General features: G+C 41.4%; 57 protein-coding genes and 3 pseudogenes (1 of these 60 running past the window's edge). 19 read left to right on the forward strand and 41 right to left on the reverse strand.

Features of this window, described 5'->3' with window-relative positions; genetic code table 11:
* Positions 1-189: cadmium resistance transporter (locus C1E58_RS08590; protein ID WP_193441744.1), on the forward strand; the 189-nt coding region annotated here is incomplete at its 5' end.
* Between the two features lie 11 nt (positions 190-200).
* Entirely contained in the window at positions 201-539 is a 339-nt protein-coding gene (cadX, locus tag C1E58_RS08595) for a Cd(II)/Zn(II)-sensing metalloregulatory transcriptional regulator CadX (protein ID WP_000711078.1), read from the forward strand.
* A 408-nt stretch (positions 540-947) separates the two neighbouring features.
* On the opposite strand, the gene C1E58_RS08605 is transcribed toward cadX, so the two are convergent.
* The 14 genes from C1E58_RS08605 to pezA all read right to left on the reverse strand — a co-directional run bounded on the left by C1E58_RS08605 (position 948) and on the right by pezA (position 13,264).
* A complete protein-coding gene (locus tag C1E58_RS08605; protein ID WP_105124284.1) occupies positions 948-1,787 on the reverse strand; it encodes a metallophosphoesterase in 840 nt (279 codons plus the stop codon).
* 51 nt (positions 1,788-1,838) lie between these two features.
* On the reverse strand, positions 1,839-2,732 hold the full coding sequence (locus C1E58_RS08610) for an aldose 1-epimerase family protein (protein WP_105124283.1): 894 nt from the start codon (positions 2,730-2,732) through the stop codon (positions 1,839-1,841).
* A 66-nt stretch (positions 2,733-2,798) separates the two neighbouring features.
* The gene (gene lacG, locus C1E58_RS08615) at positions 2,799-4,205 is read right to left on the reverse strand and encodes a 6-phospho-beta-galactosidase (protein WP_105124282.1); all 1,407 of its coding nucleotides are present in this window, start codon (positions 4,203-4,205) and stop codon (positions 2,799-2,801) included.
* A 234-nt stretch (positions 4,206-4,439) separates the two neighbouring features.
* Entirely contained in the window at positions 4,440-6,119 is a 1,680-nt protein-coding gene (locus C1E58_RS08620) for a lactose-specific PTS transporter subunit EIIC (RefSeq protein WP_044760675.1), read from the reverse strand.
* Entirely contained in the window at positions 6,119-6,436 is a 318-nt protein-coding gene (locus C1E58_RS08625) for a PTS lactose/cellobiose transporter subunit IIA (RefSeq protein ID WP_003048451.1), read from the reverse strand. Before C1E58_RS08625 ends, C1E58_RS08620 begins: the two co-directional genes overlap by 1 nt.
* Before the next feature lie 130 nt (positions 6,437-6,566).
* Positions 6,567-7,400 (reverse strand): PRD domain-containing protein, encoded by an 834-nt coding sequence (locus C1E58_RS08630; protein WP_105210065.1) that lies wholly within the window; start codon positions 7,398-7,400, stop codon positions 6,567-6,569.
* 188 nt (positions 7,401-7,588) lie between these two features.
* The gene (gene lacD / locus C1E58_RS08635) at positions 7,589-8,566 is read right to left on the reverse strand and encodes a tagatose-bisphosphate aldolase (RefSeq protein WP_105210066.1); all 978 of its coding nucleotides are present in this window, start codon (positions 8,564-8,566) and stop codon (positions 7,589-7,591) included.
* A 1-nt stretch (position 8,567) separates the two neighbouring features.
* Positions 8,568-9,500, reverse strand: coding sequence for a tagatose-6-phosphate kinase (locus C1E58_RS08640; protein ID WP_105210067.1), 933 nt, complete (start codon positions 9,498-9,500; stop codon positions 8,568-8,570).
* Positions 9,501-9,509: 9 nt separating this feature from the next.
* Positions 9,510-10,025 carry a galactose-6-phosphate isomerase subunit LacB gene (lacB, locus tag C1E58_RS08645; protein ID WP_002941130.1) on the reverse strand — a complete coding sequence of 172 codons (516 nt, stop codon included), beginning with the start codon at positions 10,023-10,025 and terminating at the stop codon, positions 9,510-9,512.
* A gap of 26 nt (positions 10,026-10,051) precedes the next feature.
* Positions 10,052-10,474 (reverse strand): galactose-6-phosphate isomerase subunit LacA, encoded by a 423-nt coding sequence (gene lacA / locus C1E58_RS08650; RefSeq protein WP_002941127.1) that lies wholly within the window; start codon positions 10,472-10,474, stop codon positions 10,052-10,054.
* A gap of 205 nt (positions 10,475-10,679) precedes the next feature.
* On the reverse strand, positions 10,680-11,447 hold the full coding sequence (locus C1E58_RS08660; protein WP_105210068.1) for a DeoR/GlpR family DNA-binding transcription regulator: 768 nt from the start codon (positions 11,445-11,447) through the stop codon (positions 10,680-10,682).
* A gap of 163 nt (positions 11,448-11,610) precedes the next feature.
* Positions 11,611-11,886: a hypothetical protein gene (locus tag C1E58_RS08665; RefSeq protein WP_238142261.1), complete on the reverse strand. Its 276-nt coding sequence runs from the start codon at positions 11,884-11,886 to the stop codon at positions 11,611-11,613.
* 125 nt (positions 11,887-12,011) lie between these two features.
* The gene (gene pezT, locus C1E58_RS08670) at positions 12,012-12,788 is read right to left on the reverse strand and encodes a type II toxin-antitoxin system toxin PezT (RefSeq protein WP_105124278.1); all 777 of its coding nucleotides are present in this window, start codon (positions 12,786-12,788) and stop codon (positions 12,012-12,014) included.
* Positions 12,788-13,264 carry a type II toxin-antitoxin system antitoxin PezA gene (gene pezA / locus C1E58_RS08675; RefSeq protein WP_105124277.1) on the reverse strand — a complete coding sequence of 159 codons (477 nt, stop codon included), beginning with the start codon at positions 13,262-13,264 and terminating at the stop codon, positions 12,788-12,790. Before pezA ends, pezT begins: the two co-directional genes overlap by 1 nt.
* A 478-nt stretch (positions 13,265-13,742) precedes the next feature.
* Here pezA and C1E58_RS08680 point away from each other — a divergent pair.
* Positions 13,743-14,510 (forward strand): annotated as a pseudogene (locus tag C1E58_RS08680) (tyrosine-type recombinase/integrase); the annotation flags it as partial.
* Positions 14,511-14,827: 317 nt separating this feature from the next.
* On the opposite strand, the gene C1E58_RS08685 reads toward C1E58_RS08680, so the two are convergent.
* Together C1E58_RS08685 and C1E58_RS08690 are read right to left on the reverse strand one after the other, a co-directional pair.
* Positions 14,828-15,433, reverse strand: a complete 606-nt coding sequence (locus tag C1E58_RS08685; RefSeq protein ID WP_105210069.1) for an NUDIX hydrolase — start codon at positions 15,431-15,433, stop codon at positions 14,828-14,830.
* 112 nt (positions 15,434-15,545) lie between these two features.
* Entirely contained in the window at positions 15,546-17,078 is a 1,533-nt protein-coding gene (locus tag C1E58_RS08690) for a helicase HerA-like domain-containing protein (protein WP_105210070.1), read from the reverse strand.
* 275 nt (positions 17,079-17,353) lie between these two features.
* On the opposite strand from C1E58_RS08690, the gene C1E58_RS08695 reads away from it, so the two are divergent.
* The 4 genes from C1E58_RS08695 to C1E58_RS08710 all read left to right on the forward strand — a co-directional run bounded on the left by C1E58_RS08695 (position 17,354) and on the right by C1E58_RS08710 (position 20,459).
* Positions 17,354-18,154, forward strand: coding sequence for a formate/nitrite transporter family protein (locus C1E58_RS08695; RefSeq protein ID WP_105210071.1), 801 nt, complete (start codon positions 17,354-17,356; stop codon positions 18,152-18,154).
* 178 nt (positions 18,155-18,332) lie between these two features.
* On the forward strand, positions 18,333-18,659 hold the full coding sequence (locus C1E58_RS08700) for a PadR family transcriptional regulator (protein WP_105108268.1): 327 nt from the start codon (positions 18,333-18,335) through the stop codon (positions 18,657-18,659).
* Positions 18,646-19,401 (forward strand): DUF1700 domain-containing protein, encoded by a 756-nt coding sequence (locus C1E58_RS08705; protein WP_105210072.1) that lies wholly within the window; start codon positions 18,646-18,648, stop codon positions 19,399-19,401. The genes C1E58_RS08700 and C1E58_RS08705 overlap by 14 nt, the downstream gene beginning before the upstream one ends.
* On the forward strand, positions 19,398-20,459 hold the full coding sequence (locus C1E58_RS08710; RefSeq protein WP_105210073.1) for a DUF4097 family beta strand repeat-containing protein: 1,062 nt from the start codon (positions 19,398-19,400) through the stop codon (positions 20,457-20,459). Before C1E58_RS08705 ends, C1E58_RS08710 begins: the two co-directional genes overlap by 4 nt.
* Positions 20,460-20,504: 45 nt before the next feature.
* On the opposite strand, the gene C1E58_RS08715 is transcribed toward C1E58_RS08710, so the two are convergent.
* Positions 20,505-22,964 (reverse strand): YhgE/Pip domain-containing protein, encoded by a 2,460-nt coding sequence (locus C1E58_RS08715; RefSeq protein WP_105210074.1) that lies wholly within the window; start codon positions 22,962-22,964, stop codon positions 20,505-20,507.
* 125 nt (positions 22,965-23,089) lie between these two features.
* Here C1E58_RS08715 and C1E58_RS08720 point away from each other — a divergent pair, with 125 nt between their 5' ends.
* The 4 genes from C1E58_RS08720 (at position 23,090) to C1E58_RS08735 (ending at position 26,246) form a co-directional block, all read left to right on the forward strand.
* A complete protein-coding gene (locus tag C1E58_RS08720; protein WP_105210075.1) occupies positions 23,090-23,623 on the forward strand; it encodes a TetR/AcrR family transcriptional regulator in 534 nt (177 codons plus the stop codon).
* An 83-nt stretch (positions 23,624-23,706) separates the two neighbouring features.
* Entirely contained in the window at positions 23,707-24,690 is a 984-nt protein-coding gene (locus C1E58_RS08725) for an ABC transporter ATP-binding protein (RefSeq protein ID WP_105210076.1), read from the forward strand.
* The gene (locus C1E58_RS08730) at positions 24,683-25,462 is read left to right on the forward strand and encodes an ABC transporter permease (RefSeq protein ID WP_105210077.1); all 780 of its coding nucleotides are present in this window, start codon (positions 24,683-24,685) and stop codon (positions 25,460-25,462) included. Before C1E58_RS08725 ends, C1E58_RS08730 begins: the two co-directional genes overlap by 8 nt.
* Position 25,463: 1 nt before the next feature.
* A complete protein-coding gene (locus C1E58_RS08735) occupies positions 25,464-26,246 on the forward strand; it encodes an ABC transporter permease (RefSeq protein WP_024402009.1) in 783 nt (260 codons plus the stop codon).
* A gap of 256 nt (positions 26,247-26,502) precedes the next feature.
* Here C1E58_RS08735 and C1E58_RS08740 read toward each other — a convergent pair whose 3' ends face one another.
* The 6 genes and pseudogenes from C1E58_RS08740 to C1E58_RS08765 form a co-directional block, all read right to left on the reverse strand.
* Positions 26,503-27,327: a Cof-type HAD-IIB family hydrolase gene (locus C1E58_RS08740; RefSeq protein WP_105210078.1), complete on the reverse strand. Its 825-nt coding sequence runs from the start codon at positions 27,325-27,327 to the stop codon at positions 26,503-26,505.
* 147 nt (positions 27,328-27,474) lie between these two features.
* Positions 27,475-27,723 (reverse strand): annotated as a pseudogene (locus C1E58_RS08745) (peptidoglycan-binding protein LysM); the annotation flags it as partial.
* A 73-nt stretch (positions 27,724-27,796) separates the two neighbouring features.
* Positions 27,797-28,306 carry a type III toxin-antitoxin system ToxN/AbiQ family toxin gene (locus tag C1E58_RS08750; protein ID WP_105210079.1) on the reverse strand — a complete coding sequence of 170 codons (510 nt, stop codon included), beginning with the start codon at positions 28,304-28,306 and terminating at the stop codon, positions 27,797-27,799.
* 371 nt (positions 28,307-28,677) lie between these two features.
* Complete coding sequence (locus C1E58_RS08755) at positions 28,678-29,406, reverse strand: ABC transporter permease (RefSeq protein ID WP_105117002.1); 729 nt, start codon at positions 29,404-29,406, stop codon at positions 28,678-28,680.
* Positions 29,407-30,147 (reverse strand): ABC transporter permease, encoded by a 741-nt coding sequence (locus tag C1E58_RS08760; protein WP_105124263.1) that lies wholly within the window; start codon positions 30,145-30,147, stop codon positions 29,407-29,409. It abuts the gene before it with no gap.
* On the reverse strand, positions 30,140-31,075 hold the full coding sequence (locus C1E58_RS08765) for an ABC transporter ATP-binding protein (protein ID WP_105124262.1): 936 nt from the start codon (positions 31,073-31,075) through the stop codon (positions 30,140-30,142). Before C1E58_RS08765 ends, C1E58_RS08760 begins: the two co-directional genes overlap by 8 nt.
* A gap of 484 nt (positions 31,076-31,559) precedes the next feature.
* On the opposite strand from C1E58_RS08765, the gene C1E58_RS08770 reads away from it, so the two are divergent.
* Positions 31,560-32,426, forward strand: coding sequence for a helix-turn-helix domain-containing protein (locus C1E58_RS08770; protein WP_105210080.1), 867 nt, complete (start codon positions 31,560-31,562; stop codon positions 32,424-32,426).
* Positions 32,427-32,526: 100 nt separating this feature from the next.
* Positions 32,527-32,778: pseudogene (locus C1E58_RS08775) on the forward strand (transposase); the annotation flags it as partial.
* A gap of 348 nt (positions 32,779-33,126) precedes the next feature.
* Here the strand turns inward: C1E58_RS08775 and C1E58_RS08780 are convergent.
* The gene (locus C1E58_RS08780) at positions 33,127-34,380 is read right to left on the reverse strand and encodes a CapA family protein (protein WP_105210081.1); all 1,254 of its coding nucleotides are present in this window, start codon (positions 34,378-34,380) and stop codon (positions 33,127-33,129) included.
* An 88-nt stretch (positions 34,381-34,468) separates the two neighbouring features.
* Positions 34,469-35,404, reverse strand: a complete 936-nt coding sequence (locus C1E58_RS08785) for a dihydroorotate oxidase (protein ID WP_105210082.1) — start codon at positions 35,402-35,404, stop codon at positions 34,469-34,471.
* Between the two features lie 220 nt (positions 35,405-35,624).
* Between C1E58_RS08785 and gdhA the strand changes: the two genes are divergently transcribed.
* The gene (gdhA, locus tag C1E58_RS08790; RefSeq protein WP_105210083.1) at positions 35,625-36,971 is read left to right on the forward strand and encodes an NADP-specific glutamate dehydrogenase; all 1,347 of its coding nucleotides are present in this window, start codon (positions 35,625-35,627) and stop codon (positions 36,969-36,971) included.
* 244 nt (positions 36,972-37,215) lie between these two features.
* Here the strand turns inward: gdhA and C1E58_RS08795 are convergent, their stop codons facing one another.
* From C1E58_RS08795 to C1E58_RS08825, 7 genes are all read right to left on the reverse strand, one after another.
* Positions 37,216-39,069: a proline--tRNA ligase gene (locus C1E58_RS08795; protein WP_105210084.1), complete on the reverse strand. Its 1,854-nt coding sequence runs from the start codon at positions 39,067-39,069 to the stop codon at positions 37,216-37,218.
* Positions 39,070-39,336: 267 nt separating this feature from the next.
* Positions 39,337-40,596 carry an RIP metalloprotease RseP gene (rseP, locus tag C1E58_RS08800; RefSeq protein WP_105210085.1) on the reverse strand — a complete coding sequence of 420 codons (1,260 nt, stop codon included), beginning with the start codon at positions 40,594-40,596 and terminating at the stop codon, positions 39,337-39,339.
* 9 nt (positions 40,597-40,605) lie between these two features.
* The gene (locus C1E58_RS08805) at positions 40,606-41,400 is read right to left on the reverse strand and encodes a phosphatidate cytidylyltransferase (RefSeq protein ID WP_161951296.1); all 795 of its coding nucleotides are present in this window, start codon (positions 41,398-41,400) and stop codon (positions 40,606-40,608) included.
* Between the two features lie 21 nt (positions 41,401-41,421).
* Positions 41,422-42,177, reverse strand: coding sequence for an isoprenyl transferase (locus C1E58_RS08810; protein ID WP_105210087.1), 756 nt, complete (start codon positions 42,175-42,177; stop codon positions 41,422-41,424).
* A gap of 158 nt (positions 42,178-42,335) precedes the next feature.
* A complete protein-coding gene (gene yajC / locus C1E58_RS08815) occupies positions 42,336-42,632 on the reverse strand; it encodes a preprotein translocase subunit YajC (RefSeq protein ID WP_105210088.1) in 297 nt (98 codons plus the stop codon).
* A gap of 97 nt (positions 42,633-42,729) precedes the next feature.
* A complete protein-coding gene (locus C1E58_RS08820) occupies positions 42,730-43,065 on the reverse strand; it encodes a hypothetical protein (RefSeq protein WP_105210089.1) in 336 nt (111 codons plus the stop codon).
* A gap of 45 nt (positions 43,066-43,110) precedes the next feature.
* Positions 43,111-44,400 carry an adenylosuccinate synthase gene (locus C1E58_RS08825; protein WP_105210090.1) on the reverse strand — a complete coding sequence of 430 codons (1,290 nt, stop codon included), beginning with the start codon at positions 44,398-44,400 and terminating at the stop codon, positions 43,111-43,113.
* A 363-nt stretch (positions 44,401-44,763) separates the two neighbouring features.
* On the opposite strand from C1E58_RS08825, the gene gshAB reads away from it, so the two are divergent.
* The 3 genes from gshAB to dusB all read left to right on the forward strand — a co-directional run bounded on the left by gshAB (position 44,764) and on the right by dusB (position 49,058).
* Positions 44,764-46,995 carry a bifunctional glutamate--cysteine ligase GshA/glutathione synthetase GshB gene (gene gshAB, locus C1E58_RS08830; RefSeq protein ID WP_105210156.1) on the forward strand — a complete coding sequence of 744 codons (2,232 nt, stop codon included), beginning with the start codon at positions 44,764-44,766 and terminating at the stop codon, positions 46,993-46,995.
* Positions 46,996-47,194: 199 nt separating this feature from the next.
* On the forward strand, positions 47,195-48,061 hold the full coding sequence (gene hslO, locus C1E58_RS08840) for an Hsp33 family molecular chaperone HslO (RefSeq protein WP_024397774.1): 867 nt from the start codon (positions 47,195-47,197) through the stop codon (positions 48,059-48,061).
* Entirely contained in the window at positions 48,054-49,058 is a 1,005-nt protein-coding gene (gene dusB, locus C1E58_RS08845; protein ID WP_105210091.1) for a tRNA dihydrouridine synthase DusB, read from the forward strand. The genes hslO and dusB overlap by 8 nt, the downstream gene beginning before the upstream one ends.
* 99 nt (positions 49,059-49,157) lie before the next feature.
* On the opposite strand, the gene C1E58_RS08850 is transcribed toward dusB, so the two are convergent.
* The 6 genes from C1E58_RS08850 to C1E58_RS08875 form a co-directional block, all read right to left on the reverse strand.
* Entirely contained in the window at positions 49,158-49,400 is a 243-nt protein-coding gene (locus tag C1E58_RS08850) for a hypothetical protein (protein ID WP_105114343.1), read from the reverse strand.
* A complete protein-coding gene (locus C1E58_RS08855; RefSeq protein ID WP_105109046.1) occupies positions 49,397-49,630 on the reverse strand; it encodes a hypothetical protein in 234 nt (77 codons plus the stop codon). The genes C1E58_RS08850 and C1E58_RS08855 overlap by 4 nt, the downstream gene beginning before the upstream one ends.
* Before the next feature lie 18 nt (positions 49,631-49,648).
* Positions 49,649-50,032, reverse strand: a complete 384-nt coding sequence (locus C1E58_RS08860; protein ID WP_105114342.1) for a hypothetical protein — start codon at positions 50,030-50,032, stop codon at positions 49,649-49,651.
* Between the two features lie 198 nt (positions 50,033-50,230).
* Positions 50,231-50,722: an adenylyltransferase/cytidyltransferase family protein gene (locus C1E58_RS08865; RefSeq protein WP_105114341.1), complete on the reverse strand. Its 492-nt coding sequence runs from the start codon at positions 50,720-50,722 to the stop codon at positions 50,231-50,233.
* Between the two features lie 95 nt (positions 50,723-50,817).
* Positions 50,818-53,268 (reverse strand): ATP-dependent Clp protease ATP-binding subunit, encoded by a 2,451-nt coding sequence (locus tag C1E58_RS08870; RefSeq protein WP_105210092.1) that lies wholly within the window; start codon positions 53,266-53,268, stop codon positions 50,818-50,820.
* A gap of 4 nt (positions 53,269-53,272) precedes the next feature.
* On the reverse strand, positions 53,273-53,731 hold the full coding sequence (locus C1E58_RS08875) for a CtsR family transcriptional regulator (protein ID WP_105210093.1): 459 nt from the start codon (positions 53,729-53,731) through the stop codon (positions 53,273-53,275).
* A gap of 143 nt (positions 53,732-53,874) precedes the next feature.
* On the opposite strand from C1E58_RS08875, the gene traF reads away from it, so the two are divergent.
* Entirely contained in the window at positions 53,875-54,213 is a 339-nt protein-coding gene (gene traF / locus C1E58_RS08880) for a conjugal transfer protein TraF (protein WP_105210094.1), read from the forward strand.
* Positions 54,213-54,914 (forward strand): GNAT family acetyltransferase, encoded by a 702-nt coding sequence (locus C1E58_RS08885; protein ID WP_105210095.1) that lies wholly within the window; start codon positions 54,213-54,215, stop codon positions 54,912-54,914. The genes traF and C1E58_RS08885 overlap by 1 nt, the downstream gene beginning before the upstream one ends.
* Positions 54,915-55,431: 517 nt before the next feature.
* On the opposite strand, the gene tsf is transcribed toward C1E58_RS08885, so the two are convergent.
* From tsf to C1E58_RS08900, 3 genes are all read right to left on the reverse strand, one after another.
* Positions 55,432-56,472: a translation elongation factor Ts gene (gene tsf / locus C1E58_RS08890; protein ID WP_105210096.1), complete on the reverse strand. Its 1,041-nt coding sequence runs from the start codon at positions 56,470-56,472 to the stop codon at positions 55,432-55,434.
* Between the two features lie 139 nt (positions 56,473-56,611).
* Complete coding sequence (rpsB, locus tag C1E58_RS08895; protein WP_012775356.1) at positions 56,612-57,388, reverse strand: 30S ribosomal protein S2; 777 nt, start codon at positions 57,386-57,388, stop codon at positions 56,612-56,614.
* A 185-nt stretch (positions 57,389-57,573) separates the two neighbouring features.
* A protein-coding gene (locus C1E58_RS08900) for a DUF4767 domain-containing protein (RefSeq protein WP_105210097.1) crosses the window boundary here: on the reverse strand, positions 57,574-57,671 show its 3' end. The gene runs 895 nt beyond the window's last position; the window shows 98 of its 993 coding nt (coding positions 896-993); its start codon lies beyond the right edge, outside the window; its stop codon occupies positions 57,574-57,576.

Consider the following 57,671-nt stretch of genomic DNA (forward strand, 5'->3'; position numbering starts at 1 on the left):
TTACTTACTTTTCTAGTCATGATTTATCTCTTGGTTTTTTCTGCCCAAAAATTGGCACAAGTCCCTTCTGTTGGAGAAACTTTGGAAAAATATAGCAGATGGTTTATTGCCGTTGTCTATTTAGGATTGGGGATGTATATCCTGATTGAAAACAACAGCTTTGACATGCTACGGGCTGTGTTAGGCTAGGAGAAAAAATTATGAAAAAAGATAGTATCTGTCAAGTGGATGTTATTAATCAACAAAATGTTACAACTGCAACGAACTACCTTGAAAAGGAAAAAGTCCAAAAATCACTTCGCATTTTGTCAAAATTTACCGATAATAAACAGATAAATATCATCTTTTATCTCCTTGCTGTTGAAGAACTCTGTGTCTGTGATATAGCCTGTTTACTAAATCTCAGTATGGCATCTGCCTCCCACCATCTTCGTAAACTAGCCAATCAAAACATCTTGGATACTAGAAGAGAGGGGAAAATTATATATTATTTTATAAAAGATGAGGAAATCAGAGATTTTTTTAATCAACTAGGATAACAATGGATACTTACGCTGAATTAGCACCTCAACGAATGTTAGAAGCTGTGGGTATTTATCTTGAAAAGATTGCTGAACTAACGCAATAACTACTCTACCATTCACTCTACCTTTTGCTAAGGAACATTACAAAAACGTTGATATATAAACATTTCTAACAGCTAAAATAGACAATACTTAATCTTTACTGATGTGAAATAGGGATTCACTACACGTCAATTGGCGGTAGAAACCTTGATTTTAAGCGATTTTTGAAAGATGAACTTTCATTACATTGCAGTACAAATCAGTCGAATCACTACCTTTTTCACTACCTTTTTTGAAATAAGTTTTTGATTCGGATAAGTAATAAAACCCACTGGCTAATTAAAAGTCAGTGGGTTTTTGAGTGATTAGAAAGAAGTGAAGTTACGGATTAACAAGATCGACAATGATAAGTTCTGGGCGATTAAAGAATCTTGGTACTCGTGTAGATTCTTTGGCCAGACCCCTGCTTACAATAAAATGCGAATTTTCAACTTCATATAAACCACCTGCATATTTCGGAAGAAAACCTTGATTAGGTGCAAATACACCATTAACCAAATAAGGCACTCTCCATTGTCCTCCATGCGCATGACCAGATAACACTAAATCAAATCCATACTTTTGATAAGTATCAATTAGTTCTGGTCGGTGCGCTAGTAAAACTTGGAAGTCAGTGCTTATTTGCCTCCTTTTTATGTCTTCAAGTTGGTCTAGCAAATTCTCACTAGTATCATACTTTTGAAAATATTCAGGATCATCAATGCCTGAAATAGTGATGGACTGCCCCCTTACATCAACTCTACTACTATTTCCAGATAATACGACCACATGCTGTTGTCTCAGATGTTCCAGCATTTGATCATATCGATTACTCCATATTTCATGATTACCTGACACATAGTAAGTATGATTAAATTTTCCTAGCCCGCTTAACAATTCTAGAGTTTTTCTGTCAGAAAGTTCATCATCAAAAATATCTCCACCTAATAAAATGATATCTGGCTCTTCTTTCTCTAATGTTTCCAAGATTTGTATCTGATTTTTACCGTAATTTGATGAGTGTAAATCAGTGATTAGAGCAAGTCTGATTGGCTGAGATATTTTGGGACTGACAAGCCTGTAATGAGTTACTTGAAGCCGACTGTCAAAACCTAAAGCAAGAAAAATTAGGATACAAATAAAAACAAAGCATCGTGGCTTAATATTTTTTAGTTTTTTCATTATTCGAACTATTTTACCAAATTTCTGTAACGAATAAACATTTTCAAAAGGTTACTCAATAATAATATCAAAATATTTTGTATCAACCTCTTTTGGAGCAACGTAACTAATATTTCGTTTGGCATTGAATATGTCAGATTCTTCCAATGATGTAGAGAGTCCGCTCCATGGTTCTAATGCGATAAAGGGACTCTGATTTGTAGTTGACCAAATCACTAAATATGGAAAATCATCAAATGCAATCGAAAGTTTCTTCTGATGATTTTTTGATTTCAAGGTTACCTTTCGTGATGCTAACTGATCCAATGTTATGGCATCATGCTCAAACAGTTGATAGGACAAGTCCAAGGTCTTCTGATTTTCCAAGAATGGCCGGCGATCTTGCAGATCAAGTAAGCCAGTTTCTGGAAAACTTCTAGGTACTGTACAAGATTCTACTTTTTCAAATTCTAAATAATAGTCTTCATAACTCTCACCATCCAACAAGGGACAATTAAAACCTGGGTGACCACCAATAAAGTAAGGTAGCTTTCTATGTCCCTCAAGGTTTTTCACCCGATATTCAGTTCGAATTGTATTGCCAAGTAGTGAGTAGTTAATCGAAAGTTCAAATTCAAAAGGGTAATTTTTTACGGTTTCTTCGTTTGATGAAATAGAAAATTCTAAAGAGTTTTCAGTACTATTTACATTTTTGAACATCATTTTTCGCACAAGTCCATGCCTCGGAATTGTGCCTGTAAATGTCGGTCTTTCTGCAGGTTCATAGATAGCCCAATCATTTCGTAAACTTCCACAAATCGGAAATAGAACTGGTGCTTGACCGCTCCAATAGGTCGGATCACCTTGCCAAAGATATTCGATACCATCCTTGTCTTTAATAGAAATAATTTGTCCACCTAATTCAGAAAATTGTACTGTTAAGTTCTCATTTTTTAATTCGAGCATAAAAACTGCCTCCCTTATATGAAAACAAGGATGCTAACTTGAGCTAAGCATCCTTGTATTACTTTTTTATTCAATAACCTGTGTTTCTGCTACTTTTTTATACCAATAAGCACTTTTCTTTGGATAACGTTCTTGGGTATCAAAGTCAACATAAAACAAACCATATCGTTTCTCGTATCCATTTGACCAAGAAAATACATCCATCAAGGACCAGATGAAATAACCTTTAACATTGGCACCATCTGAGATAGCATCTGAAATCACTTCTAAATGCTTTTTCACGTAGTCGATTCGACCGTCATCATAGACTGTACCATCTACAAATTCATCTTTATAGCCTAGGCCATTTTCAGTGATGTAGATTTTCTTATAGTTTGGATAGTCATTTTTCACACGCATGATTTGATCATAAAGACCTTGTGGGTAAATAATCCAATCCCAGTCCGTTTTTGGAATATCGACTGGAGATTCTCTACGACCAACTCCCTTGATTTGATACTTAGAACTTCCCTTTTCCCCTTTACCATTATGGATAATTTCAGTCTCACCGTCATGAGCCCTCATCCAATCACTCATATAGTAATTGATGCCCAAGAAGTCGTTCAGATCTTTTGCGGCATCTAAGGCAGCAAAGTCTTCATCACGAAGGTCTAATTCCCCACCATTTACTTTCAGAATATGTCGAACGCCTTCAAGCGTTTTTTCAGAATAGTAACCCAAGTATGTAGCATCGAGGATAAATTTATTATGAATAATATCTTCTAGTTCCGCTGCACGAATATCGTCAGGATTGGTTGGATCATAAGGATATTTCGTTGGCAATGCGTGTACAACACCAATTTCTCCGCTATATCCAGCATCCTTGTAAAGCTTAACTGCCTTGGCATGTGAAACCATCATATTGTGGTGAGATTGGAATACCTTAGCTAAGTCATACTGAATACCTGGCGGGAACTTACCTACAAGATACTGTCCGTCACCAATTGGACCGATTTCATTAAAGGTAGTCCAGTAATTAACTTCAGGGAATTCTTTGAAGCAAAACGCTGCATAATTGACGAAGTGTTCAATGTTATCTCGATTTAGAAAGTCCCCATTAGAATGTAGCGTTTCTGGTGTATCGAAATGGTGAAGCGTTACAAATGGTTCTACGTGACGCTTATGGCATTCCGCAAATAATTTATGGTAATACTCTACTCCCTTTGGATTCACTTCTCCAAAGCCTGTTGGGAAGATACGAGACCAAGCAATCGAAATCCGAATGCCATTTACCCCAAACTGTTCACTTAGCTCTAAATCAACTGGATAACGATTATAAAAATCAGAAGCTGGTTCCGCAGTGTACCAGTAATTATCTTCTAGATACTTGTCCCATGCAACACGACCTTTTCCATCCGTCTGTGTAGCACCCTCTGCCTGATATGCAGCAGTTGCTCCACCAAATATAAAATCTTTCGGTAATGTTTTAACCATATGCCTACCTTCTTCTATCAAAAATAAATAAAGGGGGAGGAGTTGGAGATGATAACTCCCTCCCCTTTTGATTAAGAACCTGTATTCACAAGTGAAGTGCTTGTATATAAGAGATAGTTTTTCGCTAATCAAGGCGATTTTTTGAGGGAATACTGACTGTATTTTGAAAAAAACTAACGATGAATAGCTGAAAAACTAGCCTTAGATGGAAGTGCTGAACTGTGAATACAGGTTCTAGAACTGTTGTTTGACAAAGTCAAGAGCACCTTGACCATCTCGTGTGAGTTTAATGTATTGAGCCCCTTCAGTTTTGGCAAGTTTAATACCCAATGCATCAGTTTCTTGTTTAATGTCATCGTAGTTTGATGCTACTTGAGGTGCAAGGATGACTAATTGATACTCTGGCAAAATCTCACGGTGTGCCCCATAACTTCCTGCTGTAGCTGTAACTGGAACACCATATTCTTTTGCAGCTTTCGTTAGAGCGTTGGCAAGTAATCCACTTGTACCACCCCCTGCACAAAGTACCAAAACATTTGTTTGTTCAGAAATTTCGGTGTCGACTGCAGCTTTTTCAAGAATAGCATCCGCTTTGGCAGTATTGAAATTAGCTGCCACTTTCTCTTTCAAGCTATTTTCAACTTTCCCTGATTGTTCTTCAGCAAGAATTTGCTCATCGTAAACTTTCAAGAATGGATAATAGATAAGTACATCGACAACTACCAATAAGATAGCTAGTGCAAAGGCTAGTGGAGCAAAGTTTGTTCCCATTACAATCCCCAATGGTCCTGGAGTTGTCCATGCTAAGTTGACGCTGAAACTATTCATTTTTAACGTATCAACAAAGAATTTGAAAATCCATACGTTAGCAATTGGAGCTAAGATGAATGGAACAAAGAATACTGGGTTGAGTACAAGTGGTGCACCGAACAAGATCGGTTCATTTACACCAAAGAAAGTTGGAACAACTGAAGCACGTCCAATTGCTTTATTTCGTTTAGACTTAGTCAACCACATAAACATGAATGGCACAACCAAGGTAGCACCTGTACCACCCATTGTTACGATAAACATTTGAGTACCTGAAGTCAGGATTTTGTCCGCATGTTGACCCGCCTGTAGAAGCTGGAAGTTGGTTTCAATATTGGCATAAGTAATGGCTGCAATTGCTGGTTCCACAATAGATGGACCATGAATCCCTACAAACCAGAACAAAGCATAGGCACCAAAGATAATGGTAATACCAACATAACCATCTGCGGCTGTAAATAGAGGCTCAAATAATTTCAGGATCGCCTCAGCCACGTTTGTTCCAAGGAATTGACGTGTCACAAGATCAATTCCATACAAGACAAAGATAGACAATGCATATGGAATTACATCTTTAAATGCCTGGGATACGTTCGGTGGAACTTCGTCTGGCATACGAATGGTGACATTGTTTTTCACACAGACCTTATAGATATTAACCGTAATGAAGGCTGCCAGAAAAGCTGTCAAAAGTCCCTTAGTTCCCATGTAACCATTGGCAAATCCACCTTCAATACCATCAGAAGCCAGTAATAAGAAACCTGAAATTGAGGCAATCATTGTTGAAATGAAGTTGATTTGATTGGTTTTTGGCAATTGACGGTTAAACGCATCTGTCAAAGATTTTGCGGTCGTTCCTGCAACTAAGACAGCTACAATACCCATTGTATAACCGTAAGGTTTCATGATAGCTGCAACTGCTTCATCTGACCAAGTAAAACCAAAGATATTAGGTACAAATGCTACCATTAGAAAGATACTTGAGAACAAGATAACCGGCATGGCAGCGATAAAACCATCACGGATAGCCCTTAAATAAGGGTTTCTCGAAATCTTTTCAAAGAAAGGCTTCCCTTTCTCAATGAATTCAATCAATTTATTCATTATTTATCACCTCGTTTGTAAAGTTCAATCATATGACTCATCATATCTTTCAATAATAATGTCGTCATGAGATGGTCTTGGCCATGCATGAGCGTCACACTAAAGGCTAAATCCTCACCAGCTGCTTCTTTCTGCAACAAACTTGTCTGAGCATGGTGGGCTTCAACAATACAAGCATTGGCAGCTTCAACTAGTTCTTCTGCTTTTGCATAGTCGCCTTTTTGAGCAGCAGCCAGTGCCTCCATCAAACGAGAACGGGCATCACCAGCGAATGCCACAATCTCAAAACCTAATAACGTAATTTCTTCTCTGTTCATAATATGAACCTCCTATTTTTTATGTACTCAATGGAAATACCATTCAGACTAGGCGACGAAAACGTAGATAGAACTAAAGTTCATCAAGTTGAGGCAACAACGTCTGAATTGGATTTACGAAGAGTATGATTTACAATAACCGTTGAATATGTAACACAATATAGAACCTTTCACTATCATTTACTGGCTCATCAACCAATGATGTAATCATCTCAAAAATCTGACTTCCAACCTGATGGGCTCTTGGATTCTGGAGCTTGATGTACTGTTCCAAACTAGCAATCGATTCATTTGACTGATGGGATCTATCTAAGTAATTCAGAAAATAGGACAAATGAATCATAAAGCGATCATAAAAATTGCTATTTTCTTTTGTGCGTTTAATCCCATTCTCTATCAAAATTTGTTCAACCTCAGCAATAATTTTCTTACTGATGTCATGTTCTTCACTTGTGGGATGAATGGTTTCACCTTTTGCATTGATTAAGTGAAGTGCAATTCTACCAATCTCATCATTTGGAAAATCATTTAGCAACTTTTCACGAAACATAGCTAAGGCTTCACGCGCCATTTTATATTCCAATGGATATTCGGCTGAAATATTGGGTAGTCTACTTTCTTGATAGGTATTCTTTAAAACCGCCTGATATGCACAATAGATATGATCTGTCAGTGTCACATATAGATATTCTTGTACAGGGTAATGATAAGTTTCTACCAGATGATTAATAACCGTGTAGGTTGCCGAAATAAAATCTAATGGAATATCTTTTAATAAGGTTAGAAAATTTTCTTTGGCCTCATCATTTTTTAGTGAAAAAATATTTTCTATCTTGTCCTTAACAATTAAATCCCCTTTTTTCTTTTGAAAGGTTATACCTAATCCCATCACGACTGCCTGTTCCCCATGTTCATTCTTCACCAGGGCAGCGTTATTATTTAGTGACTGTATAATCCTAAACATATATCCCTCCTATATTTTTAAGCAAAAAAAGACTACAAACAAACCGAGAATATCCTACTCTCAAATCCATTTGTAGTCTTGCCTAATCGAATTAGTTACAATCCACTCTATTCTTGCTGATGAGATTATTATAGCATATTCTCAGAAAATGTAAACCCTTTCTTTTAAGAAAATGGTTATTTTTTCAATTATTTTTCTAGCCAAGAAGTTGCTGTTTGAGACAAGACTGCATCAAGTCCCTCGATATTTTCACGACCAACAGTTCGTAACCATTCACGTGCTGCTTCTTCACCTTGTTCAATATAGACTGGCACAACACCCGCCCACGTCGCACGACCACAGAGAACACCGTTAAATTTAGCACCTGCTTCATGTGCAAACACTAGTGTATCTTGGAAAAGCTTAGCAGAAACACCTGCACTTAGATAAATGTAGGGCAAATGAGTTGATGCTTCTTGTTGACGGAAATATTCGGCTGCTTCTTCTTTTGTATAGACGACTTCCCCTGTTCCAAAGCCTTCTACAAAATTCATGTTTACAGGTACTTCTACCTTGAGAACATCTACTCCAAAACGTTCATCCGAAAAGACTTTCATGGCTTCATTTACTTTTCGAGGTTTGACTTTTGCAAATTCCACACTGGCATTGTCTTCAATCGTTTCATCATAGCTCAAAATTTCCAAGAAGAATGGTAAACCTTCAGCCTGACATTCTGAACCCAATCGTTCAATATAGGCATGTTTTTGAAGGTTGACATATCGGTCTCCATCAACATCATAATAGAGTAAGAACTTGATAGCATCTGCCCCTTCTTCTTTTAGTCGTTTTACAGACCACTCCACTAGGCAATCTGGTAAGCGACTAGTAGAGCTGGTATCATAGCCAGTTTTTTCATAAGCTAGGAGCAAACCGCACTGTTCGTCACGGGCGCGTGATGCTGGCAAACCAAATTCAGGATCTAACAGAATTGAGGAAGAAAACTGTGTTAATTCCTCTGAAACTAGTTTCTTTAGTTCTTCCATCTGCTCCACAGTAGGTTCTTCTGTCTGATGTTTTGCCATCATTTTTTTCAGGGCTCCACGTTGGTCAAATGCTAAAGCTGAAATAATACCTGCTTCATTGCTTACTTTTTCCATGTATTTTCTTTTATCTGCTGTTGCTACCATATTATACCTCTTCGACTTCGATTTGAGAATACAACGATTCTGCATTTTCTAAATTGACGTAACCCGTCTGTTCTTCCTGGGCATTTAACATGCCTAAAACATTAGCATTTTTTAATAATTCTGCTTCAGGTAAAGCATGTACCAAACCTGCTGCAATACCTGCAACAGTTGAATCTCCTGATCCTACTGGATTGACGACTTTGATTTTTGGAATTCTGACACGATAGAACTTGTCATTGTGCTTGGCAAAAGCCCCCTGTGCCCCTAATGAGACGACTATCCACTCAATTCCTTGAAAAAGTTGACCAGACAACACTGATTTCAACTCTCGAATATCATCAGTAACTTCTTTACCAATCAGTTGTGATAACTCCTCTGTATTCGGCTTAATCACAGTCGGCTTCTGCTGGCTTTCTAAAACGTTTTTCAGCGCCTCACCAGAACAATCCAAAACAACAGCTACACCGAATTTTTTACAAAGTTCTACAATCTCAACATAATAATTGCTAGCAAGTCCCTTAGGCAAACTTCCTGAAATGACAACTACATCTACATTATTCAGGATGATTTCAAGATGTTCTATAAAATTCAAGGCTTCATGTTCTTGAATAGTTGGTCCTTGTTCTAAAATCTCCGTCTGTTTGCCATCATGAAGAACCGCAATACAGTTACGTGTTTCGCTCCCAATTTCCACAAAGGAATTTTTAATATCCTTTCGAGTGAGTTGTTTCTTTACATAACTTCCAATCTCACCGCCAATAAAGCCTGTTGCTACAACATCTTCACCGATTTGTTTCAAAACTCGTGTGACATTGAGCCCCTTGCCTCCAGCTGTTTTTTGAACTTTTTCTACTCGATTGACAGTATCCAAATGAAAGGTATCCAGTTGATAGGCAATATCAACGGACGGATTTAAAGTGATTGTCAAAATCATGTGAGCCTCCTAGTCGTGGTATTCTCCACGATCCCACTTTTCAAGAAATTCCGTAAAGAACTCTGGATTAGCCTGCTCTTGATTGAGCGTTTCAACTGCAGCAATCTTTTCAATCAAACGTTTGTTTGCTTCAGTTGGTTTGTATTCTGCTTTAATGAAGGCTTCAATGATGTCGCACATGAGCAACTCACCTGTAATCTTTCCTCCAAAACCAATGACGTTGGCATTTAACTCTTCTTTTGCATAGAGTGCGGAGGTCATATCACGAACCAGGGCTGAGCGAACACCAGGTACCTTGTTTACAGCATTGTTGATTCCAACACCTGTTCCACAAATACAAATTCCCAAATCTGCTTGTCCGCTTGCAACAGCTTCACCAACTTTTTTACCAAAGATTGGGTAATGAGTACGAACATTGTCATAAGTCCCAAAGTCCAATACTTCATATCCTTGATTTTTCAAATAATCTACCACAGCGATTTTTTCATAGGTTACAATGTGGTCACAACCGATTGCAATTTTCATCTCTTATTCTCCTTTGTTTACAACAATTAGCACATTTTATTTAGCATATCGACACGAATTTGGTGACGGCCGCCATCATACTCACCTTCAACAAATCCTTTAACGATATTTTTAGCAATTCCCTCTCCTACAATCTCACTACCGATTGTAATAATACGCGAATTGTTATGTCCTCTTGTCATATAGGCAGAACGTTCGTCTGAAACTTCTGCAGCGATCATGCCTTTGACTTTAGTTGCGGTCATAAATGGACCAACACCATAAGCATCAATCACAATGCCAAGATTTCCTTCCTCTTGATTAACTTCTGCAACTACTGCCAAAGTTGTATCAACAAAATCACTTCCATCACTGACATCTTTAAAGTCATATGATTTTTCTAGCAAATAATCTTTAATAACGTCTTTTAGTTTTGAGCCCGCTGGATCAGCACCGATAATGATTGTCATAACTTATCTCCTAACAAAAATAGAAAGTTGTAGCCATATTTGGCAGAAAATCTTTGTTTTGCAAAACTTAGAAAAAGCGTTTTCGCTTTTTATGTTTAAATTATACAACCAAAAAAACATAAAGTCAACATATTTTGTTTTATTTTTGTTTATTTTTTTCGTATACAAACAAAAAACCAACATTCCGCTGTTGGTTTTGATAACTTTATGATTTTGTAGTAATAATTTCAATGTAGTTACTTAATAATTGGTAATTTTCATCCTTTGCATTCATATCTGTCACTAGAGCAGTTACATCATTCAAATCACAAAAAGAAGTAAAATCATCTTTTCCAATTTTCGAGGCATCTAGCAGTAGATATTTTTCTAAAGAATGTTTAATGGCAATATTTTGCGTATAGGCTTCGGCTAGGGTAGAGGTCATGACATCAGTTCCCTTAAGTCCGTTACCTGAAAAGAAAATCTTGCTGAATCGCATTTTTTCTAAACTTGTATTGGTAATTTCTCCTACAAAAGATTCTGTCACTTGGCGATATTCCCCACCCAAGAGAAAGACTTGAAACTCCTCGGTCTTTTTTTGAGATAGGATGGTAAAAACAGGCATACAGTTTGTGATGACTGTTAGGCGAGGATTTTTAATGGCCTCAGCCAGAAAGGCCACTGTTGTTCCTGGACCTAAAAATACCGTGTCTCCATCTTCTATCAGTTGTGCAGCCCTTTCCGCTATCTCTTGCTTGGCTTCCTTGTTCTGAATGTGTTTCTCAGAATGGGAATATTCCCGATATTGAAAAGCCTTATTACTTCTAGCACCGCCGTGAATTTTTGTTAAGACACCTTGCTCTTCCAATTCAATAAAATCACGTCGAACAGTCATATCAGTAACATTTAGCAATTCAACAATCTCAGAGATTCGAACTGTACCTTTTTTGTTTACCAATCGTGTAATTTCTTCTAGTCGTTCTCGTTTATTCATGTTTAATCCTTTGTTGTTTTATTACATTATATCAAAAATAAACAAGAAGATGTTGGAATTTTGAACATTTATACTAGGTGAATTGAAGCTTCTTATCCAAATCTCAGTTCAGAAATTTTTTACATCATTAAGATAGAGCCAAGCCCTTCTTTGATAAAGGTTACTATTGATTAACAATTGATACATAGGGATTACCCGTTTTAGAAGCGCCAACTATCTTGACTTTTAAAGCTTCGTATAAAGTAATTCTATTTTCTAGAATATAAGACAACTCTTGGCCATCCATAAATAAAATTTTATCTCTATTTGCAAAGTCTTGAATTACCTCATCTCTAAAACCGTTTATTGAAAGAAACTGTCCTCGAGTTGAAGTTAGTTTTGTATCAACTTTTTGTTTTAAAGAGGCAATTTTCAAAGAATTTACTGGATTTTTTCCCATTTCATTTCAACTAGATAATCAAAACCTTCAAACCTATTTTTGAAGCTGTTGTTGTCTAATTTGAATTTTCTTCTCCTGTTTTAAACGATGATAGGAATTCCTCTTGAATTAGATACTGCATATAACTATACATCGTTTCCATTACTTTTACTCATCTCCCTCAACCGTTCCTGTCCAACCTTCATCATCTCTTCCTCAACTTTACTCCACTCCCCGAAAAGGCAGTTTTGAAGAACTTCTGCTGCGGAACCTTCATCAGTTTCAGAATCATAGATACAAGTCCTATCTCTTTGATAAATCTGAATCTGGTCAAAGAGTTTATCGCTTTCAAGCTCCTTTAAGTTACCAACCAAATGCTCTACAATCCCATCATGGTGTTCTTTTGGTGTTGCTCTGGCCTGATTGGGATCGATGGCATAAAGTTCTTCGTAACGAATCAAGGTGCTGAGATAAGAAAGCTCTGGTTTAGTACCAATGACAGCTAAAGAGACTTGGTATCCTTTCGAAGCTAATAATTGAGCAGTCTGACGAGGAACTTGAGTGGTACGCAAAGTCCCTTCAATCAGCAAATGATAACCTTGTGTGCTAAGTTCATCAACCAGATGCTCTACCATTTTTCCTGCAAATCCCTTGGTATAGTCCACGCTGTCCTTGCCATACTTTTCTTGCAGGGCTAAGTAATTGGGATGCTGAGAACGGTAGCTGTCACCATCGATGATAATGATATTACCTTGAAATTCCTTTTGCTTGATACGATGAATAGTCGTCTTACCTGCTCCGCTTTGTCCACCAAGTAAGATAGCTTTCGGTTGATCTGGAAGCATCTTTCCCCGGGTTAAAGCCCGAATGGTTCGCTGCAAGGCCTTCTGAAATGCAGCCTCACTAAATTCTTCCAACCTCATTAAGCCACCACCCGATGATACACCATGTCTAACATCCGCTCAATACCATCTAAATAGCCATTATAACGCTCGATTTCATCGAAAGTATCGACAAGGTAAATTTTCGTATTGATCAATTCAGCCAAATCATCGCTCATGAGAATCCAAGGATTTGTTTCATCATCAAAAGCAATATCCTGACTATCTTGATATCGATAGAGCTGCGATAAAATGGCTGCTCCACGTTCTTTTATCACTTCTACTTTTAAAGTCAATTGGTAATCTTCAACAGGTGTTAACATCTTGTCCTCCCCTACAATATCGATATAAGAGACATTAAATTTCTGACAAATACGGTCGATAAGCTCTATTGAAACCGTACTGGTCCCATTTTCATAACGACTCAGGCTATTGCGTGAAATCCCGACCATTTTAGCAAATTCTGGTTGTGTTAAATCGTGTGTCTGGCGTATTGATTTTATATTGTCTCCGATCATAGATAAAGACCTCCTCATATTTGCTTTCATTATAACACAAAAACGACTGACGCACCATTTTTGGTGCGTTCTTTGTTTTCTTATTTTTTGATTAGCCGTCTGCAAGACCCCTCGGAGAGCGTTTGTAGTTTTGATGGACCACAGGTCTGTCAAAACTACAAAAACATTACTTTTTGGCAAAAAGTAACAAAAATCTATCTTGAATCGAAGTCAATTGTTTATCTTACAGCTCAAAAATATCGAACATAGGCCAGCGGGGAATAGCAAAGCGCCCCGCTGTTGCCCGCCATTCGGGCAATCGAGCATGAATTTTCAGTTTCATAATAATAAAAATGGAGTTCTATATTTTCCATTTATTGGGCAAACATGGACTTTATAAATTTAGACCATTTTTCAACTATTAATGGACTTCATACATATCCAATTTGTATTCAAAGATGGATTACCTCAACCATCCATCTTAGTATCAATAAAATAATTGAGTGATATATTCGACTACGGGATTACATTGGAAATCTTGACGACTAATCCTGCTAAAGTAGTTAAAATTCCTCCAAAACCTAAAGCTCATAAAAAACGTGTGATGGTATTGCATGATGAAGATTTAGCAAAATGGTTACAATTCCTTAATAGTCTTCAAAATACACGTGCTAATCGCCGTTTTAAAACGATTTGTAACACATTACTAGCATCTGCCTTACGAATTAATGAACTACTTGCTCTTGATATTGATGATTTACTGTTTGATACAAATGAGATTCAAGTCAATAAAACATTAATGTGGAAGGCTAGGAATAAAAAATTAGGGATTAAAGGTGAGGTTGTCTGTAAGCAAACACCGAAAACTGATGCTAGCAATCGGAATGTCTCCGTCCCTAGACAGGTTCTTGAGGAGCTCCGAGAATTTCATCTGGAAATGAACGCATATTTCACCAAGAAAGGGCTACCAGAAAGTTCGTTAATTTTTCCAACCATCTACGGGAATTATATGTGTGATAGGAACGAGCGTACAACTTTAGAAAAAAGATTAGAATCAATCAACTTACCTAAGTATGGATTTCATCTCTTTCGGCATACACATGCTTCATTGATGTTGAATGCAGGAGCAAATTGGAAGGAATTACAGACACGTTTAGGGCACAAATCAATATCTACAACAATGGATACTTACGCTGAACTAGCTCCTAAAAAAATTCAAAACGCTGTGAACATCTTTACTCAAAAAATGAAAGAACTGACAGCTTAATTACATCACTACCCTTGTCACTACCTTTTACAAAAATGATCGTCACAATTTTTCGAAAATCCTTATTATAAAAGGATTTTCAACAACTGGGATAAGATAATATTTAACCTTCACTGAGGTGAAATAATTAAATTGAAAAAGCACTTGAAACCAATGATTTCAGGTGCTTTTTGCTTGGTGTGACTGGTTTTGAAAGAAAAACAGTTGTTCTAATGAAATAGTCAAATTTTTATCAAACCATCTGAATAAAGCCATACAATCTATACATTTTTCTCTACACTTTTTCATTCAAAAACAAATAGATGACAAAGTCAAGCTCATCGACTTCCGTTCACTATCTCCACAAATCGATGGGTAAACTGGGCGGTCATTCCCCAGATATTTTCTGGTAGATTTTCATAAAAGGGGACGGAGCGTTTGTGATGACTGAAAGGATAGTCAACCCCACCTCTCAAGCGTTCAAAGGGAAAGTCACAATCTGGGACAATCTGTGAATCCAGTTGATAATAGACAGGGGCCGTTTTCAGCAAGGTTTCCAGTGGAACTGTAAAGAATCGAGCCACTTCATCATTTGGTTGAAGGGTCTGCCAGTCCAGGTCTAGTCGACCGACAAAGCAACGAATGGTTGACTGGGCAAAGACCAAATAATCAATTTCTCCCAATAGCTCAACTTGTTCAGCTTGAATACCTAGCTCCTCTATTACCTCTCGAATGGCGGCTTCTTCTGCTGTCTCGCCAGCCTCAATCCTGCCACCTGGAAAAGATACCTCTCCTGGCTGGGAAATAAACTCACTCCGAATCTCATATAGGACCTGCCACTGATTGTCTGACCATACTAAAGGCAGGAAGACTGCATAAGATCGTTTTTGACCCAAGGGCTGGGGCTGATAATCTTTCAATAATGCCTGTAATTGATCAGTCATAACAACTCCTTACTAGTTAGTGATTTGTATCCATTTTAACGATTTTTTTAACATCTGGCAAGAACTTTGTTTCGATAAAAAAACTGAGAAGTTTCCTTCCCAGTTTAGTCCTTTATTTTCCTTTTAACATCCCCATAATGCCACGAGTTACCACGCGCCCAACTTCCCGTCCGACCTGGCTCATCAGGTTCTTGGTAAAGCGGTCCATCATGGAATCTGTTTTGCGACTGGCTGGCTGACTGGCTCTTTGAGCTGCTTTTGCCGCTTCTTTCTGAGCTTTTTCTTCCATTTTTGCAGCTTCTTTAGCTTCTTTTTCTGCCCGCTTTTCCGCCTCGGCCTGCTCTGCTTTTTTGATGAGTTCAGCTTCTTTAGCCTCTGTCATGGCTAAAATCTGCTCATGGGCAGATTCACGGTTGACCGCGTCAGCATATTTTTCCATCAAAGGAGAATTATTGATGACAGACAAGAGGGCACTCGGCTCCACTGTTCCAAGCATACTCTTCGGTGGGTAAATCAAAACCCGATCCGCAAAGCTTGGTGTGCCGTCTGCTTGAAGGGTAGACACAACCGCTTCCCCCACCTGCAACTCCTGAATGACCTTAGCCAAATCCTCCCCACCTTCTTGACGGAAGGTTTCGGCGACAGTCGCAACTGTTTTGAGCTCTTTTGGTGTAAAGGCGCGAAGACCGTGTTGGATGCGATTTCCCAACTGAGCTGCCACGCTATCAGGAATATCCGTCGGATTCTGGGTGACAAAGAAGACACCTACACCTTTTGAACGAATCAAACGAACAATCAATTCAATCTTTTCAAGAAGAACTTTTGGAGCGTCCTTGAAGAGAACATGGGCCTCGTCAAAGAAGAAGACCATCTTAGGCTTGTCCAAATCCCCCACCTCAGGCAGCACTTCATAGAGTTCTGACAAAAGGCTGAGCAGGACTGTCGAATAAAGAGTTGGTTGATTGAACAACTCAGTAGCTTGGAGGACGTTAATAACCCCACGACCATCTTCTGCCGTACGCATCAAGTCAGCAATGTCAAGGCTTGGCTCACCGAAGAAAATCTTACCACCTTGTTGCTCCAAAACAACCAGGCTACGCAAGATGGCGCCAACCGAACGAGCTGGAATATTTCCATAATATTGGCTCAGCTCTGCTGCATTTTCAACCACAAAATTGAGCATGGCCCGCAGGTCCATCAGGTCAATCAGAAGAAGCCCACGCTCATCTGCCACACTGAAAACGATATTCAAGATGGACTCCTGAGTATCATTCAAGCCCAGTAAGCGTGTCAATAAGACAGGTCCCAGCTCTGAAATGGTCATGCGGACAGGTGTACCATTTTCACCCAAGACATCCCACAACTCCACAGGATAGCCAACTGGGCTATAATCAGGATAGTGAGTCTTCTCCAGACGACTAGGGTCAATCTCCTTGGTATTGGCCGCAACCAAGCTATTCAAGTCCCCCTTGATATCTGATAGGAAGACAGGAATGCCCGCATCACTCAACTGCTCCGCCAAAACCTTCAAGGTCACCGTCTTCCCTGTACCTGTCGCACCTGCGATGATTCCATGACGATTGAGTCGCTTGAGCTGCATCTCCGCTCGACTACTTCCATAGCCAAAAGCAATAACATCTGACATATACTTGCCTCTTTTCCGATTTTTTCTAGCTTTATTGTAGCATAATTTTTAGGAAAATAGCAGAGCAGACAACTTATTTTCTCCTGTGAAAGAAACTATAAAAATGAAAATCTAATGGACAATTTTTATGATTTTTGAACAGATGTTGGCTTATGATAAATTGATAACGGTTACTTGAGTTTTTTACCGAAAAACACTTACATTTTTAGTTGTTTTCTGTTATACTCTTTTATTGTGAGAACATTATCAAATATGATTATATAAAGGGGATTATTATGGCAGCACAACAAGACTCGCTGATTTATAATATCGACAAAAGTATCAAGAAAAAAGCTGACTTGATCGAAAGCAACTACTTTGCCTACGCCATCCGTGCCACCATGGCGAGTGTCTATTTGGCAATCGGTTTGGCTATCTCAGTTTATACAGCTGATAAGCTCAATCATATTGTTGAAGGCTTAGGAAAATTCAGTTACGCTTTGATGTTCGGTTGGTGCTTGGTCATGATTTTGTATATGAATGCTGAGCTTGGTACATCAAACATGATGTATATGACATCTGCCGTTCACCGCAAGGTCATCCCTACAAAGACTGCCTTGAAAATCTTAGCAACATGTATTTTCTTCAACTTTGTCGGTGCGGTTATAGTCTGCTTCCTCTTGTCACTAACATTGCCATATCAGCATATTGACCCACACAGCTACTTGTTAGAAGCAACCGTTGCTAAATTAGCTAAGACACCATTGACCCAATTTGTAGAAGGTATCTTCGCTAACATCGTTGTAAATATTGCAGTATTTGTTACTATGCGTATGAAAGACGATGCTGGACGTGTTATTTCATTGATCTTTATCATCTTCATCTTCGCCTTCTTAGGCTTTGAGCACGTTATCGCTAACTTCTCAACCTTCTCCCTTGCCTTCTTTGCAAATGGTGGGCCAGTTGAAGGAATGAATCTATTGAGCGTCTTGAGCAACTTCCTCTTCTCAGGTTTAGGAAACTATGTTGGCGGTGGTCTCTTAATCGGTCTTCTCTATAGCTGGTTGAGCGATAAATCAAAACTTTACGTTGACTAATATAACGATTTACGGTTGGACTTCCAACCGTATTTTTTTACTTTTTTTGCACAAATATTGTTGACAAAATATGTATTTAGGTGTATATTTTATATATACTAAGATTTGATATATAACAAATATACAAATATGCCAAATCTGAACCTACGTACACAACCATCAAGGAAAGGAGTGTCCTATGCATTTTCCAGTCCCCGCAGTGCTGACGGAATTTCTCATCATGGCTATTTTAGAATCCGATGATTCTTACGGCTACGAAATCTGTCAGACCATCAAACTGATTGCCAACATCAAGGAGTCAGCCCTCTATCCTATCTTGAAAAAGCTAGAGCAGAATGACTTTTTGACCACCTACTCCCAAGAATACCAAGGTCGGATGCGCAAGTATTACAGCCTGACCCAGCTGGGCCATGAAGAACTGGTTCGGCTCAAAGATGATTGGGATACCTATACAACAACCATCAATGGTATTATAGAAGGGAGCGTCCGCCATGACAAGAACTGAGTACATGGAGCAGTTAGAAAAACACTTGAAGAAACTGCCCCACAAGGAATACTTCGAAGCCATCAACTTCTTCAATGAATACTTCGACGAGGCTGGCCCAGAGCATGAAGCTGAGATTATCGAAGAACTAGGATCTCCAAAGGAAGCTGCCAGCGAACTCATTAACAACATCCTCAATAAGCAAATTCAAGAGGATAAGGAAAGCAAGGAACCGCTCCAGCTCACTTGGAAACACTGGGCTGGCCTAGGAGCCTTGAGTATGATGGGATTCTTCTCCTTCTTCCTACTCTTTATTATGGGCGAATTTATCGGCTTCATCCCCCTCTTTGCGACCCTCATTCTTGGTGCATTTTTCCTCGGTCGCTACTTCCGTAATTTTAGCCAGACCAAACGAACACTCTGGTTAGCTATCCTTGCAGTCATTTCCCTGCCTATCGCCATTCCACTCTTGCTCATTCTCCTAGCTAGCCTATTGGGATTGGTGGTCCTTATCCTAGCCCTCATTGTCGGTGCCTTTGTTTTGGGTGTCGGACTTCTCACCAGCGGTGGCTATCTGATTTGGGAAGCCTTTAGCCTGATGTCTGAAGGATTTAACATCTTCCTCATGGGCTTTGGCTCAGGATTGTCACTGATTGGTGGCGCCATTCTTATCTACATCTTGACTGGATTTTTTGCCTACTGGTCTTGGCGCTTGGTCAAGGCTTGCTTCAAATGGATCTTGAAACGAGGTAAACGAGCATGAAAAAGAAACTAACCATGGCCATTATTATCGGCTTTGTCAGCCTGATTACAGGCTTAATTCTAGCTGGAATTGGATTTTTTACTGGGGGCATCACTCGTTTGGAAGAGGTAGCTATTCCAAAAGAAATTCACAAGACTTACACCGACCTGAATAGCATCAATATTGACTTTATCCCCCATAGCGTCTCTATCAAAGAGTCTAGCGATAACAACTACCATGTGACCTATGCTAATTCTGACAACAATATGCAGTCTCCGCTCACCCTTTCTGAAAAGGATGGCGCATTAACCCTTTCTGCTCAACGACGAGAGTTTAAAATCGAAGGAATTATGCAGTTTTTCGGGGAACTTTTAGCTCAGGGAAAAGTAGATGTTAGCCTGGTTACCATTGAAATTCCAAAAGGAAAGACCTTGAATAAATTGGAAGGTCATACTATCGATTTCTATTACGGCAGTAACTTCACCATAGAGAATGTTCATATCAAAGAAATCAATCTGGAAGGTAATATCGATCTGACCAATAGCCATATCGACAGCGGTACGCTGAATACCCACTTCTTTCATATCACCAATTCTAGTCTGAAAAATCTTGACATTTCCATCAATGATTCCAGTCTTCGCCTTTCTAAAACCAGTCTGGAAAATGTGAACATTGAGAATTACTACGACTTGTCCGCTTCGCAAATCACTCTAAAAGGAAACAATGTCTTCACCCCTACCAAGACCAATTCCTACAATCACACAAGACTTGACTTGACCGAGCAAAGCCTACAAGACATCAATCTCACTATCAGCACACAGTTAGACCTAATGGCATTGGCTCAAGAGCAGGGCTACTACGCAGAAAATGAGAGAGAGCTGGAAGAAATGATGGGGGACCTGACCCATCTCGAGAAGAGATTTGAAACCATGGGTATTTACACCAGCGGAGTCTATGAAAAGCTTCCTATAAAAAAAGAAGACCATAAACAAAGTCTGACCTTAGAGAACAAAAATAGTAAGAACAGCCTGACCATCGAGGCAATCAATGCGACTATTAACTTTGGCTTCTTAGAATAGAAGATAGTAAAACCAACTGTTCACATGGAGCAGTTGGTTTTATTATTATTCATCTTTTTGATTATAAATCAAGAGACCTAATCCCATGAAGCCTACTAAGAAGAGGCTCAGCATCCAAACTTGATGACTACTATTTCCAACCATTGAAATGGTTTGGCGAAGGCCTGAAACCGAATAGGTCATTGGAAGATAGGGCTGGATGACTTGGAAGAAGCGTGGGCTAAGTTCGATTGGGTAGGTACCTGCGCTTGATCCAAGCTCTAGTAACAAGAGAATTAAGCTGGCAAAGGATCCGAAACGATCGTTCCACCCCACCAGGGCTGTAACGAGGGCCATGAAGGTCCAAGAGGCTAAGAGGATTAATCCCAAGGTTGCCATAGGATGAGCTGGATCGATTCCAATCAAGCGAAGAACACCGTACAGAATCACTGCTGCTAGGCTGGCTATCGTACCATTCAGTAACAATTTCCCTTTAGCCCAATCCCAACGATTCTTGTAGGAACGATTATCAAGATGTTTAACGAAAATAACATTCGCTGATAAGGCTACAACCATCAGTGCGACTGATACCATATAAGGAGCCATTCCGACACCGTTGGTCTTCACATCATCTTGGTCGCTGTGTTCCAAGGTGACTGGTTGAGAAACTGCTTGTGCATTTTTGTCTTCTACAGAGATGACTGATAGTTGTTGACTGGCTGAGCTGAGTGAATTTGTTAGGGTTTCACTACCTGTACGAAGACTGGAAATACCGCTTGTCAAGGTTTGACCGCCACTAGCTAATTGATCCGCACCAGCAATCAATTGCTGACTACCAGAAGCCAGTTGTCCTGAACCGCTGACAAGTTGACTGGAGTTGGATGCCAAGATTGCCAATCCTGATGTTAACTGGCTACCTCCTGATTGGATGCTACTATTATTCGCAACCAACTGAGCTCCACCCTCTGCTAATTGGGCAACACCTGCGGTATAGGCTGTCACCCCTGACATAAGCTGACTAGCTCCACTTGATAATTGTGTTTGAAGTTGACTCACACCACTCGTCAAGGCTTGAGTTCCTGGTAGAACTTGCTGGTTCAAGGCGGTATTGACCTGACTCAAGCCACTTGATAGGTTTTCAATGGCTGTTGTAGCACCTGGCAATGCTTGATTGGCAGCCGTGTTGATCTGACCGACAGCTGATTGTAGCTGGCTCATTTGTGTTGCCATACCAGAAAGACTTTGTAAGCCTGATAAAGCTTGACTGAGTTGAGACAATTGCCCCAAAATCGTTTGGGCTGCTGTCATTGTTGTCGAAGGTGAGTTTTGAAGGGCACCAACCAATTCAGCTTGCTGATCAGCTGTCAAGTTTTGATAGGTAGCCGTTGCTTGCAAGGCTGCAATGCTGGCTGTTTTATCAGCTTGGGCTGCAGTCAACAATCCTTGAGCTTGAGCCCCCATCTCTGTCAAGAGGCTAGATAGAGTAGAGGTATCTACTGCAAGTCCTCCGATACTTGATAGGCTATCATTTAATTGATTGATGGCCGCTTGCAACTGAGGAAGCCCTGTCAATAAGGCCTGTATTTGACTAGACTGTTCAGCAGACAAACTAGTTGAACCAGCGAGTTGCTCCAAGCCTGCCTGCAATTGATTGGCTCCTGTTACCAGTTGTTCAACCTGACTTGCTCCTGTTTGCAATTGTCCCACCCCAGCGATGAGCTGAGAGGAATTGGCATTTAATTGCTCTGCACCTGAAGCAAGACTCGCTACCCCATTTGTGTAGGTTGTTAAGCCACTGGAAAGTGTTTGACTTCCTGAAGCAGCCTGATTGACTCCATCTGTATAAGACACAATTCCAGTAGCCAATTGGTTTGCTCCTGTCACCAGTGATTGACCTGATGAAGATAAGGTAGATAGACCTGATGACAGGGTTTGACTGCCAGATTCCAATTGACTAGCTCCATCTGTCAATTGTTGACTTCCATCTGCTGCCTCAACCATACCAGATTGAATCTCTCCCATGCTGTCAAAAACAGCCGAGGTGTATGTTTCAGTAATCGTCTCTGAAACAGACGCTTTCAATTTTTCCATGGCTGATTCGCCCATCTTAGAAGCGACAAAGCTGTGACCTTTAGAGGTTTGGTAAGAAATTGTTAGTGGTTTAGGCTGATCCGTCAAGAGACTGGAGGCTTTTTCCGATAAATCTTCTGGTATGGTAATGACCATGTAATAGTCCCCTTCTTCCAAACCTTTTTCCGCATCTTTTTCTGATACAAAGTGGAAATCCAGGCTCTTGCTCTCTTTCATATTATCCACCATATCATCACCAATGGTGAGGGTTTTATCTTGAAAGCTCGCCGACTGGTCTTGATTGACAACTGCCACAGGCAACTGGTCTAGTCGCCCGTAAGGGTCCCACATAGAGGTTAGGAAACTAATGTTATATAAAGCTGGGACACAGGCAACACCGAGAATGGTAATCAAGGTCATTGGTTTTTTGAAAAAATTCTTTACTTTTTCCGACATAAGAACCTCCTTTAGACATCCTATCCAAAAACTGATAAAATATATTATACAAGTATCATTTTTAAAATCAAGTAATAAGAATCATTTTTTGGACAATGTGTCTAAAAATGTTTAAAAGGAGCAAAATGGGAACAGATAATCGGAAAGAACGGACACGACAGGCTATTTTAGAAGCAATGGTAACCTGCCTAGAAACTCAAGGGTTTAACGAAAATACAACCACCCACCTCGCTCAAACAGCAGGAATTAGTCGCTCTAGTTTTTATACCCATTATAAGGATAAATATGAATTGATTGACTCCTATCAACAGGGACTTTTTCACAAATTAGAGGCTATATTTGACCGTTATGATGGCAATCGCCAATCATCATTTTTAGAAATTTTCGAATTGCTCTATCGTGAAAAATTACTCTCAGCCCTACTGACTCATAATGGCACACAAGAAATCCAAAATTTCCTTATCAACAAAGTTAGATTATTGATCGCAAACGATTTGGCTGAGCGTTTGGGAAAAGAAGATTTATCACCACTTGAAAAAGAATACAGCAGCATCTATTTTTCGCATGCCTTCTTCGGTATCATGCAGGTTTGGATAAAAAATGGAAAGCAAGAATCTCCTCAATATATGACCGATTTTCTAATAAAAATGTTACCGTAATCATTATTTTCTACCTTCACCCCCTTAAGAAATATGGTATAATAGTCTTATCGTGCAAACGTTTTCTTAAAGGAGATGATGAAATGATTCAAGCTGAACATCTATCAAAAACCTATTCCATCATAGATAAGGAAGTCGGTCTCAAAGGTTCTATAAAGGCTTTTTTCAAACCCAAGAAAAAGAAAATTCCTGCCGTCCAAGACATTTCCTTGCAGGTCAAAAAAGGCGAAATCATCGGCTATATCGGCTCCAATGGTTCCGGTAAATCTACAACTATCAAAATGCTGACTGGGGTCCTCTATCCAGACAAGGGCTCCGTCCGAATAAACAGACTCAATCCGCAAGAAAATCGCAAGGCTGTCAATAAGCAAATCGGCGTACTCTTTGGACAAAAATCCCATTTGGATTGGAACTTGCCTGTCCAGGAATCTTTTATCCTTCACGCAAAAATTTATGATGTTCCAGATAAGGTATTCAAAGAGCGATTGGCTGTCTTGATTGACCTACTGGACTTGGCTGATATTATGAAGCAACCAATCCGTAATCTGTCACTTGGCCAACGGGTTCGCTGTGAATTTGCGGCTATCTTTATCCACCAGCCTGCCGTTGTCTTTTTGGACGAGCCAACCATCGGTTTGGATGCCAGCGTCAAGGAGACCATTCGCTCCTTCATCCGCTATATGAATCAGCAATACCAGACCACTTTTTTGATTACTTCCCATGATATGAAGGACATCGAGAGCCTCTGTGAGCGGATTTTTATCATTGATAAGGGCAAAAAGGTCTACGATGGTTCTCTGACCGTCCTCAAAGAACGCTTTTCCACAGTGAAGACCATTCTCTTTTCCACAGAAAAGCCGATTGAAAAAGACTTGCAACTAGAAGGCTGGGAATTTGAACGAATAGATGACTTTCATTTTGAAATCCACTACCAAAGTAAGTTTTGGACCAGTGCCCAGGTGATTGAGCAAATCTTTAATCATTATTCGGTTGAAGATGTCACCATGAAGGAATTGGAAATTGAAACCATGGTCCGCCAAATTTATGAGGAGGGTATCCATGCGTAAATATTTCTACATGACCCGCCTGACCATGATGAATGCTCTGCAATACAAGGCCTTCTTTCTAGCAACCTTCGTTTCACTGGCAGTGAAAATCTTGGTGGCTCTCTATGTCTGGAAGACCATTTTCTTTACCCAGTCAGAAGTCAATGGCTTTACCCTGCAAACCTTTACTACATATATCATCTTTGCTAATCTACTAGCCAGTTTAAATTCTTTCTCACTCGGAGAAGATTTGTCCTACAGCATTTTAAAAGGAAGTATTGCGGGGGAATTTCTCAGACCCTATTCCTTTATCCTAGCCCTCTTTTTTAAAGACCTTGGAAATAAGCTCTTGGAGCTGATAAAATTTGCTATCGTATTTATCGGTATTCTACTTGTTCATCAAGATTTCTACCTGCCTGATGGCCAGACCATTTTGCTCTTTCTAGTCAGTTCGATTCTAGGGATGTTTATCGTTCAATTGCTGGATATGGCTTTTGGCTTCTTAGCATTTTTTACGGTCAATGCCTGGGGAGTTATGCTCCTACGGATGGGGCTTTTCAATCTGGCTTCTGGAGCACTCTTGCCACTCAGTTTTTATCCACAGTCTGTGGAAAACTTTTTAAAACTCCTTCCCTATAATTATGCGGTTAACGTTCCTGTTTCCATTTTACTAGGTCAGGAAAGTGATCTAAGAGCTTTGGGATTCCAAGTTCTCTGGATACCATTCCTCGCTCTCTTCATCGCTGCTCTTTGGTCTCAGGCCAAGCGTCGTATTGTCATTTTTGGAGGTTAACATGAAGAAATATATCAGCCTCTATCTATACAACATCAAGGTCTACATGATGGCCCAGATGTCCTTTCGGGTGGACTTCTTCATCGGGCTTTTCTCCTCGTTGATTGAACAAATTGTCTACCTGATTTTCCTCAACATTCTCTTTGGAAATATCAAGGAAATCGCTGGTTTCAACTACGGTCAAATGCTTTTTATCTATGGAATAGCCACCGTCGGACGCTCCATTCACTTGATTTTCTTTGACAATCTCTGGATGTTTGGCAGTCGCTATATTCGACAAGGCGAATTTGAACGCCTCCTCCTCATGCCTGTCAATCCTCTTTTTCAGCTTATCTGTGAACGAATCCAGCCACAAGGAATCGGAACAACCCTCATTGGTTCCCTCGCACTAGCCCAAGCTTCCAAGGAACTGGGTATGGAATGGAGTCTTGGAAAACTAGCCTTACTAATCTTTATTGCCATTTGTATCGGCCTACTCTATGCAGCTATTCAGCTGGGACCAACTGCTTTAGCATTTTGGATTGTAGAATCATTTCCTTTGACTATGGGAATTTTCGCCCTCAATCAGATGGCTCAATACCCGCTTAATATCTATCCAAAAATCATTCAAATCCTACTGATTTTTGTTTTCCCTTATGCTTTTACAGCTTATTTCCCAGCCCTCTACTTCTTAGACCTGTCTATGTGGGGACTGGCTCTGCCACTGGTTGTCCTGGTCTTATTTACCATCAATTATAAGCTCTTCCGCTATGGTATGACCAAGTTCACCAGCGTTGGAAATTAATACTCAATGAAAATCAAAAACAGACTAGCTCCAAAGGTTTGGGGAACCTTTGGAGGTTGGAGATAGGCGAACATAGTTCGTTTCTACTTATACAGATAGAACCCTGTTACTATTTTATTTCAAGGTAACAGGCTGAAAGGCTCCACTGGAGCCTTTCACTCATCAAATCAAGTCAACAACGTCTGCTTTTGATTTTCGAAGAGTAGAAAAAAGCTAGCATCCTCTGGACGGAAAGTTCTAGCTTTTTTCTATATACTTATAAAATATGTTCTTCAATCACCTGAAGCACACCTGCTTCCAAATGGCTTGGAGCCATGTATTTGGCAACCGCCTTGACCTTGTCCGTCGCATTTTCCATGGCATAGGAATAACCTACATAGTTTAACATCTCGATATCATTGTCCGAATCACCGAAGGCCATTACCTGTTCAGGTTCGATATCCAAACTAGTCAAAACCTGTTCCAAGCCCCAGGCCTTGTGAATACCCTGCGGCAAGATATCAATAGAGCCATAGCCACTGGTAACAGCCACCAGCTGACCTTTAAAAGCTTGATTAAAGCCTTCCGTTATCGACTCCACACGCGCCTCAGGAACCCAGAGACCAACCTTATAAATCGGCTCAGAAATAGGATAGGTACTGAGGTCGTCTAAATAGGTCACACGGCTCTGGAAAGCAGCCATCTGTGTCGGTTCAATCGGCAAATCCGTTCCCTCAAAAGGCACTCCAGCTCCATCCTGCATATAAATGTTCTTCTCCGTAGACAGCATTAGGCGGACCTCTGCCCAACGGCCTTGGAAAAACTCTAAAACTGCTTTGATTTCTCCTTGTTGAATGGACCGACGAATCACTGTTTTACCAGCTTGATAGACATGGGAACCATTATCCGCTACAAAAATCAGTCGTTGCTCAAATCCTTTAAAGAGTTGAAGTAGCCTAGCTATTCCATTGCCACTGGCGATGACAAATGGAATACTTTTTTCCTCCAGTCTATCCAAAATCCGCGAAAATCGCTCTCTATCAAAACTGCCCTGACCATCTAAGAAGGTCCCGTCCATATCTGTTGCTATCAGCTTTATCATACAATCTAACCTTTTCCCTTTCAAGGGGGTGCAAAAACCAAGTAGGGTGTGCATCAAAAATCCCAGTATAATTTCTTTTATTATACCACACAGTTAATATGAAACATAATACCCAAAAATGAAGAGAGGCTTTTTAATGCTACCGAAGTCTGTTCCTTTGGCACTGCCATTAGAGGCATTGAAATGCAATTCAGTAATTGAGTCGTATCCCTTACCAATACTAGTAATACTCCGATAATCATAAACATTTTGTTCGGTAATAAAATCAATCTGTTGTCCACTGTACTTAGACATTAATTTGGCTAACTCTCGAACCTTTCCTGCTTCTGCGATGCTTAGTTTGGCATTCACTGCTCCAGGATCATAGCCTGTTCGCCCTTGTCCATGACCACAAATGACTAGATGTTCTTTCTACCAGAAAGACTAGACAAAAAACGGATCACAACCTAAAATGGTCATGAACCGTTTCTTATTCATTTTCTTTGTAGGCTTTTTCCAACTCAGTAAGCTCCAAACAAAATTCTTTTGTCCTCTCATTTATCTGTGGCTTATTTTTTCCTTCCACCTTAACAGAACGAATGATGGCACATCTTGATTTTATGCTGTCTTTCCTTGGACGTAAGAAATTTAATTCATTCATCAGCAAATCAAAATATTTCGGGTCTGTCATTTTTACACCATCCATATTTAATAGCTTTCTATACTTCGAAGGTACTGGTAACATATTATTGAGCATCAAGGTGGCGATTTGATTATTATTGTCATCATAAATTGGCATCATTACATAGGAAGAACGTTTTTTCTGGGAACTTAAAGGAACAAAGTAGTCAATGCCGTCAATCGACAACATCACTCCAATATACGGTCTTGATTTCCCTTTACGACCAATAAATTCTTTATTATGCGGAACTCTTCCATCAATCTGACGGAGTATATTCAGATAATTAGTATCAATTTGATAAAATTTCATTTCATGCATAGTTGATATTACACTCACTTACAAAAAATAGGGTTGCCCGTCGACAACCCCTTTTAAAATTTCCAGTAAGGCACGGAATCTCCAAAATTAAAACTTCCAGTAAGGCACGGAATCTCCATAAGAGTATTTTCTTTTTAGAGTCGGTATCACTCTCCGACTACCCTTAATTAAATTATACCAGAAACACTACTGGTGTCAAGCAAAAGCACTATTTCGGATTTAATTCTTTCAATAGCTAAATTCCTTTCTAGCTACTGTTATCCCTGATTAAACATAGTGACATCTTAAACCTTTGGGATTAAAAATTTAAAAGAGATACCAGTAACACATATTTAAATACGCTGTATTCCCTAATTTATAGGCTAATACAGTCATTTATAAGCGAAAATAATCTTTATCATCCCTCTATCTGCTAAAAAATAGCAGACACAGGACAGTAAGACAAGAAACCAAATGGCATATACAAAAACTGTCAAAAGTGTAAACTCCTTCATGATGAGCAACGGTAAATTTACCAGATAATACTGCCCAAAAGCCGTTGACAAGGTAAACAAGCCTGCAAATGACAGTAGGAATGCAAAAGGGACCGCAAGGATAAGTTCCCTCCTACATTTTCCTAAAAAGAGGACAATAAGATTAGCAAATAGTGTATACGCAAAAGCTACTACTCCATATCCAATCACCCACGATAACAGAGTAAGATTAGAAAAAACAAGTTCACCATCTATCATCTCGAGTATAAGCATTGCAAAAAAGATTAACTCACTGAGTAAGAGATTCATCAGCAAAGCAAGAATAAACTTTGATTGAATGAATCTTTTTAAATCCACTGGAATCAGTCTAAGATTCGCAATCGTTTTAGAGTCTTGCTCTATTCTTATCAAATCCACTACAATCATACTGGAAAAAGGAAGGAGAAAATAATAGTTCAAAAAGAAGAAGCCATTTTCCAAATACCAACCATTTACACTACCATATCGATGGCCTTGATACAGCTGATTACCCATCACAAATTCCAACAAAAAGAGAAAAATGACAACCAAAGGCAGACTATATAGGAATTTGCGACGTCGTAGCTTGCTTAATTCGAGCATAAACATTTAATTTTCCGCCTTTCTTAACCAGAATTTAATGGATAGAAAAGATAAGACAAATAAAGATAAACCTAAGACAATACTTGATACGAAAGCCGGCTGTTGTAGAACTACTCCTTCGCTATTTCCTTCCCAGATTAAACTAGTAGCACTTGTAATTGGACTGATGTTTGGGCTTGTCCTTGCTAGAAAGAAGGATACCAAAACATAGATAACTCCTACCAAATTCCCAATGATATCCTTTCCTTTTCCTTTAATCATCACGAAAGCAACTAAAGGAAATACACCAACAGGAATCAACAAACCGCTACTAATACATAGATATAAAAATCTTAGCAATAAAGGCAATGTGACCGTTGAAGAAAATCGGGATAGTAATGCAAATAAGGAAACGGAAACATAGGTAAACATCATAATCAACAGAGCATTGATTTCTATATACAATACCTTAGCCCAAAAGGTCTTGATCATATTCGCTGAAGCAAGTTGCAAGTTGTTCATTATATTATAGCGATATTCCACACCAAACGCCTGTATAGTATAAGAGACACAGTACAAGGGGAGAATTAAAAAATTCAAATAAGACAAGGAAAATTTATAAACAAATGGAAAAGAGTCAAACAAACCTCGTGCATCATTTACATAATAAAAGATAAGAGCTAGATAGAGAGCAATCACACCATATACAACCATATTCAGTTTTTGATGCTTTTGTTTGAGAAATTCAATTTTTACTAACTCAAGCAATTCCCTCACCTCCAGTTATTCGCTCAAAATAATCCTCCAAACTTTCATGGTTTCTATAGAAATATTCTTTTAGGACTATTCCATTTTCCTTTAAAATAGCAGAAACAGCTGCAATATCAAAATCAGATGGACCTCCCTGAAGTTCAAGGTCTACATCAGAAAGAATACTTACGACTCCTTTCAGTTTGAATTTGCAAAGAACTTCCTTAGCCTGGTGGGCATCAGAAACGGTTAGATGAACTTTATTTTGCTCTGTGTCACTTACTGGTCCTTTCATACTCTTTTCAGCTATTAAGTGAGCATTGTGCAATATTCCCACTCTGTCAACAAGTTTTTCAAGCTCTGAGATAATGTGACTGGATATTAAAATAGAAATGCCTTGATCAGTACTAAGTTCTTTTAAATAGCGACGCATTTCAAGGATACCAATAGGATCCAAACCATTTGTTGGTTCATCTAGTATCAGAACTTGCGGGCGGTGCATAATCGCATTGGCGATTGCCAAGCGTTGCTTCATTCCGAGAGAATACTGCTTGAATAATTTCCTATCCTCTCCATCTAACCCAACAACTTGTAAAGCTTGGTCTACCTGTTTTAGAGAAATACCTCTCAGTCTTGCAAAAATAGAAAGATTTTCTTTACCTGTTAAGTTGGGATAAAAAGCTGCACTATCTAGTACCACACCAACTCGAGATAATAAATCCTTAGAAAATTCCCCTGACAGTTTTTCGGATAGAATCCTCACTTCACCGCTATCCATCTCTATCAACCCTAAAATAGCCTTGATAAAAGTTGTTTTACCAGCACCATTTCTTCCTAGTAATCCATAAATCTCTCCTTGATTTAGCGTAAAATTTATCTTTTCAAGGATAATTCTCCCATCATACGATTTTGACAAATTGGATGTCTGTATTACTTGATGTTGCATTTTATATTCCTCCTAGCACCCATACATTCGTATTTAGAGATAACACGAGTTAATCTTTAGAGCAAAGGTCAACCTCGTCAGTATAAACGTTTATTTTCTTCATTTCTCTACTATTCAGAATTAAAATATCGAAATGCCTCAATCAGCCATATCTACATCCACAACATCAAATTTACAATGTTAGAATGGTAGGAATAGTGAGAAATTAACGTTTCATCATCAATAATTTGAGTATTCGGCATTTTAGATACAAAACCAAACACAAAAATTAAAGCGAGAGCCATCTTTGGTATTAAGTTTAATTTTCGCATCATATTGAAAACCCTTTCTTAGTTCTTAAATATATTCTATCATTTTCCTAAAAAATAGCAAGTTTTTTTTGAATTTTATTTTCAAAAAATTACTATCTGACATTTTTGCTATTTGCATTTTTAGCAAAAAGTAGATATAATAGTTCTAAAACTTGAAATTGAAAAGGGAACATATGAATAATATACTAGGTGAACGTTTAAAAATTTTAAGAAAACAAAAAAATCTATCCCAAAAAGAATTAGCTGAGGGAATTTGTGAACCCAGTCAACTTAGCAAGTTCGAACGTGGCTTAGTGAATCCTTCCTCAAAATTACTCAACCAACTTGCTAAACGATTAGAAATTTCTATGGACTACTTTTTTGATGAAGATATCGTTATTCACTCAAACCTCGAATCCTTTAAGTCAATTGCGACAAAATTGTTAGAAGATAGAGACTATAAAGAACTTGAATATCTCACTATTCTTGAACGCAATAATAATTCCGTGCTTTCAAATGATGATAATTGTTATCTTGAATGGATTGATGCAATCCTTCTTTTCTACAACTATCATCAAAAAGAAGAAGCTATTTCTCAATTAGAAACTTTACTATATAAGGTAAACGATCATGAAATAACTTACTTAAATATTTTAAATACACTATCCAACTTTTACTCTTTAACTAATCAAATTATCAAATATGAAACAAATTACAAAAAACTAGTAAAAGAATACCAAAACAAGAATCTTTCCGTCTCTACCTATCTCTTTGGTTATATAAAAATTCAGTATAACTACTCCTACCACTTATGGAAACAGGGAGAAACACTCTCTGCTATAAAAATAGCGATGCAAACGATTGAATTATGCAAACTACATCACACTAGTTATCAACTCGCCCCCCTATTAACGATTGTTGCAAACGCTGGAGAAAAATTTCTCCCTAAAGATAAAAGAAAAGAATATTACACAGACGCAAAGAACCTTTGTAAAATCTACGATAATGATCTTATGTATCTTCAACTCGAAGAAGCTTTAAATAAAAATTTTGCAGATTAAATACTCTAAATCCTAAAAAACAAGATTACTTGAATCTGTTACACTAGACTGGACAGAAATTATAAAGTGTTCTATACTGAGAAAAACAGGAGAAAACTATATGTCTAGAAGAATTCGCCGTCACTTCACCGATGACTTTAAGCAACAGATTGTTGAACTTCACAAGGCGTGAAGAAAGCGGAGTGAACTCATCAAGGAGTATGACTTGACCCCTTCAACCTTTGACAAGTGGGTAAGACAAGCCAAAACAACCGATTCCTTCAAGTCTGTTGATAATCTGACCGACGAGCAGCGTGAGCTCATCGCCCTAAGAAAGAGAAATAAAGAGCTAGAAATGCAATTAGACATCCTATCACATCAAAAGACTCAACTTGTGCTCTCACTCTGATACTTACCCCCTATATGACAAAAAGCCTTGCAATTAAGGCTTTTCATTATCCCTTTCGTTCCAAGATTTCTAAACTGTTACGAGCAATGCTACACACTCGACGTAGTCTGTCTTTGGTAACATACAATTTAACGATTCACGAATCAAAGGTGTCTAAACAAAACGCATCATCTTTTATAGCATTGAAACTATATCTACGAACAGCTAAAAAGCCTTGGAAACAACTAGTTACAAGGCTTTTTCTGTATTCTATTGTATCAATTTCCTTACTCCGATTTCTGTTGCAACTAATCGAACAACCATATTATCTCCTTACCAATTTAGATTTACAAAATCTTTCATTTCTTGATAGGCTGTGTCCACACGCGCTTGGGTATCTGGACCCAACTGCCCATAATACTGACCGCCTTCTACCCAATCTTGCAAGATATAGGTTTGATACGCAAATTGTTCATAACCTTCTGACGAATACGTCCCCTTGGACAAGCGATTGACCCAGGTCGGATGAGCTTGGGCTGTCTGGATGCTGGTCTGCCCATTCTCTTTCTGAATGGTAATATCCATCAAAACACCCCGTTCTGTCCACTGGGCATTGGGTGTGTCTTCCATGCTTTCGATACGCTGGTTTGACAGGAAGTTGCCCATAGAATAGATAATCAATTTTCTCTGCCCATCTTTCTCAAGAATTTCCGCCGGTTCGACCACATGGGGATGTCCGCCCAAAACAATATCAGCCCCCCAATCAATCATTTGACGATACAGACTGGTCTGCTCCTCTGTTGGTTCCAACTGATATTCCACTCCAGTTTGAGGCATGACAATGGTTATATCAGCCTCTTGCTCTGCCCGTTCAATCTCAGCACGCATTTTTTCTTGATGAAAATCGGAGAGATAGCCGTCATACTCCTCCTGACTGAGCAAGACTTCTAATCCATTGAAACCATAGGCATAGGCTAAAACAGCTATACGGATACCATTGACCTCCCGAATGTAGATCGGAGCAGTTGACCGATTTCCTTCCGCATAAACGCCAACTGTGTCCACTCCAACTTCTCTAAATGTATTGACTGTGGAAACCAGACCAGACAGGTGAGAATCCAAGATATGATTGTGGGCCAAATCCACCACATCATAGCCTGCATCACGGATGTTACTAGCAACGATGCTAGGAGCATTGAAGAGCGGATAGCCTGCCAGCTCCATATCCGGAGAAATGGTTCCCTCAAAGTCTGCAATGGCAAAATCAGCCTGCTCTATCCAGGGTTTAACATAGGTGAAATTCTCAGAAAAATCATAGCTTCCATCCACTTGCTCTGCCCCCCAGAGAATCGGCAAATGGTAAAGTAGGTCTCCGTGAGCCATAATTCGAGCAGTCCTTACTCCCTTATCTCCTTGGGTTTGACCAGTCTCTTCTTGTAACTGAATTTCCGAGCTAGGTGTAAATTGTTCCAAGACAAAAATAAGCCCCAACAAAAACAGTGCTAGACAAGCAATAAATACTAATTGTTGTCGGCTTCTTATTGAGGATACTCTCTTAGAACGGCTATAGGTTCTAGGATTTGACATCTTCTCACCTCCTCTTTCCTTATCCTTATTATACGCTTTTTATCCTCAAAAATCTATAGAAAAAACGGGAATAAATCCCCGCTTCCTCCTAGTCAATATACTGCAACTTTCCACGGAAATCTTCAATGGTTTCATAGCCCTTTTCTGCCATAATAGCCTGCAATTCAGCAGTAATGCGTTCAAAGGCAAATAGACCTTCCTTTTGCAGAGTTGTGCCGATTTGAACCATGCTAGCGCCGCAGAGAATGTGTTCAAAAGCGTCACGACCTGTCAAAACACCGCCTGTTCCGACAATCTGGATTTCAGGTTTCAACCGTTGGTAAAAGGCATGGACATTGGCCAAGGCAGTCGGTTTGATGTATTCGCCTCCGATACCACCAAAACCATTTTTAGGCTTGATAACCACCTGCTCATCTTCAATATAAAGTCCATTGCCAATGGAGTTGACACAGTTGACAAATTTTAATGGAAATTGATTAAAAATAGCGGCTGCCTGATCAAAGTGTACAATATCAAAATAAGGTGGCAATTTGATGCCCAGCGGTTTGGTGAAGTAGCTAAATACCTCTCGCAAGATGGTTTCCGTCGTTTCAAAGTCATAGGCAATCTGCGGTTTTCCAGGAACGTTTGGACAGGAGAGATTAAGCTCAACAAGTCCTTTAAAATCACTTGCCTCTACCGTTTTCAAAATCTCATGCGTTTCATCGGGCGACATCCCCACCAAAGACAAGACAAAAGTTCTATCTGGCTCCTGTTCCTGCAAGACCAAGAGGTAGTCCAAATAATAACGGAGTCCCTGATTGGGCAAGCCCATAGAGTTGATAGAACCAAGGGGCACATTTTGATAACGGGGTTCTGGATTGCCCGCTCGGTAGTCCAAGGTTGCTGTTTTGGTCACAAAGGTCCCTGCCGCTGAATCCTTGACGGCTTCCAATTCTTCCTTGGTCATACACCAAACCCCTGCCGCATTCATCAGACAGTTGTCAAATGCAAATCCACCCAGTGTCGTTGCTGTTGAAACCATGATTTCCTCCTAGTGATTGTTTCGTTTGACTGATTATACCATATCTTCTTGACCAACCCAATGGATTGCTGTCAATGTTCGCCTTTGCTTAAATTTTTATTAAAAATATTCAGAATAATGTATTTTTTACTTTACAAGAACCCACCTTGGTGCTATAATAAGTTCAGTTCTATTAAATTGTCAGACAATTTAATAAAATATAAAGAAATCAGGTGATCCTATGTCAAATGCAAAAGCTTATATTGCCCAATCATTTGAAGCTATTAAAGCTCGCAACCCACACGAAACTGAGTTCCTTCAAGCTGTAGAAGAACTCTTCTCTACACTTGAGCCTGTTTTTGAAGCACACCCAGAATATATCGAAGAAAACATCTTGGCCCGTATCGTTGAGCCTGAGCGTATCATCAGCTTCCGTGTTCCATGGACAGACAAAGATGGAAATATTCAAGTCAACCGCGGCTACCGTGTTCAGTTCAACTCAGCTGTAGGTCCTTACAAAGGCGGTCTTCGCTTCCACCCAACTGTAAACCAATCTATCTTGAAGTTCCTAGGTTTCGAGCAAATCTTTAAAAACGTCTTGACTGGTCTTCCAATCGGCGGTGGCAAAGGTGGTTCAGACTTTGACCCTAAAGGCAAAACAGACGCTGAAATCATGCGTTTCTGTCAAAGCTTCATGACTGAATTGCAAAAACACATCGGACCTTCACTTGACGTTCCTGCTGGTGACATCGGTGTTGGTGGTCGTGAAATCGGCTATATGTACGGTCAATACAAACGCCTTCGCCAGTTTGATGCAGGTGTCTTGACTGGTAAACCTCTTGGTTTCGGTGGTTCATTGATCCGCCCAGAAGCTACTGGTTACGGCTTGGTTTACTTCACTGACAATATGTTGGCAGCAAACGGTAAATCCTTCAAAGACCAAACAGTCCTTATCTCAGGTTCTGGTAACGTTGCCCAGTATGCTGTTCAAAAAGCGACTGAACTCGGTGCTAAAGTTATCTCTGTTTCAGACTCAAATGGTTACATCATTGACGAAACAGGTATCGACTTCGACCTCTTGGTGGACATCAAAGAAAAACGCCGTGCTCGTTTGACAGAATACGCTGCAGAAAAAGCATCTGCTAAATACTTCGAAGGTTCTGTATGGAACTACGATGGCAAGGCTGACATTGCCCTTCCATGTGCCACTCAAAACGAAATCAATGGCGAGCAAGCTGCTGCCCTTGTGAAAAATGGCGTTTACTGTGTGGCTGAAGGTGCCAACATGCCATCAGACCTTGACGCTATCAAAGTCTACAAAGAAAATGGCGTTCTTTACGGTCTTGCTAAAGCAGCAAACGCTGGTGGTGTAGCTGTATCTGCCCTTGAAATGAGCCAAAACAGCCTTCGTCTTTCATGGACTCGTGAAGAAGTAGACGGCCGTCTCAAAGATATCATGGCCAACATCTTCAATACAGCCAAAGAAACTGCTGAAAAATACAACCTTGGTACAGACTACCTTGCAGGTGCTAACATTGCAGCCTTCGAGCAAGTTGCGGATGCAATGATTGCTCAAGGATTAGTGTAAGAAAACTTTTAGCATTCCATACTATAGTAAAAAAACTCCCAAATTGACGTGCCAATTTGGGAGTTTTTCTAATACTGCTATCGACAAACAGCCCCATCAGAACTGCCTATTTTCATTCTAAATCTACTCTCTGAGTTAGCGCCAAGCCGCTCACCTTATTTTCAACTAGGAATACAGATGAAACTTCCTAGCCAAAAGACCCTGCCCAAAGGGAATTGGACAAGGTCTTTTATACTGTCTTCGTTTACTTAGTCAAAATTTGGAGGGTTTCAAGGAGTTGGTCCACATGGACTTCAACCGTATCGCCTGTTCCCTTGATTTTCACTTCGACGATGCCGTCCGCTGCTTTTTTACCAACGGTCACACGGATTGGCAAGCCAATCAAGTCGCTGTCAGAGAATTTAACACCGACACGCTCATTACGGTCATCTGTCAAGACTTCATAACCAGCTCCGACCAAGCTCGCTTCGATAGACTGAGTAAAGGCCATAGCTTCTTCATCTTTGACATTGACTGGAATCAAATGCACATCAAACGGTGCCAATTCTTTAGGGAAGTTGATACCCCAAGCGTAACGGTATTCACCTTTTGGTGTCTTGTTAACAAAGAGACGAGCGTGTTGCTCCAGAACTGCCGACAAGAGACGGCTAACACCGATTCCGTAGCATCCCATGATAATCGGCATTGAACGACCATTCTCATCCAAGATATTGGCATTCATGCTATCTGAATAGCGGGTGCCAAGTTTGAAAATATGACCGATTTCAATACCTCGAGCAAAGTTGAGAACGCCGTGTCCGTCTGGAGAAGGCTCGCCTTCCTTGACTTCGCGAATGTCCACATACTCCGTCACTTGGAAATCACGTCCCGCATTGGCACCTGTGTAGTGGAAACCGTCTTTGTTGGCACCGACAACAGCATTTTTCACATCTTGCACCTTACGGTCTGCAATAATCTTGATGCTTTCTGGCAAGCCGACTGGTCCCAGGGAACCAAAACCTGCACCGAAGATTTTTTCAGCATCCGCTGGGCTAGCAGCATCAAAGAAATCTGCGCCAAGGTGGTTTTTCAACTTGACATCGTTCACTTGGTCATTGCCAACAAGCAGGGCAACAACAGGCTCACCGTCTGCCATAAAGAGCATGGTTTTGATGGTTTGCTCTTCATCGACATTCAAGAAGGCAGCAACTTCGTCGATCGTTTTGGCATCTGGCGTCGCTACTTTAACCAAGTCTTCTTCGACGGCAACTGCTGTACTTGGTTTGTATTCGCTAGTTGCCATCTCCAAATTGGCAGCGTAGCCTGATTCGCTAGAATAGGCGATGGTATCTTCACCAGACACAGACCAAGCCAAGAGTTCCGCCTTGATCGCTTCAAGAACATCCTCTGGGATTTCTTCAAAAGAAGCAACCGACTTGTCCAAGACAACCCAACGGTCCAGGTCAGTACGGTCTGGTGTGATAGCCATAAATTCCTGACTATCCTTACCGCCCATGGCACCACCGTCACCGATGATAGCCTTGAACTCCAAGCCTGCACGAGTGAAAATAGCCTCATAGGCACGCTTGTAATCATCGTAGGTCTGGTCCAAGCTCTCGTAGCTAGCATGGAAGCTGTAGCCATCTTTCATGATGAACTCGCGACCACGGAGAAGACCGTTACGCGGGCGTTTTTCATCACGGTATTTTGGCTGGATTTGGTAGATGTTGAGCGGCAACTGTTTGTAAGACTGGACCGCATCACGCGCCAAAAGGGTCACTGTTTCTTCGTGAGTTGGTCCCAAGATAAAGTCAGAGCCTTCGCGGTTTTTGAGCTTGTAGAGGTCATCGCCATAGGTTTCGTAACGCCCTGACTCACGCCAGATGTCCGCTGACAAGAGAGCTGGCGCCAAAAATTCAATAGCATCAATCTTGTCAAACTCCTCACGCATGATATTTTTTGCTTTTTCAATGACACGGTTAGCCAATGGCAAGTAGCTGTAAATACCAGCAGAAATCTGACGGACATAACCCGCACGCAACATCAAAGCGTGGCTAATCACCGACGCATCCGAAGGCATCTCCCGCAAAGTAGGGATAATCATTTTAGACTGTTTCATATTAAGATACAAAGGGCGTGGAAACCAAAGCAAAAATAGGAAATCATTGCAGTGTGCTAACACACAAAATGATTTATCTTTTTTGCACAGGTTTCAGCCCGTGTTCAATTCCTTTCGTAGTTTACTTGATTAGAAATCACAGAAGTCGCTTTTCAAACCCTCGCTGACGCTCGAGTTCAATTACGAACCTCCTCAGTTCCTTTCATCATTTGTTTATCAGGAAGACACAGGTTTCAGCCCGTGTTCAATTCCTTTCGTAGTTTTTATTTAGAAGAAGACACGCATAATGTCATTCCAGGTCACGACTAGCATAAGAACGACCATGATGGCAACTCCTGCTAGAGTGATATAGGATTCTGTTTCTGGTTTAAGTGGCTTTCTGCGAATCCCTTCTAAAATGTTCATGACAATCTTACCACCATCCAAAGCTGGTATTGGGATAAGGTTGAAAATACCGATATTGATCGACAACATGGCCATCAGATTAAAGACTGAGAACCAGCCATTTGCGGCAGCTTGATTGCTGACAGAATAAATGGCAACCGGTCCGCCCAACTGCTTGACATCAAAGTTGGCAATCAGATTCTTTAAGGCTGTTACAACGATAAGGGCTGTTTCTCCTGCTTGCTGGAAACCTCCAACAATCATATCAAAGAAACCTGTTTTTAAAATGGGCGAAACGCCAATTCGATAACTATCCTCAACCTTTTCAGCCGTAACTGTGAGCGATTTTTCAGCTCCTTCATGTTCTACGACCAAATCAAAACTTGGAGCTGTAGTCGCTTCCGCTGCGGACTGACTAATGGCGCTAGCAATTTCCGTATAAGTATCCGTTGCTTGACCATTGATAGACAAGATCTTATCACCCGTAACGATGCCTGCAGCCTGTAAAGCCCCTCCATCTGTCACACGAACCGCATTAGTCGTTGGGTCAGCAACCCCACCCTGAGCAAAAATCAGCATGATGAAAATGAAAGTACCCAAAATAAAGTTATTCATAGGACCAGCAAAGTTGGTCATCAATCGACCCCAAACGGTCGCATGCTGGTATTGAACATCCAGCGGAGCAATGCGAACTTCCGTTCCATCCTCCTCTACAATCGTAGCATCGTGATCAACCTTGTAGGTCTTGCTTTCATCTAATACCAAGCCTGTGATTTCTAGCTTTTCCTCGAAATCAAAACTAGTCACATTCATGGGTAAGCTAACATTATCAAGCTGTTTTCCAGAAAGATTGATACGGGTGACAATGCCATCTGCGTTCAAGGTCAAACTAGCAGGCGTCCCCGTCTTAATTTCGGTCTTATCTTCACCCCAACCAGCCATACGCACATAGCCACCAAGAGGAAGAATACGGATAGTATAAGCCGTCCCATCTTTACCAATGTGAGCAAAGATTTTAGGGCCCATACCAATGGCAAATTCTCTGACAAGGATACCCGATTTTTTGGCAAAGTAGAAATGCCCAAATTCATGAACAACTACAATCACACCAAATATAAAGATAAAGGCTAAAATTCCCTTCATAGTCCCTCCTTAAAACAGTCCAAAGAAGTGCATGATAGGAAAGACAAAGATCATACCATCAAAGCGGTCTAAAATACCACCATGACCAGGAATCAAATTGCCAGAATCCTTAACACCAAAGTGGCGCTTAATAGCACTTTCTGCTAAATCACCAAATTGAACAAAAGCAGAGAAGATGGCCACCAATACCAACATCAAGAAGAAGGGGTAACCTGCTCGAAGGCTCTTATCAACCAATAAGAAAATAATCGACAAGACGAGAGCTGAGCCAATCCCACCAAAAAAACCTTCCACCGTCTTATTGGGTGATACTTTTGGTAATAACTTTCTTCGACCAAATTGGCGACCAACCAGATAAGCCCCAATATCCGTTGCCCATACAATACAAAGTGCAAACAATACCTTATTCAAGCCATCAGTCCGTGCCAACAGCAAATTATGAAAACCAATCCCTACATAAAAACTAGATGCAATCGGAAAAACCACATCCGAGTAGTTGTACTGTCCCAAATTAAAAACGGTCGTTCCGAGAAGAAGGAAGACGACAATAGCATAGGCTGTGTAGTTGCCATCCGTTGGTAAAAAAGTCAGGTAATTCTGCAAGGGCAAGGTCAAAACCAAACTTGCCAGCATAGCTAGAACCCCTTCAATCGAATTGGGAGCCAACTGTTTCATTTTGAGCAATTCAGCCGTGGCGATGATTGCCAATAGGCCTACAAAGAAATGAAAAGCGGTTCCCCCAAGCAATACAAAAGGCAGGAAGACCACAAAAGCAATCCCTCCAAATACCACTCGTTTCTGCAAATCGTTTGTCATAACCTCTCCTTACACGCCACCAAAACGCCTGTGGCGACGGTTGTATTCTTTAATAGCTAATTTCAGTGCCTCACCATCAAAATCTGGCCAAGCAATATCTGTAAAATACAGCTCACTATAGGCTGTCTGCCAAGGCAAGAAATTACTCAATCGCAATTCTCCACTGGTCCGAATAACCAAATCAGGATCACGAAGAGCAGGCGATAGACTTCCAGTATAGAGATAGTCCGCAATCAGCTTTTCATCAATATCCCCTGGATTAAACTTGGCATCCAAGACATCTTGTGCAATGGCCTTGATTGCTCGGGTCACTTCATCACGCCCACCGTAGTTCAGGGCAAAATTCAAAATCAAACCCGTATTATTCTTGGTTTTTTGCTCTGCCTTGTACAAGGCATTCAAAGTAGGCTCTGGAAGCTTAGAATGGTCCCCAATCATCTGGATTTTAACATTATTGGCATGGAGTTCAGGAACATATTTATCATAAAATTCCACAGGCAAGTTCATGATAAAGGCCACTTCCTTCTCGGGTCTGGACCAATTCTCCGTCGAAAAGGCATATACCGTCAAGACTTTAACTCCCAAATCAGAAGCTGTCTTAGTTACATTTTGTAAAGCATCCATTCCAGCCTTGTGCCCCATAATTCGCGGCTGCATCCGCTTTTTAGCCCAACGACCATTGCCGTCCATGATGACCGCTATATGCTTGGGCACTTCAATAGCTGTTTCAATGCTTTCCTTCTTTTTAAATTGAAATTTAAACATGGTAGTTTCCTTAAGATAATATTTAGTCTGTTTTCTCTGTCCTACTGACAAAAAATAAGGATATAATCAGTCTATTATACCATATTTATAGGCTGTTAAGCAAAAATCAGCTAGCGCAGTCAAGCGAAAAACCGAGGCTCCCCTCGGCTTTCAAGCATCTATTCTTCAATAGCTGTTTCTGCTTCTTCTACAATAGCTGAAGCCGCTGGTGCACTGGCCACACGGTTACGAATAGCCCCACGTTCAAAGGTCAAGTAGACCCCGTCCACATCCAAGACAACCTTCTTCTCATCGATTTCATCAACAATACCAAACAGACCACCAATAGTCACAATTTCATCACCTTTTTTAATTTGGCTGAGTACTTCTTGGCGTTGTTTTTGTTGTTTGCGCTGTGAATAAAACATGAAACCAACCATAGCCACCATGATTAGGGGTAAAAATAAACTTTCCATACGGAACACCTCATTCAATTTTTGATAGGTTTGATTATATCAAATTTTTTCTATGTGGGCAAAGAAAAGAATAACTTCCTCTCATCCTTAGAGAACATCAGTAAGGGTAGATCTCAGATAAATGAATAATCTTCTGAACCGCCCATGCTGTTGACATAAGCAAGAGTATAATTCCAACTACTACTAATATCAGCCGTCCCTTTTTGGAAACTTGTTTAGGAAGCCCGTATCCCAGTGCAAACCCAGATAAGGGAAAGACCCATAATCCTGAAAATTGATAGGTAAATGGTAACAAGAGCCCCACCATTAAGCTGATATAGTGGTAAATTTTATTCCCCAAACGAGGCAAGGACCATGCAACTACAAAGGCAATGTAGCTGACAGAGGCTGTCAAAATCAATAAAATGATCCCGGCAATAAAAAACGCTATCATACTCTTATCCCCTCATATCCTCAAGGTACATTTGTAAGGCGGCCTCTAGTTGCTCCATACACTCTCAAGGATGTTGGTCTGTTCACGACCTGGTCCGACTGAGAAGGTTGAGATACGTACGCCGACCAATTCGCTGATACGACGAACATAGTTGCGAGCCGCTTCTGGCAATTCATCCAGGCTACGTACACCTGTGATGTCTTCAGACCAACCTGGCATTTCTTCGTAGATTGGTTTGCAGCGTTTGAGTTGTTCCAAACTTGCTGGGTAGTGGTCAATACGCTCACCATCCAAATCGTAAGCCACGCAGATTTTCAAGGTCTCAAGACCTGACAAGACATCAATCGAGTTGAGGGACAAGTTGGTAATACCTGACACACGGCGACTATGGCGCATGACAACAGAGTCAAACCAACCGACACGGCGTGGACGGCCAGTTGTTGTACCGTATTCTTTACCGATTTCACGGATACGTTCTCCGATTTCATCGTGCAATTCAGTCGGGAATGGTCCATCACCAACACGGCTAGTGTAGGCCTTACATACACCAACAACCTTGTCAATCTTGCTTGGTCCGACACCGCTACCGATAGTCACTCCACCCGCAACTGGGTTTGAAGAAGTAACGAATGGATAGGTACCTTGGTCAATATCCAACATAACCCCTTGCGCACCTTCAAACAAGACACGTTTGCCTTGGTCGAGGGCATCGTTCAAGATAACAGAGGTATCTGTTACATATTTTTTAATTTCTTGACCGTAAGCGTAGTATTCTTCAAAGATTTCGTCAAACTCAATCGGAGTTGATTCATACATTTTCTCAAACAAACGGTTTTTCTCAGCCAAGTTTGTTTTCAAACGCTCTGCAAAAATCTCCTTGTCCAAGAGGTCTGCGATACGGATACCAACGCGCGCTGCCTTATCCATGTAAGCTGGACCGATACCCTTGTTGGTAGTACCAATCTTGTTCTCACCTTTGGATTCTTCCTGCAACTGGTCCAATTTGATGTGATAAGGCAAGATGACATGTGCGCGGTCTGAAATCCGCAAATTATCTGTCGTCACACCTGAATCGTGGAGGTAGTTGATTTCCTTAACCAAGGATTTTGGATTGACAACTACACCATTTCCGATAACCGAAATCTTTTCTGGGAAGAAAATTCCAGACGGAATCAAGTGCAACTTATACTTGGTGCCGTCGATAACGATAGTATGTCCTGCATTATCTCCACCTTGATAGCGCGCGATTACTTCAGCATTAGCAGACAAGAAGTCTGTAATTTTACCCTTACCTTCGTCGCCCCATTGGGTTCCTACAACAACTACTGATGTCATATTCACTCTTTCTCTGAACTAGCTGACCAGTCCAGCCTTTCTTCTACTTCTGGCAGGAATCTCACCTGCAAGTTTCGTTTTACAATCCATTCTACCAAAAAACGAACATTTTTTCAAGAATTTCCAATATTTTCGTTTATGTCGGATGTTATTCCCTGTCGCATTGTTTTTAATCTCAAAATACGAACAAACGTTTGTTCTGAACATTTTTAAATTTGTTTTTGATAGGAATTTCCGAAGACTCCTCATCCTTTCCTTTTACCAACTTCATTTTTTCTTTCAAAACGTAGCAGAAATTTGTATTTGTTTTACAAACTAGATAAAATTGGTGTAAGACACTATCAGAAATTGGACGGATTGCTTATGTTACAGAAATTATCTCCAAATAGCCCCATCCTCCAAGCCACATTTGGTTTGGAACGGGAATCCTTACGAATAAATAGCGACAACCGCGTTGCTCAGACACCACACCCTGAAACATTGGGTTCACGCAGTTTTCACCCCTATATCCAGACCGATTACAGCGAGCCACAACTAGAACTGATTACACCCGTGGCTCATTCGACCAAGGAAGCCCGTCGTTTCCTCGGAGCCATCACGGATGTAGCGGTGCGGTCTATGGAAAAAACGGAATACCTATGGCCCCTGTCCATGCCACCTGTGATTTCAGCGGATGAAATTCAGATTGCTCAGCTGGAAAGTGACTATGAGTATCAGTACCGTGTTGGTTTGGCAGAACGCTATGGTAAGTTGCTCCAGTCTATGTCAGGCATCCACTACAACTTCGAGCTCGGCAAGGACCTGACCCAGCAACTCTTTGAAGCCAGCGATTACGACGACCTCATCACCTTCAAAAACGCCCTCTATCTCAAGCTGGCTCAGAATTTCCTACGCTACCGCTGGCTCTTGACCTACCTCTACGGAGCTAGCAGTCTGGCTGAAAAAGGATTTTTGACTGATGAAATCGGCTGCGTGCGGTCCATCCGCAACTCCAACTACGGCTATGTCAACGCCCCCGATGTCCGCATCTCCTTCTCTTCTTTGGAGCAATATGTGACCGACATCGAGCAGGCGGTTGCTAGCGGTCAGCTGTCTGCCGAAAAGGAGTTTTACTCTGCTGTCCGCCTCCGTGGTGCCAAGACCAGTCGGGACTACTTGACCAAGGGCATCACCTACCTGGAGTTCCGCAACTTCGACCTCAATCCCTTTGAGCCTCTTGCCATTAGCCAAGAAACCCTCGACACCACCCACCTCTTTGCTCTAGCTCTGCTCTGGCTTGATGACATGGAGCAGGTTGACAAGGAATTGGCTCAGGCAGCAGACCTCAACAACCACATCGCCCTCAGCCACCCCCACACTCTCCTACCAGCAGAGGCAGACGCCAACCCTATCCTGACCGCCATGAAGGCTATCGTTCAACATTTCGGACTGGACGACTACTACAGCCAGCTCATCACTCAAGTAGAGGCGGCCCTTCAAGACCCTCGTCTGACCCTTTCTGGAAAAATAGCAGAGCAGGTTGAAGACGGGTCTTTGGAACGATTTGGCCAGCAGCAAGGCAAGACTTTCCATGACTATGCTTGGACAGCGCCTTACGCCCTCAAGGGCTATGAAAACATGGAACTCTCCACCCAGATGATTCTCTTTGACGCCATTCAAATGGGCCTACATGTCGAGATTTTGGATGAAGAAGACCAGTTTCTCAAACTCTGGCATGGTGACCATGTCGAGTACATCAAAAATGGCAACATGACCTCCAAGGACAACTACGTCATTCCTCTGGCCATGGCCAACAAGGTCGTGACCAAGAAAATCTTGGACCAGGCTGGTTTTCCAGTGCCTGCGGGAGCTGAATTTTCTAACAAGGAAAATGCCCTGCGGTATTACGGACAGGTAGCCAGCTCTGCTATTGTTGTCAAACCAAAATCTACCAATTTCGGCCTAGGTATCTCTATCTTCCAAGAACCAGCGAGCCTTGCGGACTATGAAAAAGCCCTTGACATCGCCTTTTCGGAAGACAGCCATGTGCTAGTTGAGGAGTTTGTAGCGGGAACAGAGTACCGTTTCTTTATCCTTGACGGCAAGTGCGAGGCTGTCCTGCTCCGCGTCGCAGCCAATGTCGTAGGGGATGGACAGTCAACCATCCGAGAATTAGTGGACCAAAAAAATCAAGATCCCCTGCGTGGCCGTGATCACCGTTCACCGCTTGAAATCATTAACTTGGGCGACATCGAACTGCTTATGTTAGAGCAACAGGGCTACACACCTGATACTGTTTTGCCAGAAGGCCTTCAAGCCTTTCTGCGTGGCAATTCCAACATCTCTACCGGTGGCGACTCTATTGATATGACCGATCAGATGGACGAGACCTACAAGCAACTGGCTGCCGATATGGCGACTGCTATGGGAGCTTGGGCCTGCGGTGTAGATTTGATTATTCCTGACTGCACCAAGCCAGCCAGCAAAGACGAGCCCAACTGTACCTGCATCGAACTCAACTTCAACCCTGGCATGTACCTGCATACCTATACCTACGCAGGACCTGGTCAGAGCATTACACCGAAGATTTTGCGGAAGTTGTTTCCTGAACTTTAAGAGGCTGGGGAAAAGCCCAGCACCTCTTCTCAGAGTTCGTGTCAACATCTCAGCGCAGTGGTTGATTGGCAGATTTGTTCGTGTTTTACACTCCAAATCTGACCTAATCAACTGTGCGGGGGTGGGAAGACGAACTCTTTTTAGACTGGTCGAGTTCTTTCCCACTCCCATTTTCTCCACTTGTGCTATAATAATCCTTATGGATAAAATTATTAAGACTCTATCAAAAAGCGGGCATTTTCGTGCCTTTGTGCTGGACAGCACAGAAACCGTGAAAACAGCCCAAGAAAAACACGATACTATGGCGTCGTCCACCGTTGCACTGGGCCGCACTCTCATTGCCAATCAAATTTTAGCTGCCAATGAAAAAGGCGACACCAAGATCACCCTGAAAATCTTGGCCAGCGGTGCTGTTGGGGCTATCATCTCCGTTGCCAATACCAAAGGTCAGGTCAAGGGCTACATTCAAAATCCAGACTTGGATTACAAACGGACAGCGACTGGCGAAGTCATCGTTGGACCTCTTGTGGGGAACGGACAATTCCTAGTCATCACAGACTACGGAACAGGTCATCCTTACAACTCCATGACGCCTTTGATTTCTGGTGAAATCGGTGAAGACTTTGCCTACTTCCTAACAGACAGCCAGCAGACGCCTTCTGCGGTGGGGCTCAATGTATTGCTGGACGAGGAAGACAAGGTCAAGGTGGCTGGCGGATTCTTGCTGCAAGTTCTGCCAGGTGCGACTGAGGCTGAGATTGCCCGTTTCGAAAAACGTATCCAAGAAATGCCTGCCATCTCCAGCTTGCTGGCTTCTGAAAACCACATAGAAGCTCTGCTATCCGCCATTTATGGCGACGACGACTTCAAACGACTGTCAGAAGAAGAAATCGGCTTTGTCTGCGACTGCTCTAAGGACCGCTTCCTCGATGCTCTAGCTAGTTTGCCAAAAACCGACCTGCAAGAGATGAAAGACGAGGACAAGGGCGTGGACATCACCTGTCAATTCTGCCAGACCCATTACCACTTTGACGAAAACGATTTGGAGGAACTCATCAATGGCTAATCTCAACACTCCTTTTATGATTGGTGATGTGGAAGTCCCCAATCGCTGCGTGCTAGCCCCTATGGCTGGCGTGACCAACTCGGCCTTCCGCACCATTGCCAAAGAAATGGGCGCAGGCCTGGTCGTTATGGAAATGATTTCTGAAAAAGGCCTTCTCTACAACAACGAGAAGACCCTCCACATGCTCCATATCGACGACAACGAATACCCCATGTCCATCCAGCTTTTTGGTGGCGATGCCGAAGGACTGAAACGGGCTGCCGACTTCATCCAGAAGAACACCAAGGCCAACATCGTGGATATCAACATGGGTTGCCCTGTCAACAAGGTCATCAAGAATGAGGCCGGTGCCAAGTGGCTCAAGGACCCCGACAAGATTTACCACATCATCAAGGAAGTGACCTCAGTCCTCGATATTCCCTTGACTGTTAAAATGCGGACGGGTTGGAACAATACCGACCTAGCGGTCGAAAATGCCCTGGCCGCAGAAAGTGCCGGCGTGTCTGCCCTAGCCATGCACGGACGGACCCGCGAGCAGATGTACACAGGAACCGTTGACCTGGAAACCCTCACCAAGGTAGCCAGCAGCCTGACCAAGATTCCTTTCATCGCAAACGGCGACATCCGCACTGTCGAAGATGCCCGCCAGCGAATCGAGGAAGTCGGAGCTGATGCCGTCATGGTCGGACGGACTGCTATGGGCAATCCTTACATCTTCAACCAAATCAACCACTATCTTGAAACTGGAGAAGTCCTGCCCGACCTCTCCTTCGATGACAAACTCAATGTCGCCTTCGACCACCTGACCCGACTGACCAATCTCAAGGGCGAGTCAGTTGCCGTCCGCGAATTCCGTGGCCTTGCTCCCCACTATCTCCGTGGCTCAGCAGGTGCTGCCAAAATTCGTGGCGCCGTTGCCAAGGCAGAAACCATTGAGCAGGTCCAAGAACTCTTTGACCAGGCACGAGAAGCTTATCAAGAACGGATTGCCAAATAAGACAATCTAGCAGGTATAAACTCGCTAACAATGAAAAAACGCATAAAACCAAGGTTATGACCTGATTTTATGCGTTTTTTCGTATAGATTACTACATGTTTAGTAACGATAATCGGGGTCGTAATGAATGTAGATACTATTCTTATCGTCGTATTCGTAGGTTAATTTCCAACGGTTGATAATACGAATAGAATTTTTATCTGGTAACCATCTTAGCAAGGCTAAAAGTGTACAATCTGGTTCTTTGCTATAGAGAACCAGTTCTGTTTCATCATTTCCGATGAACACATTTAAATTTGGATGAACATGGATAGTATACTGTCTAAATGAATACTGTTTCACTCAACTCCCTCCTCTTCCATAGAATAAATAGTTACCGAGTTACCTGAGATTTCATGCTCCACACCCCAAAATGTATCTACCAAAAGTCTACCCTCTTTAGAAAGTTTTACCTGACAGCAGATTGCAGTATGGTCTGGAAAGATAACTAATATCTCATCATTTCCATCATAAACTGGGTGTAGTTTTTCAGAAATCTTAATTTCAAAATGATTTAGTTGAAATGATTTCATTAAATCCTCCTAATTGAACTATGGTCGTAGATAGTTTCCATACTTGTCGTATGTACCTAATGGTTTACCGTTTCTGTTGAATAGTTTCCAATAGCTCCCTCCATGAGGTCCATTTCCGGAATTGACTGACCAATCTCTCACAACATAAGTTCCTCTTGGTCCGAAATATGTACCAGCTCTACCAGATGCTGCTGTTCCAAATCTATTTGAAAATCCTGATAGATTTATATGAGATAATCTACCACCACCTTCAAGGTTTGAGTTATGAATAGACCTAGTTTCGATAGGTGTTTCAATCCGACTAGCAGCCTGAACAGATGACATTGATGACATAACTGTAATCAATACAGTAAACAAGCAAATAAAACAAGTGATAGTTTTTTCCAAAAGATTCTTTTTCATAAGAACCACCTCCTTTTTTTGATGAGTATATAGTAACAAATAAAATTACAATAGTCAAAAAAAATTGTATTTTCTTGTACATATACAAGGCATCTCCGAACGTTCGTTAAAATACATGGAGCTTTCGTAAAAATCAGTAATAAAAAACGCATAAAACCAAGGTTATGACCTGGTTTTATGCGTTTTTTCTATACTGTTTTACATGCTTTCCTTTCCAAAAAAGGCCAGAAAGGCAGGGGCAATGTAATCATGGTATTGTTGAGGATGTTCACGAATGAGGGTGGCTGAAATACCAAATTTTCTAGGACTATAATGGGCTTGATAGCCTCGCCTATGCAGTTCCTGAGCGTATTCTTCCTCGGACACATAGAAGACTGGCACTTGATTTTCAGACAGGTCCAACAAAGCAAGCAAGCGGTCTAACCAAAGATCCCAGCCATCTGGATAGGCTGGCAAGTCGGTTTCATCAAGCGCATAAACTCTCACCAAATCATCTTTCTTAAACTGCTCTTGAGCAAATTGAAAACGTTTGGCCAGGTCTAAACCTATCCTATCCCCACGATCCTTGTCATATCCTGAAACCACCACACAAACCTGACCACAAGCCAACTTTGCTCGTTCAATCAAATCCAAATGCCCCTTGTGCATGGGAGCAAAGGTTCCAAAAACGACTGCTACGGTTTGTTTCATACCTTACCTTTCACACCCGAAAACCATTTTATTGCGGCAGATAAAGTCCTCACAATCTGCTTCTAAAAGCGGTCTTAGTTCTACCATTTTTCCTCCTATTTGACCACATCAAATTTGAGTTCTTCGCCCTTTACCCCAACCTTCAAGGTCGAACCAGTAGCCAAGTCACCACGGAGTAACATTTCTGCCAATGGATCTTCCAATTTGGTTTGTATGAGTCTACGAAGAGGACGAGCCCCCATTTCTGAGTCGTAACCTTGTTTAGCCAATAACTTGAGGGCGGACGGTTGCAGTTTAAGGGTAATGCCTTTCTCAGCTGTTACAACCAACAACGGTTTAACCATGACCTTGACAACATCCTGCATATGGGACTCTGTCAAGCTATGGAAGACAACTTTCTCGTCAATACGGTTGATAAATTCTGGACGATAGGCTTTTTTCAATTCCTCAAAAATGCGTTTCTCCACTTCCTTATGGTCCTTAGACAAATCAAGGGCACCAAAACCAACTGTCTTATCATCCCGAAGGGCTGTTGCTCCAAGGTTTGACGTCATGATGATAATGGTATTGGAGAAATCAACCTTTCGTCCCTTACTGTCCGTCAAGACACCATCATCCAAAACCTGCAAGAGCACATTGAAAATATCTGGATGGGCTTTTTCAACCTCGTCAAAAAGAAGAACAGAATAAGGTTTGTTCCGAACTTTTTCTGTCAATTCACCACCCTCTTCATAGCCCACGTAGCCTGGAGGGGCACCGTTTAAACGGCTGGCAGCGAATTTCTCCATGTATTCAGACATGTCAAAACGGATAAGGGCTGATTCGTCATCAAAGAGGACTTCTGCCAAGGCCTTGGCTAGCTCTGTCTTACCGACACCAGTTGGCCCTAAGAACATAAAGGAACCAATTGGTCTGCGACCCGTCCGAATACCTGACTGATTACGGCGGATAGCCCTGCTGACTGCAGAAATGGCTTCTTCTTGCCCGATGACACGCTTGTGCAATTCTGCTTCCAGGTTCAAATACTTCTTGGTATCTGACTGGCTGAGCTTGGCTACAGGAATACCTGACAAGCGACTGAGGGTTTCTAAAACATCCTCTTCCGTCACTTCTAAGTCATAGTGTTGACTTGTCTTCGTAGCTTCTTTTGCCTCAAGTAAGAGCTTGCTGGCGGTCTTGTATTTTCGAGCCATCAGCGCTTTATCAATGCTGGTCAGACCTGTTTCTTCTGCCTGACCTTTCACCCGATTTTGTACTGTCGCACTGGCTTCATCTAGCAGGTCAATGGCAGAATCTGGCAGATTTTTGCTGGTCAAATATCGCTTAGCGTAGATGACAGCAGTTTCAACAGCAGTATCTCCAATACGGACCCTATGGTATTTCTCAAAAGTCCCTTTAAGGCCTGTCAAAATGGCAATACTGTCCTCAACTGTCGGCTCTTCAATCGTCACCTTGGCGAAACGGCGAACCAAGGCCGCATCCTTCTCAATATGCTTCTGATACTCCGTTTGAGTCGTCGCACCAACTGTACGTAGGGTACCACGAGCCAGAGCAGGTTTGAGAATATTGGCCGCATCCAGAGTCGAATCAATCCCTGACCCTGAACCCATAATGGTATGCAGCTCGTCAATGAAAAGAATGACCTGACCGTCCTCTTCAATATCGTTGATGATATTGTTCATCCGCTCTTCAAAGTCACCACGGAAACGGGTCCCTGCAATGACATTCATCAGGTCTAGCTCCAAGACACGCATCTGAGCCAGACTAGCAGGTACATCACCAGCAGCAACACGCTGGGCAAGACCTAAAGCAAGGGCTGTTTTACCGACACCCGCATCGCCCACCAAAACTGGATTGTTTTTTGTCTTGCGGGAAAGGATTTGAATCATCCGTGAAATCTCAGCATCACGGCCAATGACTGGCTCCATCTTGCCTTCGCGGGCTAAAGCGGTCAAATCACGGGTATAGTCCTCCAATCCACCTGTTTGCGGACCTGGAGGCATGCCCATCATCTGTCCAACATTGGCAGGCTTGGCCTTACCCACTTTCATCAAGCCACGAACAGCCTTCATATCTTCTTTGGTGAAACCAGCACGGCTTTCCAAACTCTTACGCAAGTCCACAAAACGAATCTTATCATCAGAGTCTTCAAAGTGAAAACCGACCTTGTCTAAAATCAGACTGGCTGTCGACCGTCTGTTCAAGAGCATGGCTAGGAAAAGATGTTCCGTTCCCAGCTCCTTGGCCTTGACCACTTCCGCAATCTTTTTAGCCAAGCTTGCCGTTTCATCCAAACGTTTCGAAGATGGCAGGATACGGAAGCTCTCCAAGTCTTCACGATAGACCTTCTCTGTCACGACAAAGGTCGCATGTTCATAATCCGAAATCGAAACAGGATATTCTGCCAAGACAGCTCCTGCAACCGTATCGTGATTGATGACAAAGGACAGGAGAATATGCCAGGTTTCCAAATACTCACAGGCATAACGCTGGGCGACCAACTGGGCATCTTCAAATACCCTTTGTAAACCAGTTGAAATTTTCATGAATTTAATCCTCTTTCCTATCTAAACGCCGTAAGACCTGGCGCATCATCCGAGCGCGAATACTATCTGCATCCCTGCCCAAGACCTCATCCGAACCCGTTGCCAAAAAGAGATTACCCTCCCGTTCTGTCATCAAGTTCTCATCAAACAGCAACTGTAAAATATCTGCATAGACTGTTGCAGACAGTTGCTCTCCCATATTCTTTAACAAATCATGGACCAGTTCGTGCTTATCCGAAAAGGTAATCCGTCCAATGCGGATGTAGCCACCGCCACCTCGTTTGCTTTCCACAATATAACCACGACTGGCTGTAAAACGAGTTTTGATGACATAGTTTATCTGGCTGGGAACCACTTCAAACCGACTGGCCAATTCACTGCGACGCAACTCTGCCACATTGACCTGGTCCAAGATGGCTTTGATATGTTCCTCGATATAATCCGATGTATTTTTCATCGCCATAGTATCGCCTCTTTCTTTGACATTCTTTGACCATTATACCGTAAAAATAGATTTTTTTAAAGTAAAAGCAACAGAGTCGACCGTAGTAGATTTTTGAAATCAATCCTAAAATTCTTTATAATAGGAAGAAAAAGGAGTAAATAATGGATTTCAAAACATATATTCAAGATTTTATTACAATTGACGTGGAGCAGGCCCAAACTTTGCTTTCAGCAAAAGAGGGAGGCATCCTCTTCATCGGCCGTGCCACCTGCCCTTACTGCAACCGCTTCGCACCAAAACTCCACAAGGTAGCCCAAGACAAGCAAGTGACCGTCCACTTCCTTGACTCCAGCCAAGTCAGCCCTGGACTTCAGGCCCTCCGTGACCACTACCAAGTTCCTACGGTTCCAGGCCTCCTCGTCGCTAAATCTACTGGTGTCCAAGTCCGCTGCGACTCCAGCATGACCGAAGAAGAGATTGCGGCGTTTATTCAAGGCTAATGCTAGACATTTCCTACCAAGCCAACACCTTCCGCATCTCTCATCACGGAAGACCAATCGGCAGCATCCATACCTACAGCAACCCCTACCACCAAGTCAATATCTATCTGCGACTAGATTTGGTTGATTACGATTGGACCATAGCAGAGCAGCTCTTCCAGTCCTTACAAACTTACTTAGGCGGAAAAACTCTTCAAGTTATGCTCTCTTCTGCAGAGCAGGAAAGAATCCATTTCCTCACCGCAGCTGGCTTTGTCTGCAAACGAAAATGTTACGAGTTTGAAGTGACCAAGCAAGACTTTCTCAGTCAGACAGGCACTACCAACCTAAACATAGTCCGCAAAGGCACCGCACCTTATCAAATAGCCTGTCAGCAAATTTTTGACCACTATCAAACAGTCCACCAAGACATCAATCCTTGGACTGCCAGTCAAGAAGAATTTGAAAAGGGCTTACCTGATCTGGTTTATACAGACTCAGCAAATTGTGCCTTCGTAGAAAACAATGAAATTGCCTACGTATGCGGAAAAGATGAACAAAGCTTTGGTTCCTTCATCCAAACAGTTATTTGCCAACTATTTGAACAGTATGAACAAATTAGCTTTGAGGCTGATGACTGCGATACCATTGCCATGCGTTTAGCTAACCAATTCCAATTTTTAGACAAGCCCAGCTGGGACACCTACATTTTAGACAGATAGCAAAAAGCACCGACCACAAGGCCGGTGCTTTTTAAGGAGATTATGAAAAATATTTAGGATTGATATTAGTATAACTCACTCAACCTGTTCAAACATCCGCCCTAAGACCGATTTTACCAAAAAAGAACTCCCTTTCGGAAGTTCTTGAATTGTCGAGTAAGCTTTCAATTTGCTTTTAGTAGTCGCTTCAAAGGTTTGGGAATCCTTTGAAGACTGGAGATAGTGCGAACCAAGTTCGCCTCGAAAGAGCCGTACAGCTTGTAAAGTAAGTCACATTCGTGAAGTACAGCTCTCAATATGAAAAGAACTCCCTTTCGGAAGTTCTTGAATTGTCGAGTAGTTTTTCAGTTTGCTTTTAGTACTCGCTTCAAAGGTTTGGGGAACCTTTGAAGGCTGGAGATAGTGCGAACCAAGTTCGCCTCAAAAAGAGCCGTACAGCTTGTAAAGTAAATCACATTCGTGAAGTACAGCTCTCAATATGAAAAGAACTCCCCTTCGGAAGTTCTTCTATAAATGATTATTTACCAAGAGCTGCTGCCATAGTAGCTGCAACTTCTGCTTCAAAGTCGTTTGAAGCTTTCTCGATACCTTCACCCACTTCGAAACGAGCAAATTCTACAACTGAAGCGTTTACTGAGTTCAAGTAAGCTTCAACTGTTTTGCTGTCGTCCATGATGTAAACTTGAGCAAGAAGTGTGTATGCTTGGTCAACTTGAGTGTTGTCAAGCATGAAGCGGTCCATTTTACCTGGGATGATCTTGTCCCAGATTTTTTCTGGCTTGCCTTCAGCTGCCAATTCAGCCTTGATTGCTTCTTCAGCTGCTGCGATTACTTCAGCAGTCAATTGAGCTTTTGAACCGTATTGCAAGAGTGGCAATGCTGGTTTGTCAACCATTGCACGGCTTTCGTTGTCTTGTTCGATTTTGTGGTTGATTTGTGCCAACTCATCTTTAACGAATTGCTCATCCAACTCAGTGTAAGAAAGAACAGTTGGTTTCATCGCAGCGATGTGCATTGAGATTTGTTTAGCAAGAGTTTCGTCACCACCGTCGATAACTGAGATAACACCGATACGGCCACCGTTGTGTTGGTATGCACCAAATGCTTGAGCATCTGTTTTTTCAACCAAAGCAAAGCGACGGAATGAGATTTTCTCACCGATTGTTGCAGTTGCGTTTACGTATGCTTCTTCAAGAGTTTCACCTGAAGGCATAGCCAATTTAAGAGCTGCTTCGTTGTCAGCTGGTTTACCTTCTGCAATTACTTTAGCAGTAGTGTTTACCAATTCAACGAATTGAGCGTTTTTCGCAACAAAGTCAGTTTCAGCGTTAACTTCAACAACTGCTGCTACGTTACCATCAACATAAACACCTGTCAAACCTTCAGCTGCTACACGGTCAGCTTTCTTAGCTGCCTTAGCCATACCTTTTTCGCGAAGCAATTCAATCGCTTTTTCGATATCACCTTCAGTTTCAACCAATGCTTTTTTCGCGTCCATAACGCCAGCACCTGATTTTTCACGCAATTCTTTAACGAGAGCTGCTGTAATTTCTGCCATGTCTATTCTCCTTGTTTGTATTTATAAAATAGAGGAGCGGGCTCAGCCCTGCCCCTCTAGGGTTGTTTTTTTGTTGTTAAATAATATGTAGAATTGTACGCGAGCTAAAACCGTATTGATTTTAATTCGTCTTCGTTACTTATTTTCCTTCTACAACTTCAACCAATTCTTCGATTGATTCTGTAGATGCTGGCTCAGCTGCCAATTCAGCTTCAACTGCTGCTACGCTGTCTTCACCTTGGTTACCTTCGATGATAGCGTCAGCCATTTTAGCTGTGATCAATTTAACAGCGCGGATAGCGTCGTCGTTTGCTGGGATGATAACATCGATATCATCTGGATCTGTGTTTGTGTCAACCATGGCTACAACTGGGATACCCAATTTCTTAGCTTCTTTAACAGCGATTTGCTCTTTATGTGGGTCAACAACGAACATTACATCTGGAATGCGTGGCATGTCAGCGATACCGCCCAAGAATTTTTCAAGACGAGCACGTTGTTTGTTCAACAATGCTACTTCTTTCTTAGGAAGTACTTCGAAAGTTCCATCTTCTTCCATGCGGTTGATTTCTTTCAAACGAGCGATACGTTTTTGGATTGTACCCCAGTTTGTAAGAGTTCCACCCAACCAACGGTGGTTGATGAAGTATTGACCAGCGCGGATAGCTTCGTCTTTAACAGCTTCAGCAGCTTGTTTTTTAGTACCTACGAATAAGATAACTGCGTCGTTTGCTGCAGCGTCACGAATGAATTCGTAAGCTTGATCAGCCAATTTTACAGTTTGTTGCAAGTCGATAACGTGGATACCGTTACGCTCTGTGAAGATGTACTTAGCCATCTTAGGATTCCAGCGACGAGTTTGGTGACCGAAGTGTACACCAGCCTCAAGAAGTTGTTTCATTGAAATTACTGCCATGAGTATTTCTCCTTTTTGTTTTTTCTCCTCTCCCGAACTTCGACTTGCAGCCCAACCTTTCGGCAACAAGACCACAATTGGTCCGAGATGAGTATTTGTTGCACAGCAACTCTATTAGTATATCAGAATACCTGTCTATTTTCAAGCAAAATAGTAGAGAAATTCGTCAAAAATCGGCACTTTTTCTATTCAAAGTATGTTTCTGCAACAACAGAATAAGACCCTGCCACAACATCCATTCTTTCTAACTGTCCACTGGCATTTATTCTATAAAAACCAGCTG

This window comes from Streptococcus suis, assembly GCF_002964575.1.
GTDB lineage: Bacteria > Bacillota > Bacilli > Lactobacillales > Streptococcaceae > Streptococcus > Streptococcus suis_R.

What these genes read in the sequence shown, in the direction of transcription:
- cadX (WP_000711078.1), top strand. Translation starts at nt 201, where the DNA reads ATGAAAAAAGATAGTATCTGTCAAGTGGATGTTATTAATCAACAAAAT.
- C1E58_RS08605 (WP_105124284.1), bottom strand. Translation starts at nt 1,787, where the DNA reads ATGAAAAAACTAAAAAATATTAAGCCACGATGCTTTGTTTTTATTTGT.
- C1E58_RS08610 (WP_105124283.1), bottom strand. Translation starts at nt 2,732, where the DNA reads ATGCTCGAATTAAAAAATGAGAACTTAACAGTACAATTTTCTGAATTA.
- lacG (WP_105124282.1), bottom strand. Translation starts at nt 4,205, where the DNA reads ATGGTTAAAACATTACCGAAAGATTTTATATTTGGTGGAGCAACTGCT.
- C1E58_RS08620 (WP_044760675.1), bottom strand. Translation starts at nt 6,119, where the DNA reads ATGAATAAATTGATTGAATTCATTGAGAAAGGGAAGCCTTTCTTTGAA.
- C1E58_RS08625 (WP_003048451.1), bottom strand. Translation starts at nt 6,436, where the DNA reads ATGAACAGAGAAGAAATTACGTTATTAGGTTTTGAGATTGTGGCATTC.
- C1E58_RS08630 (WP_105210065.1), bottom strand. Translation starts at nt 7,400, where the DNA reads ATGTTTAGGATTATACAGTCACTAAATAATAACGCTGCCCTGGTGAAG.
- lacD (WP_105210066.1), bottom strand. Translation starts at nt 8,566, where the DNA reads ATGGTAGCAACAGCAGATAAAAGAAAATACATGGAAAAAGTAAGCAAT.
- C1E58_RS08640 (WP_105210067.1), bottom strand. Translation starts at nt 9,500, where the DNA reads ATGATTTTGACAATCACTTTAAATCCGTCCGTTGATATTGCCTATCAA.
- lacB (WP_002941130.1), bottom strand. Translation starts at nt 10,025, where the DNA reads ATGAAAATTGCAATCGGTTGTGACCACATTGTAACCTATGAAAAAATC.
- lacA (WP_002941127.1), bottom strand. Translation starts at nt 10,474, where the DNA reads ATGACAATCATTATCGGTGCTGATCCAGCGGGCTCAAAACTAAAAGAC.
- C1E58_RS08660 (WP_105210068.1), bottom strand. Translation starts at nt 11,447, where the DNA reads ATGAATAAACGAGAACGACTAGAAGAAATTACACGATTGGTAAACAAA.
- C1E58_RS08665 (WP_238142261.1), bottom strand. Translation starts at nt 11,886, where the DNA reads ATGGGAAAAAATCCAGTAAATTCTTTGAAAATTGCCTCTTTAAAACAA.
- pezT (WP_105124278.1), bottom strand. Translation starts at nt 12,788, where the DNA reads ATGAGGTTGGAAGAATTTAGTGAGGCTGCATTTCAGAAGGCCTTGCAG.
- pezA (WP_105124277.1), bottom strand. Translation starts at nt 13,264, where the DNA reads ATGATCGGAGACAATATAAAATCAATACGCCAGACACACGATTTAACA.
- C1E58_RS08685 (WP_105210069.1), bottom strand. Translation starts at nt 15,433, where the DNA reads ATGACTGATCAATTACAGGCATTATTGAAAGATTATCAGCCCCAGCCC.
- C1E58_RS08690 (WP_105210070.1), bottom strand. Translation starts at nt 17,078, where the DNA reads ATGTCAGATGTTATTGCTTTTGGCTATGGAAGTAGTCGAGCGGAGATG.
- C1E58_RS08695 (WP_105210071.1), top strand. Translation starts at nt 17,354, where the DNA reads ATGGCAGCACAACAAGACTCGCTGATTTATAATATCGACAAAAGTATC.
- C1E58_RS08700 (WP_105108268.1), top strand. Translation starts at nt 18,333, where the DNA reads ATGCATTTTCCAGTCCCCGCAGTGCTGACGGAATTTCTCATCATGGCT.
- C1E58_RS08705 (WP_105210072.1), top strand. Translation starts at nt 18,646, where the DNA reads ATGACAAGAACTGAGTACATGGAGCAGTTAGAAAAACACTTGAAGAAA.
- C1E58_RS08710 (WP_105210073.1), top strand. Translation starts at nt 19,398, where the DNA reads ATGAAAAAGAAACTAACCATGGCCATTATTATCGGCTTTGTCAGCCTG.
- C1E58_RS08715 (WP_105210074.1), bottom strand. Translation starts at nt 22,964, where the DNA reads ATGTCGGAAAAAGTAAAGAATTTTTTCAAAAAACCAATGACCTTGATT.
- C1E58_RS08720 (WP_105210075.1), top strand. Translation starts at nt 23,090, where the DNA reads ATGGGAACAGATAATCGGAAAGAACGGACACGACAGGCTATTTTAGAA.
- C1E58_RS08725 (WP_105210076.1), top strand. Translation starts at nt 23,707, where the DNA reads ATGATTCAAGCTGAACATCTATCAAAAACCTATTCCATCATAGATAAG.
- C1E58_RS08730 (WP_105210077.1), top strand. Translation starts at nt 24,683, where the DNA reads ATGCGTAAATATTTCTACATGACCCGCCTGACCATGATGAATGCTCTG.
- C1E58_RS08735 (WP_024402009.1), top strand. Translation starts at nt 25,464, where the DNA reads ATGAAGAAATATATCAGCCTCTATCTATACAACATCAAGGTCTACATG.
- C1E58_RS08740 (WP_105210078.1), bottom strand. Translation starts at nt 27,327, where the DNA reads ATGATAAAGCTGATAGCAACAGATATGGACGGGACCTTCTTAGATGGT.
- C1E58_RS08750 (WP_105210079.1), bottom strand. Translation starts at nt 28,306, where the DNA reads ATGCATGAAATGAAATTTTATCAAATTGATACTAATTATCTGAATATA.
- C1E58_RS08755 (WP_105117002.1), bottom strand. Translation starts at nt 29,406, where the DNA reads ATGTTTATGCTCGAATTAAGCAAGCTACGACGTCGCAAATTCCTATAT.
- C1E58_RS08765 (WP_105124262.1), bottom strand. Translation starts at nt 31,075, where the DNA reads ATGCAACATCAAGTAATACAGACATCCAATTTGTCAAAATCGTATGAT.
- C1E58_RS08770 (WP_105210080.1), top strand. Translation starts at nt 31,560, where the DNA reads ATGAATAATATACTAGGTGAACGTTTAAAAATTTTAAGAAAACAAAAA.
- C1E58_RS08780 (WP_105210081.1), bottom strand. Translation starts at nt 34,380, where the DNA reads ATGTCAAATCCTAGAACCTATAGCCGTTCTAAGAGAGTATCCTCAATA.
- C1E58_RS08785 (WP_105210082.1), bottom strand. Translation starts at nt 35,404, where the DNA reads ATGGTTTCAACAGCAACGACACTGGGTGGATTTGCATTTGACAACTGT.
- gdhA (WP_105210083.1), top strand. Translation starts at nt 35,625, where the DNA reads ATGTCAAATGCAAAAGCTTATATTGCCCAATCATTTGAAGCTATTAAA.
- C1E58_RS08795 (WP_105210084.1), bottom strand. Translation starts at nt 39,069, where the DNA reads ATGAAACAGTCTAAAATGATTATCCCTACTTTGCGGGAGATGCCTTCG.
- rseP (WP_105210085.1), bottom strand. Translation starts at nt 40,596, where the DNA reads ATGAAGGGAATTTTAGCCTTTATCTTTATATTTGGTGTGATTGTAGTT.
- C1E58_RS08810 (WP_105210087.1), bottom strand. Translation starts at nt 42,177, where the DNA reads ATGTTTAAATTTCAATTTAAAAAGAAGGAAAGCATTGAAACAGCTATT.
- yajC (WP_105210088.1), bottom strand. Translation starts at nt 42,632, where the DNA reads ATGGAAAGTTTATTTTTACCCCTAATCATGGTGGCTATGGTTGGTTTC.
- C1E58_RS08820 (WP_105210089.1), bottom strand. Translation starts at nt 43,065, where the DNA reads ATGATAGCGTTTTTTATTGCCGGGATCATTTTATTGATTTTGACAGCC.
- C1E58_RS08825 (WP_105210090.1), bottom strand. Translation starts at nt 44,400, where the DNA reads ATGACATCAGTAGTTGTTGTAGGAACCCAATGGGGCGACGAAGGTAAG.
- gshAB (WP_105210156.1), top strand. Translation starts at nt 44,764, where the DNA reads ATGTTACAGAAATTATCTCCAAATAGCCCCATCCTCCAAGCCACATTT.
- hslO (WP_024397774.1), top strand. Translation starts at nt 47,195, where the DNA reads ATGGATAAAATTATTAAGACTCTATCAAAAAGCGGGCATTTTCGTGCC.
- dusB (WP_105210091.1), top strand. Translation starts at nt 48,054, where the DNA reads ATGGCTAATCTCAACACTCCTTTTATGATTGGTGATGTGGAAGTCCCC.
- C1E58_RS08855 (WP_105109046.1), bottom strand. Translation starts at nt 49,630, where the DNA reads ATGAAATCATTTCAACTAAATCATTTTGAAATTAAGATTTCTGAAAAA.
- C1E58_RS08860 (WP_105114342.1), bottom strand. Translation starts at nt 50,032, where the DNA reads ATGAAAAAGAATCTTTTGGAAAAAACTATCACTTGTTTTATTTGCTTG.
- C1E58_RS08865 (WP_105114341.1), bottom strand. Translation starts at nt 50,722, where the DNA reads ATGAAACAAACCGTAGCAGTCGTTTTTGGAACCTTTGCTCCCATGCAC.
- C1E58_RS08870 (WP_105210092.1), bottom strand. Translation starts at nt 53,268, where the DNA reads ATGAAAATTTCAACTGGTTTACAAAGGGTATTTGAAGATGCCCAGTTG.
- C1E58_RS08875 (WP_105210093.1), bottom strand. Translation starts at nt 53,731, where the DNA reads ATGGCGATGAAAAATACATCGGATTATATCGAGGAACATATCAAAGCC.
- traF (WP_105210094.1), top strand. Translation starts at nt 53,875, where the DNA reads ATGGATTTCAAAACATATATTCAAGATTTTATTACAATTGACGTGGAG.
- C1E58_RS08885 (WP_105210095.1), top strand. Translation starts at nt 54,213, where the DNA reads ATGCTAGACATTTCCTACCAAGCCAACACCTTCCGCATCTCTCATCAC.
- tsf (WP_105210096.1), bottom strand. Translation starts at nt 56,472, where the DNA reads ATGGCAGAAATTACAGCAGCTCTCGTTAAAGAATTGCGTGAAAAATCA.
- rpsB (WP_012775356.1), bottom strand. Translation starts at nt 57,388, where the DNA reads ATGGCAGTAATTTCAATGAAACAACTTCTTGAGGCTGGTGTACACTTC.